Origin of the sequence: Rhodococcus sp. 21391, assembly GCF_016772255.1 — a bacterium.
Taxonomy (GTDB): domain Bacteria; phylum Actinomycetota; class Actinomycetes; order Mycobacteriales; family Mycobacteriaceae; genus Rhodococcus_F; species Rhodococcus_F opacus.
Genome location: NZ_CP063781.1, coordinates 5,913,258 through 5,970,928 on the forward strand (window position 1 = coordinate 5,913,258; position 57,671 = coordinate 5,970,928).

Consider the following 57,671-nt stretch of genomic DNA (forward strand, 5'->3'; position numbering starts at 1 on the left):
CACCGTCGACCAGACACCACACGACGCCGTCGCCCGCGTCGGCAGGCAGCAGCACGGACACCCCCGTGTCACCGCCGATCGCGAAGCTCGCATCGCCGGTGAGCGTCAGCCCGCCGTCGGCCCCGAGCGTCGCGTTCACCGGGGAGTTGCTGCCGAGGGCCACCGCGCACGGCATCGCGCCGTCGGCCAGGTCCTCGGACCACCGTTTCGCGGCGGCGCCGGAGCTGCGGCCGACGACGAGCGTGGCGAGAGCGGTCGAGAGAACAGGACCCGGGACGAGTTCGGTCGCGGCCTGTTCGAGCATCGCGGCGAGATCGACGATCTCCGCTCCCGACCCACCGACCGCGTCGGGCACGGCGACCGAGAAAATTCCGAGCGAGGCGAAGGACTGCCACGACGTCCGCCACGAATCTGCTGGTCCTTGCCGTACTGTGACCAGCGGGTCCGTGGACCGCGCCCAAGCCTGGATCGAACCCGCTGCAGCCCTCTGTTCCTTGGTGGTGGCGATTGTCACAACGGGTATCCGCCTCTCCTGAATGACACATTCGTCTAGAACGTGTTCTAATATGACACCTGGCCATGAGTCAAGGCGCGAAGGAAAACAGGTAATGACGACCAGCTCTCGATCACGGTCCACGACGGTCGCTGCGGCGACGCTGGGCGAGGACGATCTCAGTTCCAACGCGCAGAAGGAACGGCGCAAGCGGATCCTCGACGCGACCCTGGCCCTGGCCTCCAAGGGCGGATACGAAGCCGTGCAGATGCGGGCCGTCGCCGAACGCGCCGACGTCGCCGTGGGGACGCTGTACCGCTACTTCCCGTCCAAGGTGCACCTGCTGGTGTCGGCGCTCGCCCGCGAGTTCGAGCGAATCGACTCGCGGGGAAAGAACCCGCCGGGCCGGAACCCGCTCGAGCGGATGCAGCTGATCCTCAGCCAGATCACCCGGGCCATGCAGCGCGATCCACTGCTGACCGAGGCCATGACGCGCGCCTTCATGTTCGCCGACGCGTCCGCCGCCGCCGAGGTCGATCAGGTGGGTAAGCTGATGGACCGTCTGTTCGCCCGCGCGATGACGGACACCGAGCCCACCGAAGACCAGTTGGCCGTCGCCCGCGTCATCTCCGACGTGTGGCTGTCGAACCTGGTGGCCTGGCTCACCCGCCGCTCGTCCGCGACCGATGTCGCGAATCGCCTCGAACTCACCGTCGAACTGCTGCTCGGTGACGGAAGCCGCAGACCCGAATAGGACGCGATCGGGGCACAGCCCCGACCGACAACGCGCTCACAGCCGTCACATCCCCTAGATTTGAACATGTGAGCGCCCATGATCTGCCCATCGAACTTCGTCGTGCCCTCTCGCGGGTTGCGCGGACCCCTCGCCTGCTCGTCGCTTCCGATTACGACGGCACGATGGCCCCCATCGTCTCCGACCCCGAGAAGGCGTTCCCCCACGCCGAATCGGTGCGCGCTCTCCGCGCCCTGGCCAGCCTCGCCGGAACGACGGCGGCCGTGATCTCGGGCCGAGCACTCAAGGACCTCGCGGCGCTGTCACGGCTGCCCGCCGAGGTTCAACTGGTCGGCAGCCACGGCTCGGAATTCGACATCGGGTTCATCCATGCGATCGACGCCGACGCCAAGAAACTTCTCGGTGAGATCACCGAGGAACTCACCCGGATCGCCACGCTGCACGCCGGCACGTCGGTGGAAGCGAAGCCCGCGAGCGTCGCCCTCCACGTCCGCAACGCCGATGCGGAGGAAGGCGCCCTGGCCCTGGCCGCGGTGCGCGCCGACGCCGGACAGCGGGTGGGTGTGCAGGTCACCGAGGGCAAGTCCGTCATCGAACTGGCCGTCGTCGCCACCGACAAGGGCCATGCACTCGACCTGATCCGCCACCAGGACGGTGCGACGGCAGCCGTCTTCGTCGGCGACGACGTCACCGACGAGAAGGCGTTCGCCCGCCTACAGGGCCCCGACCTCGGCGTGAAGGTGGGCCCCGGCGAAAGCCTCGCCGAATTCCGGGTGTCGACCACCGAGGACGTGGCCACGGCCCTCGCGTTCCTGCTCGACGAGCGCCGCACCTGGCTGTCCGGGGCACACGCCCCGCCGATCGAGCGCCTCACCATGCTCGCCAGCCCGCGGACCGTCGCCCTCGTCACCCCCGACGCGACCCTCACCTGGCTGTGTCATCCCGAACCCGACTCGGCGTCCGTGTTCGCGCATCTGCTCGGCGGACCGGAAGCCGGCCACTTCAGCGTCGGCCCGCACCGGAGTGCGCTGCCGCTGAGCCAGCGGTACATCGACAGCACCATGACCGTGCAGACACGGTGGGCCAGCCTGTCCGTCACCGACTACCTGCCGCACGACGTCCGCCAGGGCCGCACCGACCTGACCCGGGTGATCAGCGGGCAGGCCGCCGCCGTCGTGACGTTCGCACCGCGGCCCGAGTTCGGGCAGGGCCAGGTCATCCTCGAGGCGGTCTCCGAGGGACTGCGGGTGCACGGCACCAACGAGCCGATCGTGCTGCGCTCCCCCGGCGTGCAGTGGAACGTCACGTCCGACGGCAACCAGCAGACCGCGCATGCTGTCGTCGACCCGTCCGGCGGCGATGTCGTCCTGGAATTGCGGTGCGGCACCGAAGAACTCGGACCGTCGGAGACGCCCGAGGAGGAGCGCCGCGCACTGGCCGAATCGTACTGGTCGGACTGGGCGAAGAGCCTCACCCTGCCCACGCTCAAACCTGACCTGATGAAGCGCTCCGCGCTCACCCTCCGCGGCCTGGTGCACGTCGACTCCGGAGCGATCATGGCGGCCGCCACCACCTCGTTGCCCGAGGAGATCGGCGGCGTCCGCAACTGGGACTACCGCTACTGCTGGCTGCGTGACGCGGCGCTCACCGCGTCCGCGCTCGTCAGTCTCGGTTCCCTCAGCGAGGCCGAGGGCTACCTCGACTGGGTGCACGACGTCCTCGAGACGCTGCCCGGCCCCGAACGCCTGCACCCCCTCTATACGCTGCACGGTGGCGGTCTGCCGCCCGAGGCCGTCATCGACTCGCTGCCCGGCTATGCGGGCTCGCGGCCGGTGCGCATCGGTAACGCGGCCAACCAGCAGGTGCAACTCGACGTGTTCGGACCCATCGTCGAGCTCATCCACGACCTGTCCCACGCCCGCGAGAAGCAGGGCGTCGAGGTGGCGCTCAACGACCGCGACTGGGAACTGGTCTGCGCGATGGTCGAGGCCGTCGAACGTCGCTGGTTCGAACCCGATCACGGCATCTGGGAGATCCGCGACAACCCGCGTCACCACGTGTACTCCAAGGTGATGGGCTGGGTCACCGTCGACCGCGCGGTGGCGTTGGCCGAGCACTTCGGCCGCGACGTCGAGCCCGGCTGGACGCCGTTGCGCGACAAGATCGCCGAGGAGGTGCGCGAGAAGGGCTGGAAGGACGAGGTCCGCTCGTTCACCGCCGCCTACGACGGCACCGACCTCGACGCCGCCACCCTGTACATCGGGCTGTCGGGGCTGATCGACCCGTCCGACGAGAAGTTCGCCGCCACCGTCACGGCCACCGAGGCGGAATTGCGCAGCGGTTCGACCGTGTACCGGTACCACCACGACGACGGACTGCCCGGCACCGAGGGTGGGTTCCACCTCTGCGCTGCGTGGCTGGTCGAGGCGTACCTGCTGATCGGTCAGCGGTCGCAGGCGGAGGCGTTGTTCGCGCAACTGGTCGACGCCGCCGGGCCGACCGGACTGCTCAGCGAGGAGTACGACCCCGTGGCCGAGCGGTCGCTGGGCAACCACCCCCAGGCGTACAGCCACCTGGGACTGCTGCGCTGCGCTCAGCTCCTGGCCTAGCGCGTATGGGAGGGCCGGGTCAGCGCTTGACGGGCCCGGCCGTCGAACCCCGCAGCAGTTCGGTCTCGAGCATCTCGACGGTCGCGACGCCGGAGTGCGACGGGGACATGAGCAGGGCGCCTGCCCGGCGACCCTTCTCCTCCTGGGGTTGCCGGACGGTGGTCAGCCCCTCGCGCAGTGCGTCGTCGACTCCGTCGAATCCGGTGATCGACAGCCTGCCGGGCACGTCGATGCCCTGCCAGCGCGCCCAGTCCAGCGCGCCGAGCGCGAGGACGTCGGTGGTGCACACGAGTGCGGTGATCCGCGGATTCACACCGAGTGCCTGCGCGGCAGCGGCGTGCCCCGACTTGCCGGTGTGCTCGAACCGCTCGACGACGGTCAGCGTCCGAGGGTCCAGGCCGGCGTCGGACATGGCGTCGCGCACTCCCTCGATGCGTTCGCGCTGGACGTGGAAGTTCGGTGACCGCAAACGCTCGGCATCGGCGACCCCGTCCGAGCGGTCACGCCCCAGCCTCATGCTCAGCACGCCGATGTCGCGGTGGCCGAGCCCGATCAGATAGTCGGCGAGGCCCCGCATCGCGCCGCGGTCGTCGATGCCGACGAGCGACGCACCCGGGATCTCCCGGGGCTGATCGCACACGACCATCGGCAGGTGACGCTCGCACACCGCCGCGAGGTACGGGTCGTCGTCCGCCACCGAGTACACGACGAACCCGTCGACGCCCGCCTGCTGCACGACCGCGGCGGCGTCCGCCTCCTCCCGACCCGGGCCCGCCGGAATCAGGAGCAGACCCTGCCCGGCGGCCTCGCACGACTCGGCCAGTCCGGACAGAAAGCTCATCGCGGCGGGGTCGCGGAAGGAGTAGCTGAGGGCCTCGGTGAGCAGCAGTCCGACGGCACCGGCCTTGCGGGTGCGCAGGGATCGGGCCACCGGGTCGGGGCCGGGGTAGCCGCGGCGCTTCGCCGCCTGCAGCACCCGGTCGCGCAGTTCCGCGGAGAGTTGATCCGGCCGGTTGTAAGCGTTGGACACCGTCGTTCGCGAAATATTGAGCTCGGCCGCGAGCGACGCCAGCGTGGCTTGGCGACGAGGCTGTCGAGACCTGGGCATAGGGGGACGTTAGTACCTGGCCCGCGTTCGGGCGCGTCGGGGCTGCACCGAAAGTGCACTACCAGGACCTATCCGCTAAAGTGCAACGGTAACGGTTTCCAATAGCGTTTAGCGTTCGTCTTCGGTCAGGAGTTTTCTGTGCGCGCTTCCTCAGGTTTTCGTGCCGCCACGGCGGCCGTCGGGCTGTCGTTCGCCGCGGCCCTCACCCTCACCGCATGCGGCTCCGACACGACCGGCGACGGCACACTGACGGTCGTCGCGTCGACGAACGTGTGGGGCAGCGTCGCGCAGGCCGTCGCCGGCGACAAGGTGGACGTCACCTCGATCATCACCGAACCGTCGTCCGACCCGCACTCGTTCGAGGCGAGCCCCACCGACGCCGCCGAGCTCACCGACGCCTCCCTTATCGTGTACAACGGCGGCGGGTACGACCACTTCGTCGACGACATCATCGGCACCGGCAACAGCGACCAGCTCACGGTCAACGCGTTCGACCTCCTCGAGGGCGGCGCGCACGCGGGCGAGGACGAGCACTCGGACGGCGGTGACTCGCCCGAGGGCCACGACCACGGCGACGTGAACGAACACGTGTGGTTCGACGTCGACACCGTCGACGCCACCGCGCAGTCCATCGCGGACAAGCTCGGCCAACTCGACCCCGACAACGCCGACGCCTACCAGGCCAACGCCGCCACCTTCCACGGCCAGCTCGAGCAGATCTCCGCGATCACCGACGGCATCGCGGCAGCGCACAAAGACGCACCCGTCGCCCAGACCGAACCGATCGCCTACTACCTGCTGCAGTCCGCGGGCCTGAAGGACGTCACCCCGCCCGACTTCACGAGCGCCATCGAGAACGGCAACGACCCCGCACCCGCCGCCATCGCCGCGACGCGACAGCTGCTCACCGACAAGCAGGTGCAGGCCCTCGTCTACAACGTGCAGACGCAGGACCGGGTCACCCAGGACGTGCGGGCCACGGCCGAGTCGGCGGGCATCCCCGTCGTCGAGGTGACCGAAACCCTGCCCGAAGGCCTGGACTACATTCAGTGGCAGACCAACACCGCCGAGTCGCTTGCTGCGGCTCTGCAATAGAACTGATCGGCTTGTGACAGAACCCACTTCGAAGAACGCCGGCAACGGTCACGTCCCCGCACTGGAATTGACAGGGGCGCGACTGTCCTTCGGCGAACGCACACTCTGGCAGAACCTCGACCTCACCGTGGAACCCGGCGAATTCGTCGCCGTCCTCGGACCCAACGGGTCGGGCAAGACGTCGCTGCTGAAGGTGCTGCTCGGCCAGCTCGCCCTCAGCTCCGGCACCGCGCGCATCGCCGGATCCCCGGCGCGGAAGGGCAATTCGCACGTCGGGTACATCCCCCAGCAGAAGTCGCTCGACGACGGGCTGCCGCTGCGGGGCCGCGACCTCGTCGGGCTCGGCGTCGACGGCCACCAGTGGGGAACCGGCATCCTCCGGCGAGGCCGGCGCCGGGCCATCGTCGACGCGGCCGTCGCCGAAGTCGGCGCCCAGAACTACGCGGACGCCCCGATCGGTTCCATGTCCGGCGGTGAGCAGCAACGACTGCGTATCGCGCAGGCCCTCGTCGGCAACCCCCAGATCCTGCTGTGCGACGAGCCGCTGCTCAGCCTCGACCTGGCCAACCAGAATCTCGTGTCGGGACTCATCGACCGGCGGCGCCGCACCCACGACACCGCGGTGCTGTTCGTCACCCACGAGATCAACCCGATTCTCCCCCTCGTCGACCGCGTGCTCTACCTCGTCGACGGACAGTTCCGCATCGGCAGACCCGAAGAGGTCATGACGTCGGAGGTGCTGTCCGAGCTGTACCGCACCGACGTCGAGGTGCTGCGCGTACGCGGCCGCCTCGTCGTGATCGGCACCGGCGACGCCATCGACGCGCTCGGCAGCGCGGGCGGCCTCCGCCCCGGAGAGGGTGTGCACCACACGGACGAGGGGCACGCATGAGCAACAAATTCACCGACGCGATGTCACGCATGTTCGACGTCTCGGCCACCGTCGACCTCCTGCAGTACGACTTCGTCCAGCAAGCGTTGATCGCCGGCGCCATCCTCGGCCTGCTGGCAGGAGCGATCGGACCGCTGATCGTGAGCAGGCAGATGTCGTTCGCCGTGCACGGCACGAGCGAGCTGTCGCTGACCGGCGCGTCGGCGGCCCTGCTCATCGGCGTCAGCGTCGGGGCCGGCGCCATCGCCGGGTCGGTGGTCGCAGCGGTCCTGTTCGGGCTGCTCGGCGCGAAGGCCCGCGACCGCGACTCCGTGATCGGCGTGATCATGGCGTTCGGGCTCGGTCTGTCGGTGCTGTTCATCTGGTCGTACCAAGGGCGCACCGGCACCAGCTTCTCCCTGCTGATCGGCCAGATCGTGGCACCCGGAGACAGCGGCCTCCAGCTGCTGCTGCTCTGCGCCGTGCTGGTCATCGGGGTCCTCGGCCTGATCTACCGCCCCCTCCTCTTCGCGAGCACCGACCCCGACGTCGCCGAGGCCCGCGGCGTCCCGGTGCGTGCGCTGTCGATCGTGTTCGCCGTCCTCGTCGGCATCACAGCCGCCCTCGGCGTCCAGATCGTCGGGGCGCTGCTGGTGATGGCGCTGCTCATCACCCCCGCCGCGGCCGCCGCCTACGTCACCGCCAGCCCACTGAAGGCCACGATCCTGTCGATCGTGTTCGCCGAACTCGCCGCCGTCGGCGGCATCCTGCTGTCCCTCGCACCCGGAGTGCCCGTATCGAGCTTCGTCACCACGATCTCGTTCGTCATCTACCTCGTGTGCCGGCTCAGCGGATCCTCACGACGCAAGAACGCCGGACGCATCACCCCCACCCACGCACACACGCACTGAGCCGCCCTACAAGTGGTCGGGGAAATAAGGCGCCAACGTCGTCGCCACCCTCGTCGCCTGATCGCACGCCGCGTCGACTGTTGTGAAATCCTCCAACTCGCTGTACCCGATCATGAACTCGAGAATCCCCGGCTCGATCGCCACAGACACCGTGCACGCACTGCCGCCGCGGAAATCCGACACCAGAGCACGCCGCCCGCCGATCTCGGTCTCGCTCAGGACGTCGAAGCGGTCGCTCGACTCGAGGCTGCTGGCGGTTTCAGCAAGCGCTGAAATGACAACGCCGTAGTCAGGATTGCGTGATCGGAATGAGCATGAACGATTCGCCTCCTCGTCCGAAAGCCGCGATCCTGGGCGCACGTCGATCTGCGCCGCTTGGAGTGCCTCCTGGGTGAGACCGTCACATGGGTGGAACGCAATCGCCTTCGCCGGTTCTTGCGCAGCTGCGCCATCTACTGGAGTTGAACAGCCTGCAACCGCGCCAATACTCACGAGGCCGATTACGAAGGCGATTCCGCCGGACCGACTCTTCACAAGTCCCCTCCGACCGAACCCAGACTCGATGCGATGACCGCATCCTGCTCGTTGTAGCGCGCAAGGACAGCCTCGAACATCGACTTCATGTCCTTCGCATACGTTTGGTGCGCACCGAATAGGCCCACCGCCGTGTTCGAGAACTCGATGTCGCCGCCTCCGATGGCCTTCTCGTCGAATTTTCGTGCCAGTTGCTTCGCCGAGTCGATGTCCTGCTCTCCAATTCCCAGATCAGCTGCGCGAAGTTTCTGACGGGCGTTGTCAGCCAAGTCGCCCATCAACTCCGCATGCTCCTGGCACAGCTTGATGCACTGCTCTATGCCGGCGGGGTCGAGTTCGAGCCTGCCTCCCCCGACGACGTTCTCGGTGAAAGCCTTCCATCCGGCTTCCGGTGCTTCTGGCCCCGCCATGTCGGTGTCCCCTCCGTGTGTCCTGCTGTGTCCCCACCTGTGCAATCGCCGGCGCGTGGCAATCTACCAACCGCGGGCACCGACCGAACCTGCTCGGGGAGTCGTACCGACCGTGATCAGGGTGTCGAGCGACGATACGAGCTGTTCGGGGCCTGCCGGGTGCGCGGCGGCGGGATCGTGCGGTCCGATCACGTAGCGTCCGTCGCCGGCGATGTCGATCCATTGCATGACGCCGACGTCCCTGCCGCTGCCGTAGCGGGGGCCGCGGCAGACCCGGATCTTCCCGCGGCCCGCGTAGCCCTTCTGCACGGCAGATTCGAGTCGCGGGGCGGGGGCCACCCGGTTGACCTCCTGCAGGATTCCCTGGGAGAAGTGGGCGTCCTCCGCGTCCCGCCGCTGGAACCGGCGCCGGCCGGCGGCGTTCTGCGGGATCAGCCCGATCAGTTGGGCGCCCAGTCGCCCGGCCGCACCGGCGCCGATCACCACGTCGCCACCGATCTGCGGTGCCCGGCCGGGGAGTTGCGAAGCGATCACCACCCACTGCCGGTGTTGCGCACCGATGATGCGGATCGGGGTCTCGTCGGCGGTTGCACCTGAGACCTCGACATACACCTCGGGTTCGGCGAGCACGCCCAACGCCGACCTCACATCGTCGTGCTCGGCTCCAGCGAAGGCCTCGCGTAGCCGGTTCTGCTCGGCGACATATGCATTGAGCCCGGGGTGCGCGCTCACGATCCGGAGCGGGTACGGGGTGCGATCCTGCCCGGTGCCGGCCCACAGTGCGTCGAACAGTTCGGGACGCAGCCGCCGATTGCGCATGTTCATGCGCCGATCACCGGCGGTGAGACGAGGGGCAGTTTGCCGATCAACTCGTTACCGTTGTCGAGGGTGATCAGGTAGTCGGGCGTCTTGTGTTCCTTGTCCTCGCCGCCGCCCCTGCCGGCTCCTCCGCCCATCATTCCCCCACCAATCGGGCCGGTACCCCGCATTCCGGCACCCGCGCGACCTCCGGCGTTGACCCCCGCGACCCCGGGTGCGGTGCCGGGCCGGGCCACGGCCCCCGGCTGATTCCCGGCGCCGACACCACCGCCGAGTCCGCCGACTCCCAGTCCGCCGCCACCGGAACCCCCACCCACACCTGCGGATCGCAGGCCGGCACCCGAGGATGTATCGGCGCTGGAAGGCATGCCCGACCGCCCTTGTGCCTGATCCCCCGTCACCGAGGCCGGGGCCGTCGTCGCCGGTGTAGTGGCAGCCGACGGCGCGGTTGCTGCATTCTGCTGCGTGCCGTCCGCAGCAGGTGCGCCGTCCACACCAGGCTCGGCGGACGGGTCGCTGACGGGAGCGTCGCCGGTATTCGGCTGCCCGGTGATCGGTCCGCCGAAGCGATCGCTCGAACTCGGGGTGCCGCTCGCGTAGTCGACACCGGGCCCGCCCGGACCTGAAGGAACGTCGACGATGCTCTCCGGCTTCGTGAACGACGGGACGTTGCCGTCCGAGGTCGCGAGTCCGGGGTTGTAGATCGTGGCCATCTTCTCGCGCGCTTCGCCGTCGCGCCGGTAGTACTCGTCCTCGGTGTCCGTGTCCCAGGGCGTCAACTTGTCCCACAGTCCGGTGCCGATGGTTTCGGGAACCTGCGACCGAAGCGACGCGACCGTCTCCGCCAGCGGCGTCAGCGCGTCCGCCACTCCGTGAAGTTGTTCCTGCGCCTGCGGCGCGGAGGTCGAGTACCGCTCGGTCTCTCCGTAGGCCGCCGATGCGGCAGCACCGTGCCAACTCTCGTTGATCGCCTTCTTGATCGCGTCGCTGAACTCGACGATCGCATCGTGGGCCGTCGTCCCCAGTTCGGTCCAGGCTCGTGCGATGCCGCTCACGTGCTCGACATTCATGCCGTCGACGGCGCTGGCAATCCTCGCGTGATCCCACTGGTCCGAGTGAAAGTTCTCGGGATCCTTGATGTATGCCGGGTCGGTCGCGTTTCCCCCTCCGATGGTGCAGTCCACCACGCACGGTCAATTGTTCTGACGCAGCAGGACCCTCACCGGTTCCGCCCGCCCCCGCGAGAGAATCTACAAGACGGCACTCGGAACCCTAGTATCGAATATGTGCCGGCAATCGATCTGAACAGCGACCTCGGCGAGAGCTACGGCGCCTGGACCCTCGGCGACGACCTGGCGATGCTGAAGCTCGTGACCAGCGCCAACGTGGCGTGCGGGTTTCATGCGGGCGATCCCGCGACGCTTCTGTCCACCTGTTCGGCGGCGTCCGCGCTGACAGTCCGGATCGGCGCCCAGGTGGGCTACCACGACCTCGCCGGGTTCGGACGCCGGTTCATCGACATCGCCCCACGCGACCTGACGGCCGACGTCGTCTATCAGATCGGCGCCCTCGACGGTCTCGCCCAGGTTTCCGGCTCGGCGGTGGCGTACGTGAAACCGCACGGCGCGCTGTACAACGCGATCGTCCACCACCGCGAGCAGGCCCGCGCGGTGGTCGCGGCGGTCAGCGCGTACGACGAGACGCTGCCCGTCCTCGGCCTGCCCGGTTCGGCGTTCCTCGAGGAGGCCGAGAAGGCCGGACTGCGGACGGTCACCGAGGCGTTCGCCGACCGCGCGTACACACCCGAGGGGACACTGGTGCCGCGCACGACGGACGGGGCCGTCCTGCACGATCCCGCGGTGGTGGCCGAACGGGTCCTCAGGCTCGTCGTCGATCACACCCTCGAAGCGGTCGACGGCACGGTCCTCGCGGTCACCGCCGAATCCGTCTGCGTCCACGGCGATACGCCCGCAGCCGTCGAGATGGCCACCGCCATCCGGTCGTTGCTCGACACCGAGGGCATCACGGTGGAGCCGTTCGTGTGATGCGCATCCTCGACGTCGGAGAAAGCGCGGTCCTCGCCGAGTTCGAGGATCTCGGCACCGTGCTCACGCATTTTCGTGCGCTGGACGGCTCTCGGCCACCCGGGGTCGTGGAGGTGATTCCGGCGGCGCGCACCATCCTGGTGCGGTTCGACCACGGCGCGACCAGCCGCGACCGCGTTGCCAAGTGGGTGCGGACCACGGAATCGGAGGCGACGGTCACCGAGGATGCGCCCGACGAGATCCGGATAGACGTGCGCTATGACGGTCCCGACTTGGAGGACGTGGCCGAGCTGACCGGTCTCGGTGTCGACGGCGTCGTCGCTGCACACACCGGAACTCCGTGGACGGTGGCGTTCTGCGGCTTCGCACCGGGTTTCGGTTACCTCACCGGCGGCGCACCCGAACTGCACGTGCCGCGCCGGTCGACGCCTCGGACGTCCGTCCCCGCCGGGACCGTGGCTCTGGGCGGGGAGTTCACGGGAATCTATCCCCGCAGCTCGCCCGGCGGGTGGCAACTCATCGGCACCACCGACGAACCGATCTGGGATGCCGAACGCACTCCCCCCGCCCTGCTGCGCCCCGGCGTCGTCGTGCGCTTCGCGCCCGTGAGTACTTATTAACCGCCCGACGTTAATAAGTACTCACGGGCGCGAAGCGCCATCGGTTCGTACTCTCCCACAGCAGAATGCGGGAGTCCGGCGCATCTCCGGGCTCCCCCGACGATGGAGCCGGCGGCCGATCCTGTTCTTCGACATAGCCTTCCGGCGGGGGCAGTGCGACCGTGGACGTGGTCGAGCTCATAGATTCTCTCCGTTGAGATCCGGGCGCCGTGTGTTGTCGTGGAAAACGAGAAAGATCCGCCCCGCGGGCGCCATTGACCGCGGGACGGATCGAGTGTCGGGACACGCGTGTGCCGGCAGACGGGGTGTGTCAGGAGTTGCGGTGCGCGTCCGCGATGTCGAGAACCGTGTCGAGGATCGCGAGTCCTTCGCGGGCCTCGGCCTCGGTGACGGTGCACGGAGGCACGGCGTGAATGCGATTGAAGTTGGCAAACGGCAGCAATCCTCCTGCCTTGCACGCCGCGATCACCTCGTTCATCGCCGGACTGGAGGTGCCGTACGGAGCGAGCGGTTCCTTCGTGGCACGGTCGGCGACGAGTTCGATCGCCCAGAACACGCCGAGTCCGCGGACTTCGCCGATCGACGGGTGCCGGTCGGCCAGGCCACGCAGTCCGGGACCGAGGATCTCGCTGCCGGTCCGGGCCGCGTTCTCGACGATCCCCTCGTCCTCCATCGCGTTGATCGTCGCGGCTGCGGCTGCAGTGGCGAGCGGATGTCCCGAATAGGTAAGCCCGCCGGGGTACGGCCGGTTGGCGAACGTCGCCGCGATCTTCTCGCTGATCGCGACACCACCGAGCGGGACGTACCCGGAGTTGACCCCCTTCGCGAACGTGATCAGGTCGGGAACGACACCGAAATGGTCGATCGCGAACCACTTTCCGGTCCGGCCGAAACCGGACATCACCTCGTCGGCGATGAACACGATGCCGTAGCGGTCGCAGATTTCGCGGACACCTGCCATGTAGCCGGGCGGGGGCACCATGATCCCCGCGGTCCCGGGAACCGATTCGAGCACGATCGCTGCAATCGAGTCCGGCCCCTCGAGGCGGATCAGCTGGTCGAGGTGCTCGAGCGCGCGCTCGGTTTCCTGCTGCTCGTTCTCCGAGTGGAACTGCGACCGGTACAGGAACGGTCCGGGGAAGTGGACGACTCCGCTGTTGCCGTAGTCGTTGGGCCACCGGCGCGGATCGCCGGTGAGGTTGATCGCGGTGTCGGTGCCGCCGTGGTACGAGCGGTACCGCGACAGCACCTTGTAGCGGCCGGTGTGCAGCCGAGCCATGCGCACCGCATGCTCGTTGGCGTCGGCGCCGCCGTTGGTGAAGAGCACCTTGTTCAGGTCACCCGGGGTCCGCTCGGCGATAAGTCGCGCGGCCTCGGAGCGGGCGTCGTTCACGTACTGCGGTGCGATGGTGCACAGCTTCGCGGCCTGGTCCTGTATGGCGGCAACGACTTTGGGGTGCTGGTGCCCGATGTTCGTGTTGACGAGCTGGGAAGAGAAGTCGAGCATGCGGTTCCCGGCGCCGTCCCACACATACGAACCCTCGGACGCGAGGATCGTCATCGGGGTGATCTGCTCCTGCGCGGACCACGAGTGGAACACGTGCGCCCGGTCGAGGACATACGCGCGCTCCCCTTCGACACGGGCCGCGTCGAGAGACTGACCGGTAGGCAAAAGTTCCTGGGAGACTGTCGTCGTCATGACCGTAGGTCCTTTCCGGCTCAGTTGTTCTGGGGGAAGCCGAGGTTGAGTCCGCCGTGGCTGGGGTCGAGCCAGCGGGTGGTGACGACCTTGCCGCGGGTGAAGAAGTGCACGCCTTCGGTGCCGTGGGCGTGGGTGTCGCCGAAGAGGGAGTTCTTCCAGCCGCCGAAGGAGTAGTACGCCATGGGGACGGGGATGGGGACGTTGATGCCGACCATGCCGACCTCGACCTCGTTCTGGAACCGTCGGGCGGCGCCGCCGTCGTTGGTGAAGATGGCGGTGCCGTTGCCGAACGGGCTCGAGTTCACCAGTTCCAGGGCCTCGTCGTAGGACTCGACCCGGATCACGGAGAGGACGGGTCCGAAGATTTCGTCGGTGTACACGCTCATGTCGGTGGTGACGTGGTCGATCAGGGTTGGGCCGAGCCAGAACCCGTCCGTGCCGCCATTTGCCTGTACCTGTCGGCCGTCGACGACGATCGTGGCCCCGTCGTTTTCGCCGGCGTCGATGTAGGAGGCGACCTTGTCGCGGTGCACCTTCGTTACCAGCGGTCCCATGTCGGAATCGAGGGTGCCGTCGCCGATCTTCAATGTGTCGGTGCGGTCCTTGATCTTGGCGACGAGTTCGTCGGCGATGTCGCCGACCGCGACCAGGGCGCTGATGGCCATGCAGCGTTCGCCGGCGGAGCCGAAGCCGGCGTTGACCATGGCGTCGGCGGCGAGGTCGAGGTCGGCGTCGGGCAGGACGATGGCGTGGTTCTTCGCCCCACCGAGGGCTTGGACGCGTTTGCCGTGGGCGGTGCCGGTGGCGTAGACGTATTGGGCGATGGGGGTGGAGCCGACGAAGCTGATGGCCTTGATGGCGGGGTGGGTGAGGAGTTCGTCGACGGCGGTCTTGTCGCCCTGCAGGACGTTGAACACCCCGGCGGGCAGGCCGGCTTCGGCCCAGAGTTCGGCCATCCAGATCGCGGCGGTGGGGTCCTTCTCGGACGGTTTGAGGACGACGGTGTTGCCGGCGGCGATGGCGATGGGGAAGAACCACATCGGGACCATGGCGGGGAAGTTGAACGGGGAGATGATCGCGACCGGGCCGACGGGCTGGCGGAGGGAGGTGACGTCGATGTTGGTGGAGGCGTTTTCGGTCATGCCGCCCTTGAGCAGGTGCGCGATGCCGCAGGCGAATTCGACGACTTCCTGGCCGCGGGAGACCTCACCCAATGCGTCGGAGACGACCTTGCCGTGCTCGGCGGTGATGATCTCCGCCAACTCGCCCTTGCGGGCATTGAGCAGTTCCCGGAAGTTGAAGATCACCTGGGTGCGTTTGGCGAGGGAGGTGTCGCGCCAGGCGGGGAACGCGGCGGCGGCGGCGTCGATCACGGCGCGGGCATCCTCGACGCTGGCGAGGGCGACCTGACCGGTGACGGCACCGGTCGCCGGATTCGTCACGGGCGCGGTGTTGCCGCTGGTCCCGGTGAACGTCTTGTTGTCGAACCAGTGCGATATGGTCCGGCCTTCGGCGGAGTGCGATATGGTCCGGCCTTCGGCGGAGTGCGATATGGTCCGGCCTTCGGCGGAGTGCGATATGGTCCGGCCTTCGGCGGAGTGCGATATGGTCCGGCCTTCGGCGGAGTGCGAGATGGTCCGGGTCTGCGCTGCGCCATCGCTGTGTGTCATGGGTGTCCTTACCGAGAGAGCCGATACGCGGAAACTCCGCGCGAAATGCGATGACTTCACTCTGGTCCGTCAACGAACGCCCGGAGCCCGACGATCTGTAAGGAAATCCGACCTCTGCTTTACACTGCGTAAATGCAGCCCACCATCGTCGACATCCTGGCGCTCCCGGTCGTACAGGCGGGAACACCCGAGGTGATCGGCGGCGGACCGCTCGACAGGCCGGTGCGTTGGGTGCACGTCAGCGATCTACCCGATTTGTCGAACCTCCTCCAGGGTGGCGAACTCGTCCTCACCACCGGCCGGCCGCTCGCGGACGACTCGTCGAGCGTGGCGTACCTGGAGGGACTGGCCGCGGCGGGCGCGGCCGGACTCGTCGTCGAACTCGGCGTCCACGTCGACACTGTGCCGGAAGGGGTGGCGCGCGCCGCCGACAGACTGTCGTTCCCCGTCATCGCACTGCATCGCCAGATCCGGTTCGTCGAGGTCACCGAGGAAGTGCACCGATCGATCGTCGCGGAGCAGTACGACGAGGTCGCGTTCGCCCGGCACGTGCATGAGGTCTTCACCGACCTGAGCATGAAGCGGGCATCGCTCGGTGAGATCGTCGACGCCGCGGCCGGAATGCTCGGCGCCCCGATCGTGCTCGAGGACCTCAACCGGCAGGTGCTGGCCTTCGCGGCGCAGGGAACCACGGCGGCGGATCTCCTCGCCGAGTGGGAACGTCGGTCGCGGCTGACGCCCGTATCGCATCAGACCGCGATCGACGGCCCGGAGTCGTGGACGACGACGCCCGTCGGCGCGCATCGGCAGGAGTGGGGACGACTCGTCGCCCCTCGCCCCGTCGCCGAAGGTCGGGCGCGGATGGCCCTCGAGCGTGCCGCGCAGGCGCTCGCACTGAACCGCATGGTCGAGCAGGACCGGACCGCGCTCGAGCAGCAGGCCCAGAGCGGGCTCATCGACGAACTCCGCCGCGGACGCATCCAGGACGAGGCCGAGGCGACGGCGCGCGCCCACGCGCTCGGCCTCCGGCCGGCACTGACCTACCTGCCGATGACGGTCCGGGTCAGCGAAACCGCCAGCGCCGACCAGGTTCTCGCGCAGCGACGCCGAGTGAACATGCTGGACGCCGTCCGCCACGCGGTCCGGACGTCGCGGCAAACCGCACTCACCGCGAACACCCGCGCCGGACAGATCGACCTACTCCTGTCCCATCCGCCGGAGTCGACACCCGACGCGCTACCCGAACTCTGTGCGGCGATCCGTGCCGCGCTCACCCGGCTCGACGGCGTCCTCCACTGCACGATCGGCGTCGGTCCCGAATCGACCCGGCTCCTGGACGCCGCGGGCGGCCTGACGGAATCGGCTCACATCGCCGAGGTCGCGCTGTCGTTGCCACCGGGCGACAAGGTCTTTCACCGAGCAGCCGACATCCGGTTGCGCGGTCTGCTCGCCCTCATCCGGACCGATCCGCGGGTGCAGGCATTCGCCGAGACCGAACTCCGCGGCCTGCTGGAGCATCAGGCCCGACACGGCGGCGACAGCGTCGACGTCCTGCGCAGCTTCCTCGAACTCGGTGGCAACAAGACGGAACTCGCGAAACAACGTCACCTCTCTCGCCCCACGCTCTACGCGAAACTGGCCACGATCCAGCGCCTGCTCGGTGTCGACCTGGACGACGCCGAGTCCCGGACGTCGCTGCACACGGCCATGCTGATCCTGCGGCTCCGCCACCCGTGAGTACTTGTTAACGGCGGGCGGTTAATAAGTACTCACGGGGCGGAGCCACACTCCGAACATCCTTCGACGACGACCGGATCAGGGTGTCGGCATTCGAATAGTCGCGAGCCAGTACCCCAATATGGAGAATTATCTTCACGACTATTGGCATGAGGGGACGCTTTCTTCACCATTGGCACCTACCAATCGAATTTCCGACAGCACGGAGCTCTCATGAAGATCGGCATCCCCCGCGAAATCAAGAACCACGAATACCGGGTGGCCATCACCCCCGCCGGTGTCCACGAACTCACCGAACGCGGCCACGAGGTGATCATCGAAGCCGAAGCCGGCATCGGCTCCTCCTTCGCGGATGAGGACTTCAAAGCCGCAGGCGCCCACATCCTCCAGGCCGCCGACCAGGTATGGGACACCGCCGACCTGCTCCTGAAGGTCAAAGAACCCATCGCCGACGAATACACCCGCCTGCGCCAGGACCAGGTGCTCTTCACCTACCTGCACCTCGCCGCCTCCAAGGACTGCACCGACGCCCTGCTCGCGTCCAAGACCACCGCCATCGCCTACGAAACCGTCATCGGCACCGACGGCTCCCTCCCCCTGCTCGCCCCGATGAGCGAGGTCGCCGGACGACTCGCCCCACAGGCCGGCGCCTACCACCTCATGCGCCAGGGCGGCGCCGCGGCGTCCTGATGGGCGGCGTCCCCGGCGTGCGCCCGGCCAAGGTCGTCGTCATCGGCGCCGGCGTCTCCGGCCGCAACGCCACCGCCATCGCCCACGGCATGCACGCCGACGTCACCGTCCTCGACCTGTCCATCGCCCGCCTCCGCGACATCGACGCCCTCTACCACGGCCAGGTCAAGACCATCACCTCCAACAGCCTCGAACTCGAACAGGCCGTCGAGGGCGCCGACCTGGTCATCGGCGCCGTCCTCGTCCCCGGCGCCAAGGCCCCCACCCTCGTCTCCAACAACCTCGTCTCGCGGATGAAGCCCGGCTCGGTCCTCGTCGACATCGCCATCGACCAGGGCGGCTGCTTCGAGGACTCACGTCCCACCACCCACGCCGAACCCACCTACCAGGTCCACGACTCCGTCTTCTACTGCGTCGCCAACATGCCCGGCGCCGTCCCCCGCACCTCCACCTACGCCCTCACCAACGCCACCCTCCTCTACGTCGCCGCCCTTGCCGACAAGGGCTGGAAAGAGGCCACCGCGACCGTCCCCGGACTCGCCGACGGCCTGTCCACCCACGACGGACAGCTGCTGTCCGCCGAAGTCGCTGCCGCGCACAGCTACACCGCAGTCTCCTGAACGATTGATCCGACGAGAGCGTATCCAGCAGACCTGCGGTTGCGGGACAATCGAACGATGGCTTGGCTCGAGGTCGTGCGCACCGGACCCTTCACCACCGTGCAGGATCGGGGCCGCCCCGGTTACGCGTCGATCGGCGTCGGCGAGTCGGGTGCCGCTGACCGGGACGCGCACGACAGCGCAAACCGGTTGGTGGGCAACCATTCCGGCGCAGCCACGTTGGAGGTCACGCTCGGTGGGCTCGCGGTACGTGCGGCCGGGACCGTCTCTGTCGCCGTCACGGGCGCCCAGAACCCCGTCACCGTCAATTCCGAACCCCGGCCCGCCTACACGATGCTGCACCTGAACACCGGCGACCTGCTGGAGATCGCGTTCGCATCGGAAGGACTCCGCAGCTATGTCGCGGTGCGCGGAGGTTTCGACGTGCCCGCGGTGATGGGGAGCCGGTCCACCGACACTCTGTCGGGGATCGGCCCCGATCCCGTCGCCGAGGGGGATCGGCTGTTGGTCGGTGCGGATGCCGGCGACTGGCCTGCGGACGAGATCATCCCCCCACCGGTCGCCCCCGAGGATCCGCTGATGATGCGCGTCCGGCTCGGACCGCGGGACGACTGGTTCACCCCCGCGTCCGTCGAGGCCCTTCTCCGCGAGACGTGGACGGTCAGCTCCGACACCAATCGCGTGGGGGCACGACTCGAGGGTCCGGGACCGTTGCACCGCGCGGTGACGGAGGAGATGCCGAGCGAGGCCATGGTGGCGGGGGCGCTGCAGGTGCCGCCCAACGGTCAGCCCATCCTGTTCCTGGCCGATCATCCGGTGACCGGCGGCTATCCGGTGATCGCCGTGGTCGCCGAGGCCGATTTGCCGGTGGCTGCGCAGTTGCGGCCCGGGCACCGGGTCCGCTTCCACCGGATGGTGGCGCCGACCATTCCGCGGTGACGCCCTACCTCGCTGCCAGCGCGGTTCGGAGCCCGCGAAGCCGTCCGGTCACGGGATCGGCCCCGACCGCCGCCCGCCCACGGAACTTCACTTCCGAGGCCGTCTCCGGCGCGTCGTCCGACGTCGCCCGGAGGAATCGGTTGGGCAGCGCCAGTTTGTGAATGGTCCGCAGCGTCAGAAGGTATTGCCGCGCAAGCGAACCGGTGGTGTACGGCAGGTCGTACTTCTCGCACAGGCCGCGCACCGCGGTCGAGATCTCGGCGTACCGATTGCTGGGAATGTCAGGGAAGAGATGGTGCTCGATCTGATAGCACAGGTTGCCGCTCATGAAGGCCATGACGGCGCCGGCCCGGAAGTTCGCGGTGCCGAGCATCTGGCGGAGATACCACTCGGCCCGGCTTTCGTCCTCGAGTTCCGCAAGCGTGAACTTTTCGGCTCCGTCGGGGAAGTGCCCGCAGAAGATCACGACGTACGACCACACGTTCCGCAGCAGGTTGGCAACGAGATTCGCCTTCAGCGTTCGTCGCCACCGCCGCCCGCTGAGAACGGGGAACAGCACGTAGTCCTTGCCCATCTGCCGCGCGATCTTGCCGAGCAGATCTCGCACCGGTGGACGCAGACGCCGGCTCGCCTTGTCTTCGGCACTGGGCGGAAGCAGATCGTGGAGCGCGATGCCCCATTCGAACGACGCCGCGAGCAGAAGATTCTGAATCGGCTGTAGCAGGTGGATCGGACGCCATTCCTGATCACGAGTGACGCGCATGACGCCGAACCCGACGTCATCGTCCATCCCGAGCACGTTGGTGTACTTGTGGTGACGGAAGTTGTGCGCATACTTCCACTGCGACGACGGACCCACCTGATCCCACTCCCAGGTGCTCGAGTGGATCTCGGGATCGTTCATCCAGTCCCACTGCCCGCGCGAGACGTTGTGGCCGATCTCCATGTTCTCGACGCTCTTGGCCACACCCAGTGCCGTCGTCCCGAGGACCACGCCCGTGGACGACCGGCTGCCGTGGATCATCAGTCGGGCGAGTCCGTCGAGCACGCGCTGGAACGCGATGGTGCGGCGGATGTACGTCGCATCCGTCGCCCCGAGGGACTCCGCGACGTCGCGGCGTAGTGCGTCGAGTTCGAATCCGAGCGCCTCGACGTCCTGCTGGGTGAGGTGCGCGTATTCCTTGATATCGGTGATTGCCATGACCGGCCTCCAACCTCGCGGTCACTGATGACCTCAGTGAACGCCGCTGGTAGCAGCGTGTCAACACTGTAGGTCTACGGTAGGTGCCGACAGTGTTGAAGCGGCACCCTCAGCCCGCTACCGACCGTGCGGGCTTGCCCGACGACGACCTGCTGTTCGCGGGTCGGGGAGCCTAGCCGCGGCGACGACGGGCGATGTCGGCGAGCACGACACCCGCGGCGACGGACGCGTTGAGCGATTCGACGGGGCCCGCCATCGGAATGCTGAGGATGGCGTCGCAGTTCTCGCGGACCAGGCGCGACAGTCCCTTGCCCTCCGAGCCGACCACGACCACCACGGGGCCGCTGCCATCGAACTCGTCGAGGGTGGTATCGCCACCCGCATCGAGACCAACCACCTGGACGCCCTTGGACGCCCAATCCTTCAGTGTGCGAGTGAGGTTGGTGGCGCGGGCGATCGGCAGGCGGGCTGCCGCGCCGGCGCTCGTCCGCCACGCGACCGCGGTGACCGACGCACTGCGGCGCTCCGGGATCACCACACCGTGACCACCGAACGCGGCCACCGAACGCACGACGGCACCGAGGTTGCGGGGATCGGTGATGTTGTCGAGGGCCACGAGCAGCGGCGCCTCCTGATGCTTGCGGGCTTCCGCGATCAGGTCGTCGGGGTGCGCGTAACGGTACGGGGGCACCTGCAACGCGATGCCCTGGTGCATGCCGTTGGCGCTGAGCCGGTCGAGATCGGTCCGGGGAACCTCGAGGATGGAGATGCCCGCGTCGGCAGCCCGCTGAACGGATTCCTTCAGGCGATCGTCGCTCTCGGTCCCGACCGCGACGTACAGCGCGGTCGCGGGGACGCCGGCGCGCAGGCACTCGACGACGGGGTTGCGGCCCAGCACGTTCTCGGGGCCGTCGAGCACCTTGCGTCCGGCGGTCTGACGACCGCGGCCGGGCTGCTTGTCGGCTTCCCTGGCCGCGCGGGCGGCGCGCTTGGCGGCGGGGTGCTTGGTGCGGGCTTCCGCGGGCGGGGTGGCGCCGCGGCCTTCCAGTCCCTTGCGGCGCTGGCCACCGGAACCGGCGACCTGCCCCTTCTTGGTACCGGCCTTGCGGATGGCTCCGCGCCTACTCGAATTTCCAGCCATTACTACTGTCCTGCCTTGAGAGACCACTCGGGCCCGTTGGGGGTATCGGTGACCTCGATGCCCGCCCGGATGAGACGGTCACGCACCTCGTCGGCCACAGCCCAGTTCTTCTCGGCGCGGGCACTCTGCCTGCGCTCGAGTTCGGCCCGGACCAGAACGTCCAGGGCATCGGTTGCCGCGGACGCATCCGCGGTCTCCTGAGTCCAGTGCTCGTCCAGCGGGTCGACGCCGAGGATTCCGAGCATGGCCCGGACCTGCGACGCGATCTCGCGCGCACCCTCGAGATCTCCGCCGTCGAGGGCGATGTTGCCCTCGCGGACCTTGCCGTGCACCTCGGCGAGCGCGGCGGGGACGGCGAGGTCGTCGTCGAGCGCGCGAGCGAATGCCTCCGTCCACCGACCGACCGGCACCTCACCGGCACGCTCCTGCGTGCGCATGACGAACGACTCGATCCGGCGGAACGCCGCGGCCCCCTCGTCGAGCGCGGTGTCGGAGTACTCGAGCATCGACCGGTAGTGGGCACTGCCCAGGTAGTAGCGAAGCTCTTGCGGCCGAACCTTTTTCAACACGTTCGGCACCGAGAGAACGTTGCCGAGCGACTTCGACATCTTCTCGCCACCCATGGTGACCCAGCCGTTGTGCAGCCAGTACTGCGCGAAGTCGTCGCCGGAGCACTTGGCCTGCGCGATCTCGTTCTCGTGGTGCGGGAACACCAGGTCCAGGCCACCGCAGTGGATGTCGAACGCCGCCCCGAGATAGAACTCGGCCATCGCCGAGCACTCGAGGTGCCAGCCCGGCCGGCCCCGGCCCCACGGCGTCGGCCACGACGGCTCGCCCGGCTTCTCCGCCTTCCACAGCGTGAAGTCGCGGGGATCACGCTTGCATTCGCCGGCACTCTCGCCCTGGTGCACGTCGTCGAGCTTGTGCCCGGACAGGCTGCCGTACCGGGGGTAGCTGCGGACGTCGAAGTAGACGTCCCCGCCCGCGGCGTACGCGTGGCCGTTGTCGATGAGGCGCTGCATCATCTCGACCATCTGCGTGATGTGGCCGGTGGCTCGCGGCTCGACGGACGGCGGCAGCACACCCAGCTGCTGATAGGCCCACGTGAAGGACCGCTCGAACGTGGCGGCCCACTCCCACCACGGCCTGCCCGCCTCCGCGGCCTTGTTCAGGATCTTGTCTTCGATGTCCGTGACGTTGCGGACGAACGCCACGTCGTAGTCGTGGGCGAGCAGCCAGCGTCGCAGCACGTCGAATGCGACGCCGCTGCGTACGTGGCCGATATGGGGGTCGCCCTGCACCGTGGCGCCACACAGGTACACCGATGCGTGTCCAGGGGCCAGCGGAACGAAGTCACGCATGGCCCGCGTCTCGGTGTCGAATAGGCGCAGGGTCACGACCAGCGATCCTACCTGGCGCTTCGATCGGGAATGACCAACGCGGTGGCCATGGCGGCGATCCCCTCGCCGCGCCCGGTGAGGCCGAGCCCGTCCGTGGTGGTCGCGGACACCGAAACCGGCGCGCCCAAAATGTCGCTGAGCACCTTCTGCGCCTCGTTTCTGCGCGGGCCGATCTTCGGCCGGTTCCCGATCACCTGGACCGCGGCGTTGGCGACACCGAAGTCGTCTTCTTCGAGGAGGCGGCGTACCTCGGCGAGCATCGCGGCACCGCTCACCCCGGACCATTCGGGCCTGCCGGTTCCGAAGACGGAGCCGAGATCGCCGAGTCCGGCGGCGGAGAGCAGGGCGTCGCAGAGTGCGTGAACGGCCACGTCGCCGTCGGAATGTCCTGCGCAGCCGTTCTCGTCCTCGAAGAGCAGGCCGGCCATCCAGCACGGCCGTCCCTGCTCGATCGGGTGGACGTCCGTCCCGATTCCGACTCGCACTAGTGCGCTCCCTCTTCCACCAGCGCGCGGGCCAGCACGAGGTCCAGCGGCGTGGTGATCTTGAATGCTGTGGGTTCTCCTACGATGCTGCGGACCCGTTCCCCGAGGCGCTCCACCAGTCCGGCGTCGTCCGTGGCGATGCCGTCGGCGGCGTCGTAGGCGCGCCGGAGCAGTTCCGCGGTGAAACCCTGCGGCGTCTGCACGGCCCGCAGTTCGGACCGCTCGGGGGTGCCGGTGACCGCACCGAGAACGTCGACGGTCTTGATGGTGTCCGCCACCGGGAGGACCGGGATGACGGCGCTGCGGCCGCACCGCAGCTCCGCGACCACCCGCGCGATGAGCGACGGTGGTGTGAGCGCTCGGGCGGCGTCGTGCACGAGCACGTATTCGGCGTCGTCCGCGACGGCGAGTCCGGCGCGAACCGAATCGGTCCGCTCGCTTCCGCCGGCCACGACGGTGACTTCACCGGGGAGGAGGGTTCGCGTCGACTCGACGAGCTCCTCCGGAACGATCACGACGACGCGGTCGACAGCCCCCGACTGCAGGAGCCCGTCGACCGCGCGTGTAAGCATGGTCGTCCCACCCAGATCAACGAATGCCTTGGGCTTGTTCTCGCCCAAACGCACTCCCTGACCTGCGGCGGGAACCAGTGCGACTACAGGACCATTTCCCTCGGCCACTGTGGGTATCGCGACTGTCTAGGACGCGGCCGCGAGGACCTCGTCGAGGATGGTCTCGGCCTTGTCGCTGTCGGTGCCTTCGGCCAGTGCGAGTTCGCCGACAAGAATCTGCCGCGCCTTCGCGAGCATGCGCTTCTCTCCTGCGGACAGGCCGCGATCCTGCTCACGACGCCACAGGTCCCGAACGACCTCGGCGACCTTGTTGACGTCACCTGACGCGAGCTTTTCAAGATTCGCCTTGTAGCGGCGCGACCAGTTGGTGGGTTCTTCGGTGTGCGGTGCCCGCAGTACCTGGAAGACCTTGTCGAGACCTTCCTGGCCGACGACGTCGCGTACGCCCACGTACTCTGCGTTGTCTGCGGGAACCCGTACGGTGAGATCGCCCTGAGCAACCTTGAGAACGAGATATTCCTTCTGCTCACCCTTGATGGTGCGGGTTTCAATAGCTTCGATCAGCGCCGCACCGTGATGGGGGTATACGACGGTGTCTCCGACCTTAAAAATCATCTGTCCCGTGCCCCTTTCGATCATTCGAGTTTAACACGTGTCCGGAACCTGGTCTCATCAACGGTGCAGGTCAGGGGCATCATGGCCTGACCGTAGGGGTTGACAGGGTCCCCGATACGTGCATTCCGGACACCCCGATCGGGCGGTTCTCCAGCGCCGAAACCGCACGCAGACAACCATTGTGAGTACCCAGCGAGCAGGCCACGCGGACGAACTACTACTCTGCCTAGTTGAAGTGCGAACCTGACACCGGAGGACAACTCGTGACTGCTCTCGACAAGTCGACTCGCCGAGTCGCTACCGCCGTCGCTCTCGCTGCCGGCGCAGCACTCGTGCTGTCCGCCTGCAGCGCGGGCCAGATCACTCAGACGTCGAGTCAGGTCGCCGCGGTCAACGGCAACAGCGCGGACGTCGGGTCGATCGCCCTGCGCAACGTGCACGTGGTCTACCCCAACTCCGCCGAGTACAGCCTCGAGCCGGGCGGCACCGCCGTCCTCGCGTTCACCGCGATCAACAACAACGAGGACACCCCGGACAAGCTGACCCGGATCAGCACCGACTTCGCGCAGTCCGTCACCCTCGGCGACAAGGCGGGCGGCCTCGAGATCGCGCCGCAGACCGCGCTCGTCGCCGGCCAGCCGGGCGAGGACGCCGAAGCGAGCGCCGACGCCGCCGGCCAGACGGACGAAAGCGCCGACGCACCGACCGACGTCGTCCTCGTCACCCTGGACGGCCTGAAGGAAGGCGTCCGCCCGGGCCTCACCTTCCCCGTCACGTTCGCGTTCGAGAAGGCCGGAGACGTCACCGTGTCCGTTCCCGTCGACGCGGGCCCCGAGACCGAGCGCCACGTCTCCGACACGTCCCCCGGATCCGAAGCCGAGGGCGGCGGACACTAACAGCCGGACCGGGTCCGCTGTCGGACCCGATACCTAGGCTGGCCCGGTGGCCAAACTCAAAACCAGCTTCCGCTGCTCGTCGTGCCAGTGCACCGTTCCCAAATGGGTCGGCCGGTGCCCCGAGTGCGGTAGCTGGGGATCGATGGACGAGGCCCCGATCGTCGCGTCCGTCGCCAGCCGCCCCGGTGCCTCGCTCGCGAAAGCCGGGGCCGGAGCGGTACTTCCGTCCACCCCGGCAACACCGATCACGCGGATCGACAGCACGTCCACCCGCGCCAAGCCCACCGGCATCGACGAACTCGACCGTGTCCTCGGCGGCGGTGTGGTACCCGGATCCGTCGTTCTCCTCGCCGGCGAACCCGGCGTCGGCAAGTCGACCCTGCTCCTCGAGGTGGTCCACCAGTGGGCCCGCCGCGGCCCGGACGACCGCTCCCTCTACGTCACCGGCGAGGAATCCGCCGGACAGGTGCGGCTGCGTGCCGACCGCACTGGCGCCGTCCACGAGCGGGTCTATCTCGCCGCCGAATCCGACCTCGCGACCATCCTCGGCCACGTGGAGCAGGTGCGTCCCACCCTGCTGATCGTCGACTCCGTGCAGACCATGCTGGCCGCGGACGTCGACGGCGTGGTCGGCGGAGTCACCCAGGTGAAGGCCGTCACCAGCGCCCTCACCTCCCTCGCGAAGGCCAGCGGCGTGCCGGTGCTCCTCATCGGCCACGTCACCAAGGACGGTGCGGTCGCCGGACCGCGGTCGCTCGAGCATCTCGTCGACGTCGTGCTGCACTTCGAGGGCGACAAGCACTCCACGCTGCGGATGGTGCGCGGCGTCAAGAACCGTTTCGGCGCTGCCGACGAGGTCGGCTGCTTCGAACTGCGGGAAGACGGCATCGCCGGCATCAGCGACCCGTCCGGACTGTTTCTCCATCACCGTGCCGAGGCCGTTCCCGGAACCGCCGTCACCGTCATGATGGACGGCAAACGGCCCCTCCTCGGTGAGGTGCAGGCCCTCGTGGCCGCCACGTCCATGCCCGCACCCCGGCGTGCCGTGAGCGGACTCGACAGCGCCCGCGTGGCCATGGTGCTGGCCGTGCTCGACCGCCGGTGCGGGGTGCCGATCGCGAAGAACGACGTCTACGCGGCCACCGTCGGCGGAATGCGGATGACCGAGCCCTCCGCCGATCTCGCGTTGGCGCTCGCCGTCGCGTCCGCCGTGAAGGACAAGCCCGTTCCCGACGGACTGGTGATCCTCGGCGAAGTGGGACTGGCCGGCGAGGTTCGCCGGGTACCCGGCGTCGGGCGCAGGCTCGCCGAGGCCTACCGTCTCGGATTCACCCGCGCGATCGTTCCCCTCGACTCCGGGGCGGCCCCGAAGGGCATGAAGGTCACCGAGGTCGGAAACCTGGGGGCAGCCATCGCGTCACTGCGGTGACGCTCGGATCGCGGTGACGCTCAGATCGACGACGTGCCGAAGGGGCGCTCCGGCACACCGTCGACGAAGTCCTTGGTCTTCTCGAAGTGCTCGGCCGTCACGGTGAGGAACAGCCCCCGCGACGTCGCCACGACCACGTCGGGATCGGCCGTCGGCCCCTCGACGATGCGCGCCTCGGCGCTCGCGTACACCTTGCGGCGGATCGACCCGTCGATGCGCGCGTGGAATTCGAGGACGGAACCCAGCGGGATGGGCTTGGCGAAGTCGATCTCCAGATGACCCGTCACCACCGGCCCGTCGACGATCGATCGGCACACCATGCCCAGCGCCTCGTCGAACGCGGTCGAGAGGATGCCGCCGTGGATCACTCCCGGACCGCCCTGGTAGCGAGGAGCCACCTCGAGCCGGCCCCACACGTCGAGCCCTTCCCCGGCCGTGAAGCTCATCGACATCCCGGCAGGCGACTGGTCGCCGCACCCGAAGCACCGTGACCAGTGCTGCGGCACGGGCTGACCTGCAGCGGGGAAGCTGCCGACCGGTGCGGGCAGGGTCAGGTCGTCGGGCAAAGTCCAGGTACTACTCATGGATAGGTAATCTAAACGCGGGTCCGGACGTGTTTCCGCGGCGGGCCCCGACAAGTGACGTCTACCTCAGCGGGAGTATTGCGCGATGAACGATGCCGAGTCGTCGTCTGCGCTGCGCGAAACGATAGCCCGGCTGGCTCCCGGAACGGCACTCCGCGACGGCCTGGAGCGCATTCTGCGCGGTCGCACGGGCGCCCTGATCGTCCTCGGTTACGACGAGCAGATGGAAGAGATCTGCGACGGCGGCTTCGAGCTCGACGTGGAGTTCGCGCCGACCCGCCTGCGTGAGCTGTCGAAGATGGACGGCGCCGTGGTTCTGTCCACCGACGGGTCCCGCATCGTGCGCGCCAACGTCCAGCTGGTCCCCGACCACAAGATCCCGACCGTCGAGTCCGGCACGCGTCACCGTGCCGCCGAGCGGACGGCCATGCAGACCGGGTACCCCGTGGTGTCGGTCAGCCAGTCGATGAGCATCGTCAGCGTGTACGTCGGCGGCATCCGGCACGTCATCGACGGGTCCGCCACGATCCTGTCGCGTGCCAATCAAGCGGTGGCCACCCTCGAGCGGTACAAGGCGCGGCTCGACGAGGTGACCCGCCAGCTGTCGGTGGTCGAGATCGAGGATTTCGTCACGCTCCGCGACGCCCTGACGGTGGTGCAGCGACTGGAGATGGTGCGGCGCGTGTCCGTCGAGATCGAGCAGGACGTGCTCGAGCTCGGCACGGACGGACGTCAGCTCGCACTGCAACTCGAGGAACTCGTCGGCGACAACGACGTGGCGAGGGAACTCATCGTGCGCGACTACCTGGCCGGCACCGGCCCGGCGCCCGCGGAGGACGTCGAGAAGTCGCTCTCCGCGCTCGACAGGATCACGGACGCAGACCTTCTCGACCTCACGACGTTGGCCCGGGCATTCGGCTACCCGGGCACCATCGAAGCGCTCGAGGCGCCGATGAGTCCTCGCGGCTACCGCGTCCTCACCCGCGTTCCCCGACTGCAGTTCAACCAGATTCACCGGCTCGTCGGCTCGTTCGGGACGCTGCAGTCACTGCTGGCCGCGACGGCCGCCGATCTGCAGTCGGTGGAGGGGATCGGCGGGCTGTGGGCCCGGCACATCCGCGAGGGACTGTCCCGGCTCGCCGAGACATCGATCTCGGGCCCGTACGACTAGATCTCCGGTCCGGACGACTAGTAGGACAGCCGCAGCGCGTCCAGGCGGGTGCGGATGGTCAGTGCACGCGCGAGTTGCGGGCGGTCGCTGCCACTCCGGACACCCGAACCGTCGACGCCGAGACGGTCGATCACCTCGTCCGCCCAGGCCGCGTCCGCGGCGGACGGGCTCAGCTCGCGGTTGACGTCGCCCGTGTGCGCGGCCTTCATGCACAGTTTTCCGGACATTCCCATCGACCGCGTGACGCCCAGATCCGCGATCCGGGTGCGCTGGTCGTCGACCAGAGTCGGTCCGTCGACGGGTGCCGCGATACCGGCGGCGCCGCTCGCGACGACGAGGCGTCCCCGGGCGTAGGCGAGCGCGTCCGGCTCTGCGCTCGCGCCGGTGTCCCGCCGGAAATCGCCACTGCCGAACGCCAATCGCAGTGTCGCCGGCTCGCAGGCGATCTCGAACGCAAACTCGATTCCCCGCGCGGACTCGACGAGGGCGAGCACCGGAACCGCACCGCCGAGCCGGGCAGCGGTGTCCCGGACCTGTTGCCCCGATTCACTTTTCGCCAGCATGACACCCTGCAACCCGGGGAGGCCGCGGAGCGCGTCCACGTCGGCCGACCAGTCTTCGGTGGTCGCGGCGTTGATCCGGACCCAGGCGGCGCCGCCACCGGACAGCCACGCGGCGACCGACCGCCGGGCATCGGAGCGTTCCGCGGTGACCACACCGTCCTCCAGATCGAGGATGACGGCGTCGGCGTCGCTGCGTTCGGCGAGGTCGAAATCCTCGGTCCGCGAGGCAGATACCAGCAACCATGACCTCGCGTGCCGAGCGTCGAGGGGAGTCGTTGTGAGAATGGTTCTCGTCCTTACTGTCGGTGGTCCGGGCAGGCTTCTCCGACCACGGATTCCAGTGCGATCCGGACGGCATCCAGGTGTTCGGCCATGGCGCGGGCGGCCTTGTCGTAACTCTTGGAGGCGATGCCCTCCACGATCCGGTCGTGCTCGTCGTTCGACTTCTGCTGCCGCCCCGCAACGAGATTCAGCGTCTCGGACTGCCGGGTGAGGGCCTCGCGAATATCGACGATCACGGATTCGAACACGCGGTTCCGGCTCGTCCTGGCGATGAACGCGTGGAACTGCGCATCCAGGGACACCCACACGAGGGGATCGTCCTCGTCCCGCATCTGGTCCACGAGGCCGCGCAGGGCGGCCAGGTCTTCGGCGGTGTGCCGCTGCGCCGCCCATCCGGCGGCGGGAATCTCCACGTGCGGACGCGCCTCCACGAGCTCGTTGGCCGCGTAGTTCCCGAAGTCGAGGTCACGAGCGATCGAATCGCTGACGACGAACGTTCCGAGGCCCGACTTCGTCTCCGTGAGCCCGAGCGCATGGCAGGACCGCAGGGCCTCCCGGATCACCGACCGGCTGACCCCGTGCCGCGCGGCGAGGGACGCTTCGGAGGGAAGTCGTTCGCCGACCGTCAGCTCACCCGACGTGATCGCGGCACGAAGGTCCGCGAGGACCGCCTCCGCGGCACTGACCCGGGCCGTGACGGGGCGCCTGGCTGCCCAGCTGTCCGACAGGTTCATGTGGATATTCTGCTCACGACCCGGCGACAACGTCAATACGAGGCACTGCCGGGGGTTGACGCCTGCGAGTGAGCGCGGTAACAATTGCACCTGTCTGACAGCCTGGCAGGTGGATAGCCGGGTGGCTCGACCGAGAAATCTACCCTCTTCGAGCAGCAGACTCCATCCGCCGCATCCGTGCAGAGCAACGGCTCGCGCGAATCCCCGTGAGGAATGATCAAGTGCTCGAAACGCGAACAGAACACGATCTGCTCGGCGACCGCCAAGTGCCTGCGGATTCCTACTGGGGAATCCACACGCTGCGGGCCGTGGAGAACTTCCCCATCACCGGCCGGCCGATCTCCACCAACCCGTATCTGATTCGCGGGCTCGCCTACGTCAAATGGGCCGCGGCAACCGCCAACGAGAAACTCGGGATCCTCGATCACCGCCGAGCCGACGCTATCGGGCAGGCGTGCCGGGAGATCGTCGACGGCCGCTGGCACGAGCAGTTCGTCGTCGACGTCATCCAGGGCGGCGCCGGGACGTCGACCAACATGAACGCCAACGAGGTGATCGCCAACCGGGCACTCGAGATCCTCGGACACGGGCGCGGGGAGTACGCGGAGCTCCACCCCAACGAGCATGTGAACCTCAGCCAGTCGACCAACGACGTCTACCCCAGCGCGGTCAACATCGCGACGATCTTCGCGATCGACGACCTGCTGGACGCGATGCGCGTCCTGCAGGAGGCCTTCGCGACGAAGGCGGTCGAGTTCGCCGACACCGTGAAGATGGGGCGCACCCAACTCCAGGACGCGGTACCGATGACGCTCGGCCAGGAATTCGCCACGTACTCCGTGATGATCGACGAGGACCGCACCCGCCTCGACGAGGCCGCTCTCCTCGTCCACGAGATCAATCTCGGCGCCACCGCGATCGGCACGGGCCTGAACGCACCCGCCGGCTACGCCGAGGCAGCGTGCGACACGCTGCGGGAACTCACCGGATTCCCCCTCGTCCTGGCCACGGACCTGGTCGAGGCAACACAGGACGTCGGTCAGTTCGTCCACCTCTCGGGCGTGCTCAAGCGGATCGCGGTCAAGTTGTCGAAGGTGTGCAACGACCTCCGCCTGCTGTCGTCGGGACCGCGCGCGGGCCTGAACGAGATCAATCTCCCACCGGTACAAGCTGGTTCGTCGATCATGCCCGGCAAGGTCAATCCGGTGATCCCGGAAGTCCTCAACCAGGTGGCCTACGAGGTCATCGGCAACGACGTCACCATCACGATGGCCGCCGAATCCGGCCAGCTCCAGCTCAATGCGTTCGAACCGATCATCGTGCACTCCCTGTCCGAGGGGATGCGCCACCTCGGCGCCGCCTGCCGGATCCTGGCCGACCGCTGCGTACTCGGCATCACGGCCAACACCGATCTGCTGCGTGCCCGGGTCGAGGACTCCATCGGACTCGTCACCGCGCTCAACCCGTACATCGGTTACACCGCCTCGACCCGGATCGCGCAGGAAGCGCTGGTCTCCGGCCGCCGGGTCGCCGACCTCGTGATCGAGGCCGGTCTGCTCGACCGTGACGAACTCGACCGCCTCCTCAGCCCCGAGCATCTCGCCAACTTGAGAGCGTCCGGTTCGCCACGGCAGACACCCGTCGCCGCTGCCGCGGAGGTGGTCTCGTGACGATCGAGAAGGACGACACCTCCGGCGTCGACATCTTCGTCGAGGAAGACCTCGGCTACCGGAAAGCGCTCGGCCCCAGACAGATCCAGATGATCGCGATCGGCGGAGCGATCGGCACCGGCTTGTTCATGGGCGCGGGCGGACGCCTCCACCAGGCAGGCCCCGCACTCGTCCTCGTCTATGCCCTCTGCGGGTTCTTCGCCTTCCTGATCCTGCGGGCCCTGGGCGAACTCGTGATGCACCGACCCACCTCCGGGTCGTTCGTGTCGTACTCGCGGGAATTCTTCGGCGAGAAGATGGCCTTCGCCGCGGGCTGGCTGTACTGGATGAACTGGGCGATGACCGCCGTCGTCGACGTCACCGCAGTCGCGCTGTACATGAACTTCTTCAAGAAGTACTGGGCACCGCTCGGGAACGTCGACCAATGGGTCTTCGCCCTCGCCGCGGTCGTACTGGTCCTCGGCCTGAATCTCGTCTCCGTCAAGGTGTTCGGTGAACTGGAGTTCTGGTTCGCCCTCATCAAGGTCGTCGCCCTCGCCGCGTTCCTCGGCTTCGGCATCTACTTCGTGCTGTTCGGAACGCCGATCGAAGGACATTCGTCGGGCTTCAGCATGATCACCGACAACGGCGGACTCTTCCCCAACGGAATCCTGCCCGCCGTCGTGGTGATCCAGGGCGTCGTCTTCGCCTACGCCTCGATCGAACTCGTGGGAACCACTGCGGGCGAGACGAAGAACCCACAGAAGGTCATCCCCAAGGCGATCAACACTGTCATCATCCGGATCCTCGTCTTCTACGTCGGATCCGTCCTGCTGCTGTCGCTGCTGCTCCCCTACACCGAGTACCACGCCGGCGAGAGCCCGTTCGTCACGTTCTTCGGCTCCATCAATGTGCAGGGCGCCGACGCGATCATGAACCTCGTGGTGCTCACGGCCGCGCTGTCCTCACTCAACGCGGGCCTGTACTCCACCGGCCGAATACTGCACTCGATGGCCATGGCCGGATCGGCGCCCTCGTTCGCCGCCCGGATGAACAAGGCAGGAGTGCCCTACGGCGGCATCGCCCTCACCGGATTCGTCATCCTGCTCGGCGTCGGACTCAACGCCGTCGTTCCCGCGCAAGCGTTCGAGATCGTCCTGAACCTCGCTGCGCTCGGGATCATCAGCGCCTGGGCCGTGATCGTGCTGTGCCAGCTGAAACTGTGGAAATTCGCCAAGGAAGGGAAACTCGCCCGGCCCGGTTTCCGGATGTTCGGCGCCCCCTACACCGGGCTCCTGACCCTGGCCTTCCTCGCGTGCGTCGTCATACTGATGGCGTTCGATCGCCCCGTGGGAACCTGGACCGTCGGGTCCATCGCGATCATCGCCCCGCTGTTGGTGATCGGCTGGTTCGCCGCGCGGAACCGCATCCGCACCCTGTCCTCGGACCGCCCGACCGTTTAGCGAGAAAGGACAAACAGTGCCGAAAGTCGCCGTCGTCACCACCGGAGGCACCATCGCCAGCAGGCGGGACGGGCAGGGTGTCAGCAGACCGGTGGTCGCAGGCCTGGATCTGCTGGGCAGTGCGTGGACCGGGACGGAAGTCCGTGTCGTCGACGTGATGTCGAAGGACAGTTCGAGCATGACGTTCGCCGACATGGACCGGGTCCGCGACGCCGTCACCGCGGAACTGCGCGATCCCGAACTCGACGCGGTGGTCGTGCTCCACGGAACCGACACCATGGAGGAGACCGCGTACCTGGTCGACCTCCACCACGCCGACCCGCGGCCGGTGGTGTTCACGGGTGCGCAGCGCACGTTCGACCACCCGGAATCCGATGCCCAGGCCAATCTGGCCGACGCGGTCGCCGCGGGATCGGACCCCGCTCTGCGCGGGGCGGGTGTCCTCATCGCGTTCGGAAGCGCCCTGCACCGGGCGGCGGGAACGCGGAAGGTCGACACGACGTCACTCGACGCGTTCCGGTCCGTCCACCCCGCCGGTGTCACCCCGCGGCGAAGTCTCGATCCGCTGCCGTGGCATCCGATCTCCGGAACCCGCGTCGACATCGTCGCTGCCTATCCGGGGGCCGACCGCGTCCAGATCGACGCGTGCCGGGCCGCCGGGGCCCAGGGACTGGTGCTCGACGGGCTCGGATCCGGGAACGCGAACCCGGCGATCGTCGAGGCGGTCCGGGACTGCGCGACCGCAGGGATCCCGGTCGTGGTCACCACCCGGGTGCCGCAGGGCCCGACCTCCGCCACGTACGGCGGTGGGGGCGGCGGGCACGACCTCGTCTCGGCGGGTGCACTGTTCTCCACCGACCTCAGAGCAGGTCAGGCCCGCATCCTCCTCGCGGCGCTGCTCGCCGACCCCGAGCACACCGACCTCGACAAGGAATTCGATCAGCGCTCGCGCCTCGACCCCGCACCGAGGATCAGCTGAGGTTGAACGGCTCCGGCGCGCTGCGGAGCTGACCGAGCTGGCCGACCACGGTGTACGCACCGGGCCCCACCGGATCACGCTGGGGTTCCGGTTGCGTCAGGCAGTCGGGGGCGGAGGTCTTGGCCGACCACTTCACGGTGAACTGAGCCTGCTCGCCGGGCGCGAGGGTGCGCACGTCGGCCGCGGACTGCGGGAAGCAGTCGATGTTGGACCACAGCCGCACGGCACCGTCGATCGTGTAGACGAGCACCTGCTGGAGGCTGCTGCCCAGATCACGTTCGCACGGTGTGGTGCCGATGTTGGTGACGACCGTCGTGAAGCTCGGCTCCTCACCCGCCAGGTACGTCGGCTTGTCGGCGGCCACCTTGATGGCCAGCGACTGGTCCGGGCACTGTCCCGCGGCGACCGGCTGGCCGCTGGGAGCCGCGCTGCTCGAGGCACCGCTGCTCGACGCCCCGGATGAACCGGACGTGCCCGAGGAGGCCTCGCCGCCGGCGGCAGCGGCGCCACCGCCGCCGCCACCGGAACCGCCCGAACCGCCGCTGGACGTGGACGAACCCGAGGCTGTCGGGGAAATCGACACAGGAGTGGTCAACGAGGAACTCGCTGCCGCCGGATCCGTCTCGGAGTCACCGCCACCACGTAGCGAGTTGATCAACCACACCACGAGCAGCAACACGACGATGGCGCCCCCGATCGCCAGCGCCCTGCGGCGCCAGTAAATCTCGGGGGGCAACGGTCCATTCGGTTCCAGCACGACGTCAACGGTAGTTCGGCGTCGCGCGGCAACGGCTCAGCGGGTGCGGCGTGTCGCGGTCAGTCCGTGAGCTCACCGATGTCCCCGACGGCACCCTGCAGGTGGGTGCGGCCGTCGGACAGCTTGTACGTGACACCCGCGATGGCGCACGCGCCGCTCTCCACCTTCTCCGCGATGATGCGCGACCGCTGCATGAGCAGCGCCCCGGTCTCCACCACGTGGCGGCCCTCGAGTTCGTCGACGGTAGTGAGGCCCTCACGGCGTCCCATGAGGATCGACGGCGCGACACGTTCCACGATGCTGCGGATGAACCCGGGCGGCACGTTGCCGTCGTCGAGAGCGTCGAGCGTCGCCTTGACGGCACCGCAGCTGTCGTGACCGAGCACGACGATGAGCGGCACGTTCAACACGCCGACGGCGTACTCGATGGACCCGAGCACGGCGTCGTCGATCACGTGACCGGCGGTGCGGACGACGAACATGTCGCCCAGACCCTGATCGAAGATGATCTCGGCGGCGACGCGGGAGTCTCCGCATCCGAACAGGACGGCCGTGGGGTGCTGGCCGCCGACGAGCTTCGCGCGATCGGCGATGCCCTGGCTGGGATGGAGCGAGGTACCGCTCACGAATCTGTCGTTACCCTGACGCAGGGCCTTCCACGCGGACACGGGGTTGGAATTAGGCATGGGACCATTGTGCACCGGGCGTGTCGCACCGTCGCGACGGGAATGTGACAACCGCGGAAAATCCGTTTCCCCCGTGAACGAAGGGACTTGTGAGGACGAAGTGGCCGTTGACTCCTCCGCGCTGATCAACTGGTACGACGTACAGGCCCGGGATCTGCCGTGGCGCCGCGACGGCGTCACCGCCTGGCACATCCTGATGAGCGAGATCATGCTGCAGCAGACGCCCGTCGTCCGGGTGGCCCCGATCTGGGAAGAATGGGTGCAGCGCTGGCCCGTCCCCTCCCGCATGGCCGCGTCGAGTCAGGCCGACGTACTGCGCGCGTGGGGCAAGCTCGGCTACCCGCGCCGCGCGCTGCGACTACACGAGTGCGCCGCAGTACTGGCCGCCGAGCACGGCGACGTGGTTCCGAACGACGTCGACACCCTCCTCGGCCTGCCCGGCATCGGTGCCTACACCGCGCGGGCCGTCGCCTGCTTCGCCTACGGACAGCGCGTCCCCGTCGTCGACACGAACGTCCGGCGGGTGGTCGCCAGGGCCGTGCACGGACGCGCCGAGCCGGGAAATCCCTCGACCACGCGTGACCTCGCCGACGTGTCCGCGCTGCTCCCCCGCACCCGGGCGCGGGCCGCCACGTTCTCCGCGGCCATCATGGAACTGGGGGCCACCGTGTGCACCGCCCGCTCCCCCGAATGCGCTGACTGCCCGCTGCCCAGCTGCGCCTGGGTGGATGCCGGACGTCCCGCGCACACCGGTGAGCGCCGGAAGGTCCAGAAGTTCGCCGGCACCGACCGTCAGGTGCGCGGCAAACTCATGGCCGTACTCCGCGAGAGCTCCGCCCCGGTCGAACGCGTGCGGCTCGACCAGGTGTGGCCGGGCGATCCGGGCCAACGCGACCGCGCCCTCCACTCCCTGCTGATCGACGGCCTCGTCGAACAGACCGACGACGGACTCTTCGCCCTCGCGGGCGAGGGCAGCTAGCTCACACCGGAACCGCTTCGATGACGGATGACCGGGGACCTTGCGTGATCGAAGCCAGCGTGAATCCGTGGTCGGTCAACAGTCGGCGCCATTCGGTGATCGTGCGCTCGCGACCTCCCAGGAGAACCAGCATGTGGAGATCCAGCAGAGCCATGGGGTGGGTTGTCGCCGATTCCGGCAGGACCTGCTCGACAATCATCAATCGTCCACCTGGCGGGATCGCTTGCCGGCAACTGCTGAGGATCTTGCCGGCGGACGCGTCATCCCAGTCGTGGAGAATCTGAGACAGCACGTACACGTCACCATTGCCTGGGACGTCGTCGAAGAAGCTTCCGCCCACGACTGTCGTTCGTTCACCGATGCCCGCCGAACCAAACGTCGACGGCGCTTCCGCGACCACATGAGGCAGATCGAACAAGATACCGCGTAGATGCGCGTGCCGATCGAGCAACCGGGTGATCAGCGCGCCGGTCCCGCCACCGACGTCGACGACCGTTCCCACGTCAGACCAGTCGTGGTCGAGCAAAGGCAGCAAACGCAACTCGACCAGCCCTGCTTGGCCCCGTGCGAACTCATCGGCTGCCGACGGATTCTCGGACAACCATTCGAAGTACGGCTTTCCGAACGCCGCTGAAAACGATTCCTTCCCCGTCCGGATCGAATGCGCTGCGTGCCCCCACACGAGGTAGGCCTCGTTCGACATCAAGCCGACCAAGTGACGAAGCGAGCCCGGAGCGTCTGCCCGCAGAAGCTCACCGGCCTCCGTCAACGCAAATCGCCCTCCACCGACTTCCGCAAACAAGCCTTCCGCGACGAGGACCCGCAGGAATCGACCGAGTGCGTCGGCGTCGGCGCCCACACTCGCCGCGAGATCGCCGAGCAAGCACGCACCGTCCGCCAATCGGTCGGGCACACCCAGTTCGCAGACGGCTGAAATAGATTGGGACACGATGTATCCCATAATTTGTCTTCTCACTCGGTGGTTGACATCGCTCATGTTCACGCCACCTCGGACAGCCGCGGGAAGAGTGACATCATCGCAGCATCTTTCAAATACGACGCGCCTGCCGTACCGCCGGTGCCAGGTACCGTTCCGATGACTTTCAGGGTGATGCCCCAGTGGCCGCGCTTCATCGCAACCCACGCACGGTCCAGGCGCCGCATCGCCTCCTCGAGAACGTGTGCATCCGGATGCGTCTTCCGCATCGAGAGATACATGTCCTGCAACGTAGTGTCCCCGACATCGATCTTCCCAATATGTTCGAAGTCACGGGGATCGAGTGGAGCGCAGGCGAACTCCACTTCACGAAACGCGCGCGACTGCACCGCGCTCCGCCCATGGGTGAAGCCGCGAATAATCGAGAAGGCGTCAACCGGCATCGTCGTGAGAACCCGGAAGAGCGCAGGCACCGCTTCGAGGCGGATCGATGCCCCGTCGAGGCGACTCTTTGCCACTGCGGCCAGACCATGGCGCAGGTCACGGATCGCCATCGAAATCGCTGTCGCAACTTGCCGATACAGACCTTCGAAGATCTGGATGCAGCGGATGAACATCTGCTCGTCGTGCAGGCGCGTCGTCGGCAACAACGTTAGCCGAACTGCACTTCCGATCTCTTCGGGGACACCGTTCAGCGCCGGCGCGGCGTGTGAAGCAAACGAACTGTAGTCGGCGCCCGGCTGAGCCAGCGCCGCAAGACCAGCCGCAGCGACGGAAGAATCGAGCGAGAAATCGGGTGCGAGCCTGTCGAGTTGGGTCACGACCCGTGTCACTGCGCGCGTCCGGACCACCTGGGGGGCGTGTGCCGACCTCCCGAGTGCTCGCGCCTCCAGCAACGCGAGGTCCATGGCCGCGGCAGCAACGAATGCGTCCACGCGCTGCGCGTCATCGGACCGGACGACCTGGTCGAAATAGTCGAGCCCGACATATGACAGATAGTCGCCATTCTGAGCATCGAACGTCATCGGTAGCCAGGCACCGAGAACATGATGCGCACGGTTGTTGTCATGGAAGTTTTGCAGCATGGCGACCAGGTGGGGCCGGACCCCGTTACGCCCGACCGTCTGAAAATGGGCCGCGACAGCCGCATGGGGAAACTCCGCGTGTCCCGCCTCCCATTGTCGGAGCGCATTCTCGATATTGCGTCCAGACAATTCATCGGTCGTCGCTTCAGCAGCCTGAAGGCACGCGCCTCCGACGCCGATCACGCCGGAACGAACAAATTTCTGCTCGGCTTCGAGCAGCGTTTCGGAAATCAATGCGAAACTCGCCTCTCATCCGTACTGCGGTGTTCAGCTAGCTTCGACGACGCGTGGCGAATGCGGATAGACACCCTAGGGAGACTTCTCGACACCCTTTCCGCTGGGGGGGTGACGTTTTCAACCCTGGGGTGCCTGTTCCGCCCGCAGGCACGTGCCCAGGATTGGGAGCGATACAGAACTCGAGGCAGGTCGATCCCACAGAAGGAAGAATTCTATGCACATAATCGCCAGAAGCGCACTCGAGACGATCAACGAAGCCGTTGTCGGCGGGAGCGTCCACAACCTGGGTGTCGTCAAGATATTCAGCCAACACCCTCAGTTGGCGCAATTCATTCCTGCTTCCAGCAATTTGGCGATCAGCTGGGTCAGGTTGGAGTGCGGTGAGGTGCTGGCGGTGCACAAGCACCCGGAGCCCAGTCTGATCCTGATCTGCGAGGGTTCCGGACGAACGATGGGCGGTGCTGAGCAGGAGGTCGGTGCCGGAGACATGATCCTCGTCCCCGGCGACTCCTGGCACGGCTTCGAAGGAACCCGGGACGGTTTCTGGGCGCTCTCGATCCAGTTCAACGGCAAGGCACTCTACGAGGACGCCGCGAAGCCCAACGCGGTGTTTGCAGGCGAGGTACCGAATCGGGCGGCTGTGCTCCTGGCGGACAACGAGAAGTACCTGCAGCAATTTGGTACCAGCAGCCTGTTGCGGCTGATCGATGACCCCTCGTTCGACGACCCCCACGTTCGGGAACGGCTTCTCGACTGCCAGCAGACCTGGTCGGACGTGTTTCAGGACCTGCTGCACCTGCGTGTCGCGATGACTACCGATACGGCGCACAAGCAGGTGGCGCTCGACCATCTGGTCGAGGAACTGGGCCATAACGACAACCTGCGCAACCAACGGGGATCAGCGCACGCGCCGGTCACCGATGAGACGTTCGTATCGACAATGGAGTGGTTCAGGCATCAAATGCTGTACCGGAGCGACATGGTGCGCACTCTGCTGATGCATGTGGTGCTTGAAGGTAGTGGCGAAATCTGGCACCGGGAAGCGGCGCGAGCGTTTCCGGCAATTCCGCACTTCCAAGAACACGGAGAAGACGACGGCCAGCACGTGAGTATGGGGATCGATCTGCTCGATCGCGCAACGCCGGCCGAGATTCGAGAACTCCGCGAAGCACTCGCCGAGGGATGGAAGATGATCACGCAATTGTGCGACAGAATCGCGTCGATCGCCCTGGCCGACACGGCGGTCCCCACGTACTCCACATGCTGAGCGTCCTCAGGAAAGTCGTCTGGTTCGAGGTTCCCAAACCCCGAGCTCGACTCGACCCTGTGCCCGACGCCTCGCACCTTGCCAGATGGCAGCGGTGGTGTGACGCGGCGCAGCGGGACAGCGTGAACGCGCCCCGAGGCGAGCGGCTGAGCAGAGACGTCTTCGGCGGACTTCGTCGTGACATCATGCTCGGGCTCGTGGCCATCGCGGTCAATGCAGGATGCGCCTTTGGTGCTGCGATCACGCTGAAATCGCTGATCCAGCACCTCGTCACCGGCGATTCAGCACTCACGACGAACCTCACGCTTGGTATCACCTGCATCGTGCTGACCTACTTGGCGTGGCTTGCATTGAATCACACCTTCATGCAAGCCGACGTGGTAGGCATCGGAGCCCGCACATACATCGAACAAAGGCTGCTGCACAAGAAACGCAGCATTGCCCCTTCCGACCAACCGGCCGACCTGGTCACGCTTCTGGACCGGGAGGCAGCACGCGTCGAAAATGCTTGGTCGGGATTTATTTTCATCATTCTGGCACTCGCAACCATCACCTTTACCTCCGCGTACTTCTTCGTGGCGTTGGGACTGAGCGCTCTGGCGGCACTGTCGGTGATTCTCGCCAGTTCCGCGGTGATCTACTGGAACGCCAAACAATTGAATGCCGCGCACGCTGCACTGTCGCTGACGGCGGCAGATCGCATCGAAGTCGGCATGTTTTCGCTGAACAATCGCCTGCTCGCGTGGCTCAAGAACTGGAACGACGAACTATTTCGGCGCTATGCCGACAAGCGAGATGGCGAGGAGCGCGCGCTCCTGAAAGCGGCGCGCCTCATCGCGCGGATCAACCTCATATCGACACTCACTCCGATCGTTGCCATGCTTGCCGCGGTGTTTACCCAGCTGGCCCACGTTGGTTACGTCGATCCAGCAGGCCTGTTGTCCACAATGGCGCTGGTCGGAGGCTTGAAATCCGTCGCCAACAATATCCCCTTCATTGTTCAGAGTCTGTCCCAGGGGATCGTCGGGCACACCAACGTTGCGAAGTATCTATCCAGTCCGCACTCGCTCGACACCGATGCGACCGCAACGCGCCTACCGGCAACAACGGCGAAGCACATCGCCGTCGTCGGCGCCGCAGGCAGTGGCAAGACATCCGTTCTGAAAATCGGTGCACGCCACAGCAGCCAGGTGAACAGCAAAACGTTCTTCGTACCGGATGAACCGTGGATATTCCCTGGCGGGCTCTACGAGAATTTGTGTCTCTATCGAAGCGAATTCACCGACGACGAGGCCCGTCGAGCCTTGACACTGTCCCGACTTCCCGGAACCTTCTACGGCGACTACCTCTCGAGCAAGTCACGCGACCGGACCGAGGGCTGGAACGTGTCCCGCGGGCAAGGGAAGCGGCTGGAACTGGCACGGGCAATATTGGCCGAACCGAAGTTCGTTTACCTGGATCAGCCCACAGCAGGGCTGGACGACGACCTGGCGAATGGGCTGTTGGCCTCCCTCCTGCGCGGGCCGTGGCACGACACTACGGTCATTTATGCAACGGACAAGCCGGATGAAAAAGATGCTGCAGACGAGATATGGGTAGTGGCCGGAGGTGAAGTCGTGGAGGTGATGCGAAACCTCACACCAGGTGCGGCGAATCCTGCTCGAGAACGCACAAGGCATCTCGCTCGAGAGGATCGGTCGGTCGCTCGCCGTCCCGAGGGCGTGGACCGAGCGGAGTTCTCGACTTCGTCACGCCGCAGTCTGATGAGCCTGGGCGTCGCGAAGGTCGCGGTTGTCGCATGCGTCCTGTTTGCGTGCCGCGACGTTCTGACGATTGTCGGCGACTACACAGCTGCCAGCGGAATTTCGACCACGAATGCACGGACAGCAGCGACAACCCTCATCGCCGCACTGTCCGCCGGGGCCCTCCTGTCGATTTTCACCTCCCTGTTCATAGTCAAACGCAGCATCGTGGCGGCATCCCGAAAATGCCGGAATTACTTCTCGACCGTCATGAGTCCAAAGCCCTCCAGGACGGCCTTCGACGAGTTCGATCAGGACTATCAGAGCAAACTGACTTGGGATCAACGACGTATCGACGAGCTTCTGCCAGAAGTACTTCTGAATACGCTGGGTGCGGTTACATTGCTGCTCACGACCGCCGCGTTCGTATTGAGCAAGAACATTTTCGTCCTGCTGCCCCTTGTCGGGATGTGCTTCGCCTACTGGCACAGTTCGAAGCGATCGGGAAGGCGACTGCAGGACTTCAACGATAGAGAGATCGGTACGACGTCGACCGTGTTGGAGCGGGTCGAGGCCATTACCTGGAGCTCAGCGAGATTCGACTTGGCACGCGACAACTCGGCCCTCGTCAATTGGCTGAACAAGAGTTTGATGAATCGCGCCTTCGCTTCGATGGACAATGCGGGCGCGCGCCGCTGGTTCAATTACAAGCTCGATTTGATGGGTGTGCTCTTCCTGTCGGTCGTCGTCGGTTCAACCGTGTTTGTCCAGGCCGGCGGCGGACCCGGCCTCAGCGGTGTTCTCGCGCTCAGTCTCTCGTACAGCCTCATCGCTGTTTTCGCCCGAGTGGGCCGTTGTCTGGTGGACCTCAGACAGGTTCTCGACAGCGCGGATCGTCTCCTCACGCCTCCGACCGGCCCGGGGCCGTGCTGGACCGGCTCAGCAGTTGAAGACGCAGCGCTCGTATCGTTTTCGGAGGTAACGTACATCGCGCCGCACACCGGGGCGGTGCTACTGGAAGAGCTTTCCGAGTCCTTTGCCAGCCGAGACGTCGTGGTCGTCATGGGCCCGAGCGGGGTCGGTAAGTCGACATTTGCGAAGCTGGTTGTGGGCAGTCTGCAGCCGACAACAGGCGTCCTCTCGACATTGGGCCGGACGACGGGATACGTCTCGAATTCCCACGCCGAAGACATCCTCCTCCTGACGTCGAGTCCGATCTTCAAGCCAGGCAGATTGATCGAACACTTCAACAGCCCGTTACCGCTCGAATTGGCTCGCGTCGTCGACTATCTCGACGTGGCAGACGTCGTCGGGCGACTACCGTCCGGATTCGACGAGCCCGTCCCTGCCACGGGTCAGTTGAATCTGAGCAAGACGGAACTGCAGCGGCTGGCGCTCCTCGACCTGTTGATCAATCGCCCGGCGGTCGCAATTCTCGACGAAGCGACTTCCGAGTTGAGTACAACAGCGGAGCTCTCGATATTGCAGGCCGTGATCTCTGCCTTGCCGGACACGCTCTTCTTCATCATCACGCACAATCCCGGGCTGACCGAACTTGCCAACCGAGTCTTCCACTTCAACGGCGAGCGACGCCTCCTCGAGAATTCCGGCCAGTCGCACACGACAGCCGATCGGAAGTGGAATGGAAAGGAGGAAGACCATGGAATGGCTGCCCCAACGCGATGCGTTCTGTAAAAGTCACAACGTTCCACGGCCACAACTTCCGCTGAGGAACATCGCGCACTGGAACGCGGTACTCCAGGGCAGCGTGAGCAGCAATGACGCCCTGCATCACGAGCGAGCGTACGTCGCACCCGGATACTTCTACATGCCCGTGTGCGACGAGCCCGACGATCGGACATTGGCGGAGTTGTCGAGCCTGGCGTCAACCGCCGACTGGTTGTTGGTCCCCTCCCTTCGCAGATCCGATCGCCGTCGGCGCGCCGACGTCATTGCAGTTCCATTCATGAAGGCGGCATTCTTCCGGTCTTCGCGAAGTGTGGACCTCGCCCTGCGAACCGCGGTAGGACCCAGCCAATACAAATCAATCGTCAGGCTCACGAGGAAGGCCGAAGCGGCGTGCACAACCGAGATACACCGTCTCTCGGACGTGGCAGAAGACAATCGGGTCCTGCGCGATTTCGCCTGCCTTCAGGCCTTGAATGTGGCCAAGTACGGACACGCCAAGAACCTCTATACGAGCGATGTGCTGCGTATGCTGGCACGCTCGTCCGAAGGTGAGAAATACTTCGTGAAGCTGGACTACGACAAGTATTCGAATACTCCGTTGGCCGGATCACTGAGCTACGCCGACGATCACCGTGGTGTATTTACGAAAATCGTTCGGGGACTGGACCATGACCGAATTCCGCGTGGGTTGAATCTGTATATCGCCGACTACTACCAAATGTATCGTTTCGCGGATCGGCTGGGTTTCGCGGACGTCTGTCTCGGCCGAGGCGCCATCGACGCGAAGGTCCGGGTGGGCGCAATTCACATTGTCGACCTGGACAACTGGCTGATTCCGGTCAACACACAGCGTATAACTGCGATGCAGGACTACGCGAGATCGCGACATGGAGACTGAGATGATCAGCGAAATAGCCTGGTCAGATGGAAGATGCGTGCGATTCGACGAGGTGATTCTGTCACCTGCCACCCATGGGTTGTCGTATGCCACGTCGGTGTTCGACGGTATCCGCACGTACGGCGGCAGCATCTTCAAATGCGACGACCACATAGCGAGGTTGCGGCGGTCCGCCGAGTTGTTCGGGCACACCGTGCACTATTCGAATGCGGACTTGGCCGACGCCTGCCACGAATTGGTGAGGGCCAACGATCTGGCCGATGCGTACATCAAGTGCTTGGTCTTCTATGACGACACCGATGTGAGTTTCAAGGCGCAGGGCTCTTCCAGCAAGGTGGTCCTGTTTGCCCTGCCCTTTCCTTCGAATTCGGCCGCGGAGCAATATCGGCTCTCGACGGCAACGTGGCGGCGTGCACCCGCCTCGTGCCACCCGTATCAGGCGAAAACGTCGTCTACCTATGCGTTGAGCTACTTGAGCCACCGCGGGCGGGCCGACGGCTACGATGATGTGCTCTTCCTCTCGACAGCCGACGCTGTGTGCGAGTCGAGCGGCTCGAACGTGTTCTTCGTCAAGGGAAACGCATTGTTCACGCCGACTGCCGAATTGGCCCTCGACGGGATTACCCGAAGGGTGATAATCGATGAACTGTGTCCGCGACTGAAGCTCTCGGTAACGGAACGCGACATCGCCTACGGCGAGATCGGATCGTTCGACGCCGCATTTCTGTGCGGGACTGCGATCGAAATCATGGAGGTTTCCGGCATCGACGAGATCCGGTATGCGAAGTCCGCAGTGGTCGATGCGATTGCAACCGAGTATCAGCACTTGACCAACGGCCGGTCCGCGATCCGATGACGACCGAGCAAGGTGGGTCATCCTTCCCCCCAGGGTTCCTAGTTTCACGGCCGTCGGCCCGGGATAGTACTGGAAGGTGAAAGTCCATTTCGCCGAACGATATTCCATCCAGTGGGGTCTTCTGAATGAAACTGCTCATTCTCCATCGCGTTCCGTATTCCTTCATCGAATACCATCGTGTAATCGATCATGGAATTCACGATGTCGTCTACGTGGGCTCGAGCGCGCAACTTGCGACCGTGCCGCCCGACCTTCCTTGCACGAGGGTTGAACGCCCGGGTCGAGCAGGTCTGGCCGAGGAAGTTCGCACCCTGTTCTCCCCCGACGATGCCTTCGACCGAGTCATCAGCGTCTCCCAGTACGAGATGATGGAGGCAGCGCAGATAAGACGGAGCCTCGGAATAGAAGGAGTATCACCGGAGCAGGTCCATATCGTGAACGACAAGGTAGCGATGAAAGCCGCAGTCGCAGGATGCGGACTTCGCGTGCCCAGATTTGTTCGCTGCGATGAGGCGCTCACCGCTTCGTCCGCCGATGTCACTCCCTGGGCTGGGAAGACGGTGCTCAAACCACTCGATGGAACCGCCAGCAAGGATGTTTTCGTTTTCGCCACCTACGCTGACGCCGGCACTGCGATTCTCAACCACCCTACGGGTCTGGAGGACTGGGATCCGGAACGCTTCCAGCTCGAAGAATATGTGGAGGGGCCGATCTTCCACTTCGATGGCGTGATGCTTGCCGGTGCGCCGGTGGCGATCGTCGCCAGCAGATATCTGGGCACTTGCCTCGAGTTTGCCCAGGGAGTTCCGCAGGGATCGATTCAAGTCGACGACGACGGTGGGCGTTGCAAGGTAGCGGTCGAGTACCTTCGGGCCGTGGGTATCGACAATGGCCCATTCCATCTCGAAATGATCGAGGCCGCAGATGGAATGGTTTTCCTGGAGGTCGGGGCCCGCCCTGGCGGCGGACATATCAAGGAGACATTCCGGCTTGCCACAGGCATCGACTTGGTCGCGGCCGGTTTGGCCTGCAACCTCGATTGGTCACCTCTCGAAATCAATCCACTGAAACGGTGGTTCGAAAGTACGGCGAGCAGTACGGTCTACGGGGATTTCATGTTCCCGGGTCACCTGCTTCCGTCGCGGTACTGCGCGATATCGGGTGGAGAACGGTTTCAGGCCCACCCAGACGTTGTTCGATGGAAGGAGCTGGATGCGGGCGCTTCTCTTCCGGAGACCGTGAGCTATTTCGATTTCGAATTGCCCGTCAGCGGCATCGTCGCCGGCCGGTCGAGCTCTGAAGTGACCTCACTCATTCGCGAAATCCTGACGACCGTGCAAGTCGTACCGATTGAGCAGCCCACGCAATGCCCCACACCTGGCTGACCGGGCAGAACGTGAATCTGCCCGGTCAGTGCGGGAGCGGGCTGTCAGCTGTTGTCAATTTATCTAAAGCTATCTATCAGATTCTCGTATTTGTCTGTTCACCGCGAATTGGTGACGCTGCGAAATACGTGGGTTGTCGGTCATTGGGTGCGCAAGGTCGCCGCCCGGAAGGTGCAGCAGCGACGGCGGAGATGGTGGAAGCTGCATTGCGGGGTGTCGGGCTCGGCAGGGCACGAGGGTCGTCGGCCGATCAGGAAAGCTGCTGCGGGAGACCCGCTTTAGATGACATGTATTGTGTCTGCGGATGATCGCGATCCGAGCCGCGAGAAGCAGGGTCCGGTGCGCGCCCGGATGCTCGACGGCATACCCGTGGCCGGCTCACGGTGGTGCAGACGCAGACGGTGTGGCGAGGTTGATCGACCCGGTTCGCCGGTGGCGTTGGATCGGACGGTACTTGTCGGTGGTCGGCGTTACAGTCGAGGTGCCGCGAGAGGTAAGGCGGCACATCGGTGTTGGGGGTTGATAGATGACGTCAGGGCGGTGGGGAGGGGGGTAACCGACGACGTGTCCGGTGACCGGATCGGCCTCGACGACGCCGACACCCGGGTGGGGTGGCTGCTCGACCTGATCGCGGCGGCCGGCGCCGAGTTGACCTCACGGCTGTGGCAGCCGGTCATGTTCGACGTGCTCGCGGCCGGGGTGGACCGGCAGGATCGCAGGCTGCCCGCGCAGGGGCATGTCACCGCCACCCGCCTCGGCTGGAACCCGCACTACCCGGACGGAATCTACGTGCCGTCGCGGGTGAGCAGGGTGGTGACGGCGCAGGTGATGGCGTCCCTGCGGACCCTCGCCTACCGGGACACCGCGATCACGGCGCTGTCTGAGCGGTTCGACCCGGCCACCGGCCGAATAGCCCCGCCCACCGCCGCCGCGGACTGGGTGCCGGCGGGTTTCGCCCGGGGTGTGCGGCGTCAGCTCGTCGCCCGTGCCCGCTGCACCGACGGGGCGCAGTCGGCGCGGTTGCGGATCACCGACGTCCAGGGACCACCGCAGGTCGCCGCCACGGCCCGACTCTCTGCCGCGGATCGGCAGCTCGCGCAGATCACCGCGGCCGGGCGTGAGTTGGTGTTGACGGTGAAGCTGCCGACCTGCTCGGCCCCGGCGGGGCGGGCGCAGTGGCGGCGGGTCCGGCCGACCGCGGCCATCCCCGCACACCTGCACGGCCGGGCGATCACCGACTGGCATCTGCCGACCCTCGTCCTCGACCGCCGGGGTCTGTTGTTGCGGTGCGCCGCGACCGACTCGTCTCCGCCGCCGATCTGATGGCCAGCACGGTCGCGGTCGGGGTCGACTGGTCCCCGTCCACACTCGGCGCCGCCGCCATCACCGCTGACGGCCCGGCCGGGTTGTCGTCGGATTACCGGGGCTGGACGTACGACGACCGCGGCCTCGGAATCAAACTGGCCCGCCTACAGACCGAAGGCCAGATGCTGCACCGCAAGGCGGCCCGGTTGACGCGGCTGGCCGTCGCCGCCGAACCCGAGGTCCGCGCCCAACTCGAGGGGAAGATCGCCGTCCTCAACGAGCATCGGACTGCGGTGGGCGTCAAACGGGGCAAGATCAACCGGGAACTGGGATTCCACTTCGCCCGCCAGGTCACCGACTACGCCGCCACCGCGGGTGCGCAGGTGATCGCGGTCGAGGACCTCACCACCCTCGAGACCCGCGGACACGGACGAGTCAAACAACAACCGGGCCGCGCAGTCCGCCCGCCGTAAAGCGACCGCCGCCCTCACGCACACCGCCGCGGGTGTGGGTGTCGCGGTGGTCACGGTGCCCGCCCGCGGATCCTCGGCACAGTGTCCGGGGTGCGACGAACCGCTCACCCGCCCCGGCGGTATCACACCGCGTGGTGTTCCCGCTGCCTGGTCGGCGGCAACCGCGACCAGATTGCCGGGGTGAACCTGGCCAAACGCGCGCTGCTCGGTAGAAACAAGGTGACCCGGCGGCGGGGGCAGCTGCCCGCGGTCCGGGTCGCCGAGCACGCGCCAGTCCGAAAGTCCCGGGACAAGACCAGTCCGACACCGCGTCGGCCGCGGCATCGCCGGGTCCGCCGCAGCCTCCGCACCGTGACACCGCGGGCGGGGGTGACTCCGACTTAGCATGTTCCTGCACCCGAAGCGTCGGTGTGGGACACGGTCCAACCCACACCACCACACGGTGATGCGGGTAGCCGTGACACACGTACATGTCAACCATCAGCCACACCAGTGGCAGATAGTACGAGATCTACGTAGACGCTCGTCTCCACCCGAATCCGAGCCTGCGCCTCAGCCAACCGGCGCTCGGCGTCCACGAGATCAGTGCCGACCGCGACTATGACACCTTGACGATCCGCAGAGGACCGCAGCGGACCGAGGTGTTGCCCTGGTTCGAGAGAACACTGCAACCGGATGACCCCCTCGGCCTGACGCGCGGCTTCGATGCCCTGCACGCGTTCGATCACCACATTCTCGTAACCAAAGAATGCGACGCAGCCTGCACCGCGCCCGGGTGCTCGCGATTGCGGCGGCAGCCCGGCAAGATGACAGATCGACTCCCGGACCAGATCGCGACCCATCGCACGGTGCACCAGCTCCCAAATGAAATCGCCTCCAGGACGGGTATTGCCCTCGATGATCCGTGGCCCGGCCGAACCGATACGCACTTCGGTATGAGCCGGCCCGAAGGAATGACCGATCGAACTGAGGAAATCGGTGACGAGACCGCGGAGCTCGGCAAGGGCCGATGCCGCGAGCACGGCCGGCATCAGATGACCGGTTTCGATATACCGTGGCGGGCCGGTGGTGGTTTTTGCGGTCACCGCGATGATGTCGTGCCGGCCATCCGTGGTGAAGGATTCGACGCTGTATTCGGGGCCGTCGATGAACTCTTCGACGAGCGTCGGCCCGGGGTACTCGCCGCGAGAGCAGGCGAATGCGGATTCGACCTGGTCAAGGCTGGAGACGCGAAGAACACCGGAGCTGCCGGCGCCTTCAGCCGGCTTGACGATGATCGGGCCGCCCACTGACCGAAGAAAGCTCCGTACCTCGGAGGCCGAATCGCAGCTTCGGGTCAGCACAGCTCCGAGATCACGGCCGGCCAGGTGCTCGCGCATGGCGATCTTGTCGCGGGTCAACCGGACGGCTTCCCGCGCATTGCCCTTGATGCCCAATGCCTCTTTGATCACGGCGGCCGGCATGAGGCCGTGCTCGGTGAATGACACGACGGCATCGACGGGTTCAACCTCGTGCAGCTCCTGCGCCATGCTGAGCGCCTCTGCCTGGTTGCGGTAGTCGAATACGCACAGCCGGTGGGCACGCCTGGCCTGCCGCGCGGTGACCGATTCGGAATTCTGAAACACAGACAGCTCGACCGGTAGATCTTCGATCCTTCGGAAAGTCTCGTCATGTCCGCCGACGATCAAAATGTGAGCCATGCCGACCCAGCTCCTCGAGGTCCGCTGATTCCCGGAGGTCGCGCTCGTCCGGCCGGTCTCACTTCCGGCCCTCGATTGCGCTGAAGCCGCAGGGCAGGAGCGTACTGCCGGTGAGTTCGAGGCCTGCGCGCTCGTATAGGCGCGCGTAGTCCTGAATCGTGCGCTCCCGGCCGCCCGTCATGACCAGCATGGCGACGTCCACCACATTTCCCCAGACGTATCCGCCGTCCCCGCTGATCACCCGCTCCAGGACCAGGATCCTGCCGCCGGGCTCGAGTGCGTTCGCGCAATTGGTGAGGACGCGTACCGAGTCGTCGTCGTTCATCGTGTGAAGAACGCTCTTGAGCAGGTGGACGTCGCCCCCGCCAGGCACCTCTGTGAAACCGTCGCCGGGCACAATGCCACACCGCTCATCGACGCCATATTCCCGCAAGGTGTGACCGGCCCTGGCCAGCGAGAACTCCAGATCGTAAATCGTGCCCCGCAGATGATCGTATTTGCGCAACAGCTGGGCGGTCACGATGCCGTAGCCACCGCCGACATCGACGACGTGCCGATTGTCCGTGAAATCGATCGCTTCCGCGGTCTCGAGACCGGCGCGGATCGAGATCTCGTGCCAGCCCAGATGGAAGCGCTGGGCGGAGTCGGGGTGCTCGGCCAGGTAGTCGAAGAGGGATTTGCCGAAGAACTGGCCGAATCCTGTTTGTCCCGTACGTGCGCATTGGAGCAGCTCGCTCCAGGCCAGGTACGTTTCTGCGCCGGCAAAGAGCTCCACCTCGCTTGCGATCGATTCCGGATTGTCCCTGCGCAAGAATTCGGCTCGCGGCGTGAGTGCGCATCTGTCCTGCTCGTCCACGGAGAAGATCCCCGCGCTCATGAGTAGGCGGAGGATCCGCTTCAGCGCATCGGGATCAGTGCCGCTTCGTTGGGCGAGGTCGGCAAGCGCCATTGGGCCCGCCGCCAGCAGATCGGCGAGCTCCAGCTCGACGGCTACGAACAAGCAGCTGGATATGTTGTAGCCATGAACCATTTCTTTGACACAGAGACGGTCGGGCTTGTCACGGAAGTCGAAATACATTGTGCGCCTTCGAATAGGTCGTGGAGTACAGCAATACGTGGAACTCCCGGACTGCCGTTCAACCAGCGTGAGGTTTTACCGCAACGCGCGATAGATACCCAGGGGCTGGCAACCATTCACCCCCCGCCCGCACCGACGTAGGTTCAGGTGGTAGTCGCAGGGTCCGACTCCGACCCCAGATTTCGCACCAGCCAACGCCCGTCGACGAGATGCATGAGGACCGGGCACACGTACCGGGGATCGTTCGGCTGCCACAGACCGCCCTCCAGCGCCGAGGCGTCGAGTACGTAGAGCGCCTCGACCCCGGGGCGACCATCCTGGTGGCTGAACCGATTCCCCACGTCGCCGGATCTGGCAGCATCGCCCCGAACGACCGCACATGCACGCGCTCGAAATGCACCCACAGCGGATGATCCGGCGGCCCGGCAAGGGCCGCCTCAACCGCCTCACCATCCCACCGTCAACAGTCATCTGATAGTGGTTGCACGCACCCACTTCTGCGCCAGTACCGCCCGGAAGTCGGGATCCACGTTCGGCCATACCGACAGCAGATCCCCGTCCACACACACCGGCATCAGGAATGCCCACGCCGCATTCACCAGATCTGTATGCCCGAGAAACCGCACCAGTTCGGCCGGACCCACCGCACGAAGCTGCCGGTACGTCTGCCGCACCTCGGGCGGCAACGAGTCGATCTGCTCGTCGGTCAGCTGCGGAAGCCGGACGCACGCGTCGAGAACTACCCGACAGGCAGCCACGGTTGCCCTGCCCCTCGATCAGCGGGTCGAGACGAAGCCGTCAGCGGCGTCGCCGGGGTCTGGGGTTTCCTCGTGCGCCATCTCCTCGAACACCTGACCGCGTCGCGCGCTCGTGTTGTCGAAAGGCCAGCACGTCCGCCAACTCCACCCGCCGGTGCCTGCCCGGCGACGAGTACGGAATCTTCCCGGCCTCCAGCAAGCGCACCAACGTCGGCCGGGTAATGCCCAGCAGTTCCGCGGCCTCCTGCGCCGTCAACACCGTCCGATGCGGCTCCACCGTCACCGCCTGCCCCCGATCCAGAGCCGTGACCGCGTCGACGAGCAGCCCCCGGACACTGTCCGGCAACGGCGCCGAACCCTCCGGAGTCGAGATCGTCACATCATCCTGACCAGCGATAACATACTTCAACGCGGTGAGAAGGCCCCGATCGTCGGCGCCCGGCGGCAACACCGTGTGGTTCATCAGAGCGACCATATCTCGACCATAAAGCGAAAAAAACGAACACACTCTCCTGCGCAGCAGACGAGGTAGCTCTCAGCCCAGCCCGTCGAGGAATGCCTCGACCACTTTCCGGTACTGCTCCGGCTGGTCGTCGTGGACGAGGTGCCCGGCCCGCTCGATGCGGACGTACTCGGCGCCGGGATGCCGCTCCGCCATGGTCCGCATCTGACCGTCTGGGGTGATCGTGAACTCCCCCTCGATCAGCAGGGCCGGAACCGTGATCGATGCCCACTGGTCCCAGAAGTGCCTGCCACCCCACTCCTCGGAGATGTCGCGGAACGTGTCGACGTCCCCGTGCAGGTACCAGCCGTCGGCGCGCTTCTCGAACGAGTCCAGGAAGTACTGTCCGGCAACCGGACCGAAGAACTCGAACAGGTCTTCCCGGGTCGCGAACGGCTGCGGCCAGTTCGAGATCATCGCCGCCCAGTCCGCGGCGGTCCGGCCCCGGAAGTCGGGGGCCATGTCTTCGAGCACGAGCGCCGATACCTTCTCGGGGTGTTCGGCCGCCAGGCACCACGCGTGCAGGGCGCCCATCGAGTGCCCGATCACCACCCACGGCTCGGTGAAGGGCGCGACCGCGGCGGCCAGGTCTTCCACGAACGCTTCCGTCGTCAACCGCGACGGTGCGGGCCTGCCGTGACCTGCGGCGTCGAACGTGAAGACGTGGCCGTGCTCGCGCAACCACGGCACGTGCCGGCCCCACGTCCGGGCGCTGCCCATCAGCCCGTGCAACAGCAGAATCGGCTGTCCCGTCCCACCCTCGTCGTGCAACGCACTCTCACCCACCACCCCTCCGACGCTAGCGGAGTAATCTCGCCCGCATGGCAGTGGTGAAGATCAACGCAATCGAAATCCCCGAGGGTGCGGGCCCCGAACTCGAGAAGCGCTTCGCAGCGCGCGCGCACGCCGTGGAGAACTCCCCCGGCTTCCTCGGATTCCAGCTTCTGCGCCCCGTCAAGGGCGAGAACCGCTACTTCGTCGTCACCCAGTGGGAGAGCGAAGAGGCATTCGCGGCGTGGCGCGACGGTCCGGCCCGGGAAGCACACGCGGGTGAGCAGAAGAAGCCGGTGGCGTCCGGAGCTTCGCTGCTCGAGTTCGAGGTCGTTCTCGACGTCGCGGCAGCGAACAAGGGCTGAGAGACGGGGCCGAGCGGGAGGATTGACACGACGGCCCGCCGGGTGCAAAAGTTCGCAGGACAAAGCGATGGTTCGGCAGGAATCCGGTGCAATCCCGGAGCGGTCGCGCCACTGTAAATCGGAGTAGTCCTTCACGGGAGCCACCTCGACAGCCAGATACTGCGGCCATCGCCTGGACCTAGGGGACGCGAAATCCCAGGAGGAACTATGGCACTCGCCTACGCACCCGGCTCGTCGGTCGACACGACCCGTCTCGCCGTCATCTCTTTCGCGATCGTTCTGTTCGCGATGCTCGCTCTCTACCTCGTTGGTTTCGACCAGGGCGCGATTTCGCGCAGTGGCATGTACATGCATGAACTGATGCACGACGGCCGCCACCTCCTGGGTCTGCCATGCCACTGACCGATTCCTTCGCGAAACTCCTCATCCGCGGCCTGCTGGCCGGCCTGATCGCAGGCATCCTGGCCGGTGGCGTCGCGTTCGTCCTCGGTGAGTCGCACATCGATGCGGCCATCGCGATCGAAGAGTCGAACAGCGCCGCCGAAGCCGAAGTCCACTCGCACGATGCCACTCAGGCGGCCGAGCCGGCCGGGCACTCGCACGACGAGGAAGAGGCACTGGTCAGCCGTGACGGACAGCGCTTCGGGTTGTTCCTCGCCACGTCCCTCGCGGGCCTGGCTCTGGGAGCGATCTTCGCCGTCGTCGCGAATTACGCACGTCGAGTGACGACGCTGTCGGGACCATTGCTCGGTCTGACATTGGCCACATTGGGCTGGTTGGCAATCGAGGCGGTGCCGTTCTTCAAGTACCCCGCCAACCCACCGGCTGTCGGAGACCCCGAAACGATCACTCAGCGCACCTGGCTGTGGCTCGCCGCAGTCGTGCTGGGTCTGCTCGCGGTGGTGGCCTCCGTCTTCGCGGCGAAGGCCGTCGCAGCGCAGGAATTCCTGTCGCTGCGAATCGCGGCGCCGGTTCTCGCCTTCCTCGTGGTGGTGACCATCGGCTACCTCGTGCTGCCCACCGTCAATGAAGTGGGCAGCGACTTCCCCGCAGTGCTGCTGTGGCAGTTCCGCCTGTCGTCACTCGCGACGCAGGCCACGTTGTGGCTGGTTCTCGGACTGGCATTCGCGTTCCTCACGGAGCGTGCCACCCGGGCCACGACGCCCGCGTCGGCGAACGTCGCCTGACCCACCTGTCAGGGCGTCAGCGGGATTCGTCCCATCGGGCCGGGTCCGCCTCCAGGGCGGCCCGGTCCCAGCCACCCCGCTCGGCCGCCGCGTCGTACGTGCTGTGCAGGAACTTCAGCAGTGCGGCATCGGGATCGTCTGCGTTTCGGACGGTCTCGTACGGCAGCAGGAACTGTCCGTTCTCCGTGCTGTAGAAGGCTCCGTCGGGCCCGACCGGGTAGTCGGCGAATCCGTCCGGTTCCGGGTAGGCGTACGCGTAGAACGCGCCTTCGACGCCACCACCGGGCCAGAAACCGCAGCTGCTCAGCTCGTGCGAGTAGCCCTCGACCATCACCCAGTCTCCGCAGTTCGGTGCTCCCCCAGGATGAGTCGGTGCGGTTCGCCCGGAGAACCGGGTGCAGGCCAGGTCGAGCGCACCCCAGAAGAAGTGCACCGGACTGACCTTCCCGATGAAATGGGAACGGAACTCGTGCAGGACGCGGTCCGCCTGCACGAGCTGCCGCCAGAACTGATGCACCGACTCACCGTCGTACGAACAGTGCTGATTATCCTCCGCGAACGGGACGGCGGGGTCCACCTCGTTGGGCCGGGCCAGAATCGTCGTCGCCACACCCAGTTCGGCCAGCGTGGCCATCGTCTCCGCATAGAAATCGGACACCGACTTCGGTTCGAGGGCAACCGTCCCGGTGCCGCCCGTACTCGTGCGGATCACCAGTCGATGGTCGGCGAAGTCGAATTCGATGTCGAAGCACTCGGTGCCGTACGGGACTGTCGACGTCGTGAGACCGCGGGGGCTCACGTACAGCGGAACCTGCCACCAGTGGTTGATCAACGGTGCGTGGGCCAAGCGGATCTTCCCGACTATCTGCGTCCACATGTGCAGGGTGTCCCGCGTCGACGTCCAGTCGTCCACCTTCAACGCCGGCCATGCATCTCCGGGTCGTGTCTGCTCGCGCACAGCGCCTCCCTGCCGACGACGTGCTTTTCAATGTGCCCCCTCGTCCGGGGTGATGGCAAGCACGTCGCATCGATACCCGGGTAGGGGTGAACTCCACTCCGTGGGGTGATGTGCCGCGACGTCGCCGATACCAGCATGGGGACATGACCACTCGTACTGCACCCTCGGTCCCGCAGGCGGTCGAGCGCGCGTACTGGCTGCTCGGACTCGCCCTGTTCGCCGGCGTGGTCGAGGCCATCGCGCACACATCGACGGCATTGGAGGGCCCGGACGCCGACGTCGGCAGCCTCGCCGGACAACTCGCGGTCCGCGTCGTCGTATACGGCGCGGTGCTGTTCGTCATGACCCGATTCCGCAGTGGCAGGGCGTGGGCGCGGAACACTCTCGCGATCGGTCTCGGCGTCTTCGGCGTCGCTTCGCTCGTGATGGAGCCGCTCGCCTGGCTGTCGGCCGGCAACGACCCGATGTCCGCCGTCGCGGGTCTGACGCTCGACGCCGCGGTGATCGCGACCGCCCGGCTCACCCATCTCGTGGCGGTGATCGCGGCGGTGGCACTCATGTTCCGGCCCGACGCCAACCGGTACTTCACGCGCCGCTAGTTCACCGGCGCCGCGCCCGCCTGCGTCAGAAGCTGCAGGAACACGTCCTTCGGCTGCGCGCCGGACACGGCGACGCGGCGGTTGGCGACGAAGAACGGCACCGCCGACACCTGCAGTCGACGGGCGGTCTCGAGGTCGGCGCGGACCGCGTCCGCACCGGCATCGGATTCGAGTTCGGCGCGGACGGTGTCGGCGTCGAGCCCGGCCCGCGACGCGATCTCGACGAGCACCTCGCGATCGTCGATCACGGCTCCCGCACCGAAGTGGGCGCGGAACAGTTCCTCTACCACGGCATCTCGCTCGTCGCCCGCCAGGTGGATCAACCGGTGGGCGTCGAAGGTGTTGGCGGCGATCACGGTGTCGAAGTCGAGACTCAGCCCCTCGCCGGCCGCCGTGCGCGCAACGTGTCCGAACATCTGACGGACCTGCTCGGCAGGCATGCCCTTGCTCTCCACCAGGGCGTCGAGTTCGCTGCGCCGCTCCCCCACCGGCGTCTCCGGCGACAGCTGATACGACCGCCACACCACGTTCACCCGGTCGCGCCCCTCGAACTCCGCGAGGGCCGACAGGAAACGGTGCTTGCCGATGTAGCACCAGGGGCAGGCGACGTCGGACCAGATCTCGATCTCGATGTCGCCGTCGGTGTTCTGCTGTGTCGTCACAGTT

The 57,671-nt window shown here is 66.5% G+C and carries 54 protein-coding genes, 3 pseudogenes and 1 riboswitch (1 of these 58 only partly in view); of the genes and pseudogenes, 27 read left to right on the top strand and 30 right to left on the bottom strand.

Translation table 11 applies throughout. The features are described from left to right. Positions 1-514: the beginning of an acyl-CoA dehydrogenase gene (locus tag GO592_RS27250; protein WP_007295549.1), read on the bottom strand. The gene continues 1,652 nt to the left of window position 1, outside the view; only the first 514 of its 2,166 coding nucleotides appear in the window; it begins with the start codon at positions 512-514; its stop codon lies beyond the left edge, outside the window. 94 nt (positions 515-608) lie between these two features. Between GO592_RS27250 and kstR the strand changes: the two genes are divergently transcribed. Together kstR and otsB are read left to right on the top strand one after the other, a co-directional pair. After that, complete coding sequence (gene kstR, locus GO592_RS27255) at positions 609-1,247, top strand: cholesterol catabolism transcriptional regulator KstR (RefSeq protein ID WP_005566090.1); 639 nt, start codon at positions 609-611, stop codon at positions 1,245-1,247. Positions 1,248-1,315: 68 nt separating this feature from the next. Beyond that, complete coding sequence (gene otsB / locus GO592_RS27260) at positions 1,316-3,856, top strand: trehalose-phosphatase (protein WP_005566091.1); 2,541 nt, start codon at positions 1,316-1,318, stop codon at positions 3,854-3,856. 19 nt (positions 3,857-3,875) lie between these two features. On the opposite strand, the gene GO592_RS27265 is transcribed toward otsB, so the two are convergent. Next, positions 3,876-4,964 carry a LacI family DNA-binding transcriptional regulator gene (locus GO592_RS27265; protein WP_005265175.1) on the bottom strand — a complete coding sequence of 363 codons (1,089 nt, stop codon included), beginning with the start codon at positions 4,962-4,964 and terminating at the stop codon, positions 3,876-3,878. A gap of 138 nt (positions 4,965-5,102) precedes the next feature. On the opposite strand from GO592_RS27265, the gene GO592_RS27270 reads away from it, so the two are divergent. From GO592_RS27270 to GO592_RS27280, 3 genes are read left to right on the top strand one after another with little or no spacing between them, the layout of a single operon-like run. Next, positions 5,103-6,059 carry a metal ABC transporter solute-binding protein, Zn/Mn family gene (locus GO592_RS27270; protein WP_005566092.1) on the top strand — a complete coding sequence of 319 codons (957 nt, stop codon included), beginning with the start codon at positions 5,103-5,105 and terminating at the stop codon, positions 6,057-6,059. A gap of 13 nt (positions 6,060-6,072) precedes the next feature. Continuing rightward, the gene (locus tag GO592_RS27275) at positions 6,073-6,951 is read left to right on the top strand and encodes a metal ABC transporter ATP-binding protein (protein WP_007295550.1); all 879 of its coding nucleotides are present in this window, start codon (positions 6,073-6,075) and stop codon (positions 6,949-6,951) included. After that, positions 6,948-7,841, top strand: coding sequence for a metal ABC transporter permease (locus GO592_RS27280; protein ID WP_005265172.1), 894 nt, complete (start codon positions 6,948-6,950; stop codon positions 7,839-7,841). The genes GO592_RS27275 and GO592_RS27280 overlap by 4 nt, the downstream gene beginning before the upstream one ends. 6 nt (positions 7,842-7,847) lie before the next feature. Here the strand turns inward: GO592_RS27280 and GO592_RS27285 are convergent, their stop codons facing one another. The 4 genes from GO592_RS27285 to GO592_RS27300 form a co-directional block, all read right to left on the bottom strand. Beyond that, entirely contained in the window at positions 7,848-8,375 is a 528-nt protein-coding gene (locus tag GO592_RS27285; protein ID WP_007295551.1) for a DUF3558 domain-containing protein, read from the bottom strand. After that, a complete protein-coding gene (locus GO592_RS27290) occupies positions 8,372-8,785 on the bottom strand; it encodes a hypothetical protein (protein WP_007295552.1) in 414 nt (137 codons plus the stop codon). Before GO592_RS27290 ends, GO592_RS27285 begins: the two co-directional genes overlap by 4 nt. A 63-nt stretch (positions 8,786-8,848) precedes the next feature. Continuing rightward, complete coding sequence (locus GO592_RS27295) at positions 8,849-9,610, bottom strand: ESX secretion-associated protein EspG (RefSeq protein WP_007295553.1); 762 nt, start codon at positions 9,608-9,610, stop codon at positions 8,849-8,851. Then, a complete protein-coding gene (locus tag GO592_RS27300; RefSeq protein WP_007295554.1) occupies positions 9,607-10,791 on the bottom strand; it encodes a hypothetical protein in 1,185 nt (394 codons plus the stop codon). The genes GO592_RS27295 and GO592_RS27300 overlap by 4 nt, the downstream gene beginning before the upstream one ends. Positions 10,792-10,890: 99 nt before the next feature. Here GO592_RS27300 and GO592_RS27305 point away from each other — a divergent pair, with 99 nt between their 5' ends. Together GO592_RS27305 and GO592_RS27310 are read left to right on the top strand one after the other, a co-directional pair. Further along, a complete protein-coding gene (locus GO592_RS27305; protein WP_007295555.1) occupies positions 10,891-11,649 on the top strand; it encodes a LamB/YcsF family protein in 759 nt (252 codons plus the stop codon). Further along, the gene (locus tag GO592_RS27310; protein WP_007295556.1) at positions 11,649-12,269 is read left to right on the top strand and encodes a 5-oxoprolinase subunit B family protein; all 621 of its coding nucleotides are present in this window, start codon (positions 11,649-11,651) and stop codon (positions 12,267-12,269) included. Before GO592_RS27305 ends, GO592_RS27310 begins: the two co-directional genes overlap by 1 nt. 310 nt (positions 12,270-12,579) lie before the next feature. Here the strand turns inward: GO592_RS27310 and GO592_RS27315 are convergent, their stop codons facing one another. Next, entirely contained in the window at positions 12,580-13,968 is a 1,389-nt protein-coding gene (locus GO592_RS27315; protein ID WP_007295557.1) for an aspartate aminotransferase family protein, read from the bottom strand. 20 nt (positions 13,969-13,988) lie between these two features. Then, positions 13,989-15,641, bottom strand: a complete 1,653-nt coding sequence (locus tag GO592_RS27320; protein WP_443218434.1) for a CoA-acylating methylmalonate-semialdehyde dehydrogenase — start codon at positions 15,639-15,641, stop codon at positions 13,989-13,991. Between the two features lie 132 nt (positions 15,642-15,773). On the opposite strand from GO592_RS27320, the gene GO592_RS27325 reads away from it, so the two are divergent. The 3 genes and pseudogenes from GO592_RS27325 (at position 15,774) to GO592_RS27335 (ending at position 19,627) form a co-directional block, all read left to right on the top strand. Then, positions 15,774-17,378 (top strand): PucR family transcriptional regulator, encoded by a 1,605-nt coding sequence (locus tag GO592_RS27325; RefSeq protein WP_007297385.1) that lies wholly within the window; start codon positions 15,774-15,776, stop codon positions 17,376-17,378. Positions 17,379-17,591: 213 nt separating this feature from the next. Further along, a pseudogene (gene ald / locus GO592_RS27330) lies at positions 17,592-18,688 on the top strand (alanine dehydrogenase). A 57-nt stretch (positions 18,689-18,745) separates the two neighbouring features. Then, positions 18,746-19,627 (top strand): biotin-dependent carboxyltransferase family protein, encoded by an 882-nt coding sequence (locus GO592_RS27335; protein WP_007301534.1) that lies wholly within the window; start codon positions 18,746-18,748, stop codon positions 19,625-19,627. 4 nt (positions 19,628-19,631) lie between these two features. Here the strand turns inward: GO592_RS27335 and GO592_RS27340 are convergent, their stop codons facing one another. The 6 genes from GO592_RS27340 to carD form a co-directional block, all read right to left on the bottom strand. After that, positions 19,632-20,828 (bottom strand): fatty acid desaturase family protein, encoded by a 1,197-nt coding sequence (locus GO592_RS27340; RefSeq protein WP_007301533.1) that lies wholly within the window; start codon positions 20,826-20,828, stop codon positions 19,632-19,634. A 172-nt stretch (positions 20,829-21,000) separates the two neighbouring features. Further along, positions 21,001-21,969: a 23S rRNA (guanosine(2251)-2'-O)-methyltransferase RlmB gene (gene rlmB, locus GO592_RS27345; protein WP_007301532.1), complete on the bottom strand. Its 969-nt coding sequence runs from the start codon at positions 21,967-21,969 to the stop codon at positions 21,001-21,003. 2 nt (positions 21,970-21,971) lie between these two features. Next, on the bottom strand, positions 21,972-23,366 hold the full coding sequence (gene cysS / locus GO592_RS27350) for a cysteine--tRNA ligase (RefSeq protein WP_005262233.1): 1,395 nt from the start codon (positions 23,364-23,366) through the stop codon (positions 21,972-21,974). A gap of 11 nt (positions 23,367-23,377) precedes the next feature. Then, entirely contained in the window at positions 23,378-23,854 is a 477-nt protein-coding gene (gene ispF, locus GO592_RS27355) for a 2-C-methyl-D-erythritol 2,4-cyclodiphosphate synthase (RefSeq protein WP_005244898.1), read from the bottom strand. Continuing rightward, a complete protein-coding gene (gene ispD, locus GO592_RS27360; RefSeq protein WP_039953107.1) occupies positions 23,854-24,534 on the bottom strand; it encodes a 2-C-methyl-D-erythritol 4-phosphate cytidylyltransferase in 681 nt (226 codons plus the stop codon). The genes ispF and ispD overlap by 1 nt, the downstream gene beginning before the upstream one ends. A gap of 18 nt (positions 24,535-24,552) precedes the next feature. Beyond that, positions 24,553-25,041 carry an RNA polymerase-binding transcription factor CarD gene (carD, locus tag GO592_RS27365; protein ID WP_005262216.1) on the bottom strand — a complete coding sequence of 163 codons (489 nt, stop codon included), beginning with the start codon at positions 25,039-25,041 and terminating at the stop codon, positions 24,553-24,555. A gap of 263 nt (positions 25,042-25,304) precedes the next feature. Here carD and GO592_RS27370 point away from each other — a divergent pair, with 263 nt between their 5' ends. Both GO592_RS27370 and radA read left to right on the top strand, forming a co-directional pair. Beyond that, positions 25,305-25,937 (top strand): hypothetical protein, encoded by a 633-nt coding sequence (locus GO592_RS27370; RefSeq protein WP_007301531.1) that lies wholly within the window; start codon positions 25,305-25,307, stop codon positions 25,935-25,937. Between the two features lie 46 nt (positions 25,938-25,983). Next, positions 25,984-27,366, top strand: a complete 1,383-nt coding sequence (gene radA / locus GO592_RS27375; protein ID WP_037206067.1) for a DNA repair protein RadA — start codon at positions 25,984-25,986, stop codon at positions 27,364-27,366. A 20-nt stretch (positions 27,367-27,386) separates the two neighbouring features. On the opposite strand, the gene GO592_RS27380 is transcribed toward radA, so the two are convergent. Next, positions 27,387-27,950 (bottom strand): PaaI family thioesterase, encoded by a 564-nt coding sequence (locus GO592_RS27380; protein ID WP_037179973.1) that lies wholly within the window; start codon positions 27,948-27,950, stop codon positions 27,387-27,389. A gap of 85 nt (positions 27,951-28,035) precedes the next feature. Here GO592_RS27380 and disA point away from each other — a divergent pair, with 85 nt between their 5' ends. Continuing rightward, positions 28,036-29,121, top strand: coding sequence for a DNA integrity scanning diadenylate cyclase DisA (disA, locus tag GO592_RS27385; RefSeq protein ID WP_005262207.1), 1,086 nt, complete (start codon positions 28,036-28,038; stop codon positions 29,119-29,121). A 17-nt stretch (positions 29,122-29,138) separates the two neighbouring features. Here disA and GO592_RS27390 read toward each other — a convergent pair whose 3' ends face one another. Together GO592_RS27390 and GO592_RS27395 are read right to left on the bottom strand one after the other, a co-directional pair. Beyond that, positions 29,139-29,924, bottom strand: coding sequence for an HpcH/HpaI aldolase/citrate lyase family protein (locus tag GO592_RS27390; protein WP_007301530.1), 786 nt, complete (start codon positions 29,922-29,924; stop codon positions 29,139-29,141). Positions 29,925-29,980: 56 nt separating this feature from the next. Next, positions 29,981-30,700, bottom strand: a complete 720-nt coding sequence (locus GO592_RS27395) for a FadR/GntR family transcriptional regulator (RefSeq protein WP_007301529.1) — start codon at positions 30,698-30,700, stop codon at positions 29,981-29,983. A 221-nt stretch (positions 30,701-30,921) separates the two neighbouring features. Here GO592_RS27395 and GO592_RS27400 point away from each other — a divergent pair, with 221 nt between their 5' ends. The 3 genes from GO592_RS27400 to GO592_RS27410 are packed head-to-tail and all read left to right on the top strand — an operon-like array spanning position 30,922 to position 34,791. Further along, a complete protein-coding gene (locus GO592_RS27400) occupies positions 30,922-32,370 on the top strand; it encodes an aspartate ammonia-lyase (RefSeq protein WP_005262202.1) in 1,449 nt (482 codons plus the stop codon). Continuing rightward, positions 32,367-33,812 (top strand): amino acid permease, encoded by a 1,446-nt coding sequence (locus GO592_RS27405; RefSeq protein WP_007301528.1) that lies wholly within the window; start codon positions 32,367-32,369, stop codon positions 33,810-33,812. The genes GO592_RS27400 and GO592_RS27405 overlap by 4 nt, the downstream gene beginning before the upstream one ends. A gap of 16 nt (positions 33,813-33,828) precedes the next feature. Further along, complete coding sequence (locus tag GO592_RS27410; RefSeq protein WP_007301527.1) at positions 33,829-34,791, top strand: asparaginase; 963 nt, start codon at positions 33,829-33,831, stop codon at positions 34,789-34,791. Here the strand turns inward: GO592_RS27410 and GO592_RS27415 are convergent. Together GO592_RS27415 and GO592_RS27420 are read right to left on the bottom strand one after the other, a co-directional pair. Next, on the bottom strand, positions 34,784-35,548 hold the full coding sequence (locus GO592_RS27415; protein WP_039953105.1) for a hypothetical protein: 765 nt from the start codon (positions 35,546-35,548) through the stop codon (positions 34,784-34,786). The two genes, GO592_RS27410 and GO592_RS27415, sit on opposite strands and share 8 nt — an antisense overlap. Before the next feature lie 59 nt (positions 35,549-35,607). Continuing rightward, on the bottom strand, positions 35,608-36,234 hold the full coding sequence (locus GO592_RS27420) for a carbonic anhydrase (RefSeq protein WP_005262194.1): 627 nt from the start codon (positions 36,232-36,234) through the stop codon (positions 35,608-35,610). A 100-nt stretch (positions 36,235-36,334) separates the two neighbouring features. On the opposite strand from GO592_RS27420, the gene GO592_RS27425 reads away from it, so the two are divergent. After that, on the top strand, positions 36,335-37,213 hold the full coding sequence (locus GO592_RS27425; RefSeq protein ID WP_007301525.1) for an A/G-specific adenine glycosylase: 879 nt from the start codon (positions 36,335-36,337) through the stop codon (positions 37,211-37,213). Between the two features lies 1 nt (position 37,214). On the opposite strand, the gene GO592_RS27430 is transcribed toward GO592_RS27425, so the two are convergent. The 3 genes and pseudogenes from GO592_RS27430 to GO592_RS27435 form a co-directional block, all read right to left on the bottom strand. Then, the gene (locus GO592_RS27430; protein WP_237737160.1) at positions 37,215-37,916 is read right to left on the bottom strand and encodes a methyltransferase; all 702 of its coding nucleotides are present in this window, start codon (positions 37,914-37,916) and stop codon (positions 37,215-37,217) included. A 102-nt stretch (positions 37,917-38,018) separates the two neighbouring features. Further along, positions 38,019-38,210 (bottom strand): annotated as a pseudogene (locus GO592_RS46605) (methyltransferase family protein); the annotation flags it as partial. 2 nt (positions 38,211-38,212) lie between these two features. Then, a complete protein-coding gene (locus GO592_RS27435; protein WP_007301523.1) occupies positions 38,213-39,469 on the bottom strand; it encodes a hypothetical protein in 1,257 nt (418 codons plus the stop codon). 217 nt (positions 39,470-39,686) lie between these two features. Between GO592_RS27435 and GO592_RS27440 the strand changes: the two genes are divergently transcribed. The 6 genes and pseudogenes from GO592_RS27440 (at position 39,687) to GO592_RS44710 (ending at position 49,606) form a co-directional block, all read left to right on the top strand. Next, positions 39,687-40,739, top strand: a complete 1,053-nt coding sequence (locus GO592_RS27440) for a cupin domain-containing protein (RefSeq protein WP_007301522.1) — start codon at positions 39,687-39,689, stop codon at positions 40,737-40,739. Further along, entirely contained in the window at positions 40,733-44,176 is a 3,444-nt protein-coding gene (locus GO592_RS27445; protein ID WP_007301521.1) for an ATP-binding cassette domain-containing protein, read from the top strand. The genes GO592_RS27440 and GO592_RS27445 overlap by 7 nt, the downstream gene beginning before the upstream one ends. Next, positions 44,142-45,068 carry a hypothetical protein gene (locus tag GO592_RS27450; protein WP_039953103.1) on the top strand — a complete coding sequence of 309 codons (927 nt, stop codon included), beginning with the start codon at positions 44,142-44,144 and terminating at the stop codon, positions 45,066-45,068. Before GO592_RS27445 ends, GO592_RS27450 begins: the two co-directional genes overlap by 35 nt. A gap of 37 nt (positions 45,069-45,105) precedes the next feature. Next, on the top strand, positions 45,106-45,924 hold the full coding sequence (locus tag GO592_RS27455; RefSeq protein ID WP_007301519.1) for an aminotransferase class IV: 819 nt from the start codon (positions 45,106-45,108) through the stop codon (positions 45,922-45,924). Between the two features lie 125 nt (positions 45,925-46,049). Continuing rightward, a complete protein-coding gene (locus GO592_RS27460; protein WP_007301518.1) occupies positions 46,050-47,309 on the top strand; it encodes an ATP-grasp domain-containing protein in 1,260 nt (419 codons plus the stop codon). Between the two features lie 351 nt (positions 47,310-47,660). Then, a pseudogene (locus tag GO592_RS44710) lies at positions 47,661-49,606 on the top strand (transposase). Here the strand turns inward: GO592_RS44710 and GO592_RS27475 are convergent. The 6 genes from GO592_RS27475 to GO592_RS27500 all read right to left on the bottom strand — a co-directional run bounded on the left by GO592_RS27475 (position 49,561) and on the right by GO592_RS27500 (position 53,914). Next, positions 49,561-50,787 carry an ATP-grasp domain-containing protein gene (locus GO592_RS27475; RefSeq protein WP_007301517.1) on the bottom strand — a complete coding sequence of 409 codons (1,227 nt, stop codon included), beginning with the start codon at positions 50,785-50,787 and terminating at the stop codon, positions 49,561-49,563. The pseudogene GO592_RS44710 and the gene GO592_RS27475 overlap by 46 nt on opposite strands. Positions 50,788-50,845: 58 nt before the next feature. Beyond that, positions 50,846-51,865 (bottom strand): methyltransferase, encoded by a 1,020-nt coding sequence (locus GO592_RS27480; protein ID WP_007301516.1) that lies wholly within the window; start codon positions 51,863-51,865, stop codon positions 50,846-50,848. Positions 51,866-52,008: 143 nt separating this feature from the next. Further along, positions 52,009-52,206: a hypothetical protein gene (locus tag GO592_RS27485; protein ID WP_237720662.1), complete on the bottom strand. Its 198-nt coding sequence runs from the start codon at positions 52,204-52,206 to the stop codon at positions 52,009-52,011. A 126-nt stretch (positions 52,207-52,332) separates the two neighbouring features. After that, the gene (locus tag GO592_RS27490) at positions 52,333-52,623 is read right to left on the bottom strand and encodes a hypothetical protein (protein ID WP_050998726.1); all 291 of its coding nucleotides are present in this window, start codon (positions 52,621-52,623) and stop codon (positions 52,333-52,335) included. A 40-nt stretch (positions 52,624-52,663) separates the two neighbouring features. Beyond that, complete coding sequence (locus GO592_RS27495) at positions 52,664-53,086, bottom strand: helix-turn-helix domain-containing protein (protein ID WP_237720661.1); 423 nt, start codon at positions 53,084-53,086, stop codon at positions 52,664-52,666. A 72-nt stretch (positions 53,087-53,158) separates the two neighbouring features. Further along, complete coding sequence (locus GO592_RS27500) at positions 53,159-53,914, bottom strand: alpha/beta fold hydrolase (RefSeq protein WP_007301514.1); 756 nt, start codon at positions 53,912-53,914, stop codon at positions 53,159-53,161. A gap of 32 nt (positions 53,915-53,946) precedes the next feature. On the opposite strand from GO592_RS27500, the gene GO592_RS27505 reads away from it, so the two are divergent. The 3 genes from GO592_RS27505 to GO592_RS27515 all read left to right on the top strand — a co-directional run bounded on the left by GO592_RS27505 (position 53,947) and on the right by GO592_RS27515 (position 55,448). Next, the gene (locus GO592_RS27505; protein WP_005262175.1) at positions 53,947-54,261 is read left to right on the top strand and encodes an antibiotic biosynthesis monooxygenase family protein; all 315 of its coding nucleotides are present in this window, start codon (positions 53,947-53,949) and stop codon (positions 54,259-54,261) included. A 51-nt stretch (positions 54,262-54,312) separates the two neighbouring features. Further along, positions 54,313-54,445: riboswitch (cobalamin riboswitch) on the top strand. Between the two features lie 23 nt (positions 54,446-54,468). Beyond that, on the top strand, positions 54,469-54,663 hold the full coding sequence (locus GO592_RS27510) for a CbtB domain-containing protein (protein ID WP_005244930.1): 195 nt from the start codon (positions 54,469-54,471) through the stop codon (positions 54,661-54,663). Beyond that, positions 54,654-55,448, top strand: a complete 795-nt coding sequence (locus tag GO592_RS27515) for a CbtA family protein (protein WP_007301513.1) — start codon at positions 54,654-54,656, stop codon at positions 55,446-55,448. The genes GO592_RS27510 and GO592_RS27515 overlap by 10 nt, the downstream gene beginning before the upstream one ends. A gap of 16 nt (positions 55,449-55,464) precedes the next feature. On the opposite strand, the gene GO592_RS27520 is transcribed toward GO592_RS27515, so the two are convergent. Beyond that, complete coding sequence (locus GO592_RS27520; protein WP_039953101.1) at positions 55,465-56,406, bottom strand: DUF5996 family protein; 942 nt, start codon at positions 56,404-56,406, stop codon at positions 55,465-55,467. Between the two features lie 143 nt (positions 56,407-56,549). Between GO592_RS27520 and GO592_RS27525 the strand changes: the two genes are divergently transcribed. Then, positions 56,550-57,005 (top strand): hypothetical protein, encoded by a 456-nt coding sequence (locus tag GO592_RS27525; protein WP_007301511.1) that lies wholly within the window; start codon positions 56,550-56,552, stop codon positions 57,003-57,005. Here the strand turns inward: GO592_RS27525 and GO592_RS27530 are convergent. Further along, on the bottom strand, positions 57,002-57,667 hold the full coding sequence (locus tag GO592_RS27530) for a DsbA family oxidoreductase (protein WP_005573490.1): 666 nt from the start codon (positions 57,665-57,667) through the stop codon (positions 57,002-57,004). The genes GO592_RS27525 and GO592_RS27530 overlap by 4 nt on opposite strands. Positions 57,668-57,671: the final 4 nt, after the last annotated feature.

Coding starts and splice junctions, on each gene's coding strand:
- kstR (WP_005566090.1), top strand. CDS start 609: ATGACGACCAGCTCTCGATCACGGTCCACGACGGTCGCTGCGGCGACG.
- GO592_RS27265 (WP_005265175.1), bottom strand. CDS start 4,964: ATGCCCAGGTCTCGACAGCCTCGTCGCCAAGCCACGCTGGCGTCGCTC.
- GO592_RS27280 (WP_005265172.1), top strand. CDS start 6,948: ATGAGCAACAAATTCACCGACGCGATGTCACGCATGTTCGACGTCTCG.
- GO592_RS27290 (WP_007295552.1), bottom strand. CDS start 8,785: ATGGCGGGGCCAGAAGCACCGGAAGCCGGATGGAAGGCTTTCACCGAG.
- GO592_RS27295 (WP_007295553.1), bottom strand. CDS start 9,610: ATGAACATGCGCAATCGGCGGCTGCGTCCCGAACTGTTCGACGCACTG.
- GO592_RS27310 (WP_007295556.1), top strand. CDS start 11,649: ATGCGCATCCTCGACGTCGGAGAAAGCGCGGTCCTCGCCGAGTTCGAG.
- GO592_RS27315 (WP_007295557.1), bottom strand. CDS start 13,968: ATGACGACGACAGTCTCCCAGGAACTTTTGCCTACCGGTCAGTCTCTC.
- GO592_RS27320 (WP_443218434.1), bottom strand. CDS start 15,641: ATGACACACAGCGATGGCGCAGCGCAGACCCGGACCATCTCGCACTCC.
- GO592_RS27325 (WP_007297385.1), top strand. CDS start 15,774: ATGCAGCCCACCATCGTCGACATCCTGGCGCTCCCGGTCGTACAGGCG.
- GO592_RS27335 (WP_007301534.1), top strand. CDS start 18,746: ATGGCTTGGCTCGAGGTCGTGCGCACCGGACCCTTCACCACCGTGCAG.
- GO592_RS27340 (WP_007301533.1), bottom strand. CDS start 20,828: ATGGCAATCACCGATATCAAGGAATACGCGCACCTCACCCAGCAGGAC.
- rlmB (WP_007301532.1), bottom strand. CDS start 21,969: ATGGCTGGAAATTCGAGTAGGCGCGGAGCCATCCGCAAGGCCGGTACC.
- carD (WP_005262216.1), bottom strand. CDS start 25,041: ATGATTTTTAAGGTCGGAGACACCGTCGTATACCCCCATCACGGTGCG.
- GO592_RS27380 (WP_037179973.1), bottom strand. CDS start 27,950: ATGAGTAGTACCTGGACTTTGCCCGACGACCTGACCCTGCCCGCACCG.
- disA (WP_005262207.1), top strand. CDS start 28,036: ATGAACGATGCCGAGTCGTCGTCTGCGCTGCGCGAAACGATAGCCCGG.
- GO592_RS27395 (WP_007301529.1), bottom strand. CDS start 30,700: ATGAACCTGTCGGACAGCTGGGCAGCCAGGCGCCCCGTCACGGCCCGG.
- GO592_RS27420 (WP_005262194.1), bottom strand. CDS start 36,234: ATGCCTAATTCCAACCCCGTGTCCGCGTGGAAGGCCCTGCGTCAGGGT.
- GO592_RS27430 (WP_237737160.1), bottom strand. CDS start 37,916: ATGTCGAACGAGGCCTACCTCGTGTGGGGGCACGCAGCGCATTCGATC.
- GO592_RS27440 (WP_007301522.1), top strand. CDS start 39,687: ATGCACATAATCGCCAGAAGCGCACTCGAGACGATCAACGAAGCCGTT.
- GO592_RS27445 (WP_007301521.1), top strand. CDS start 40,733: ATGCTGAGCGTCCTCAGGAAAGTCGTCTGGTTCGAGGTTCCCAAACCC.
- GO592_RS27450 (WP_039953103.1), top strand. CDS start 44,142: ATGGAATGGCTGCCCCAACGCGATGCGTTCTGTAAAAGTCACAACGTT.
- GO592_RS27460 (WP_007301518.1), top strand. CDS start 46,050: ATGAAACTGCTCATTCTCCATCGCGTTCCGTATTCCTTCATCGAATAC.
- GO592_RS27475 (WP_007301517.1), bottom strand. CDS start 50,787: ATGGCTCACATTTTGATCGTCGGCGGACATGACGAGACTTTCCGAAGG.
- GO592_RS27480 (WP_007301516.1), bottom strand. CDS start 51,865: ATGTATTTCGACTTCCGTGACAAGCCCGACCGTCTCTGTGTCAAAGAA.
- GO592_RS27495 (WP_237720661.1), bottom strand. CDS start 53,086: ATGAACCACACGGTGTTGCCGCCGGGCGCCGACGATCGGGGCCTTCTC.
- GO592_RS27505 (WP_005262175.1), top strand. CDS start 53,947: ATGGCAGTGGTGAAGATCAACGCAATCGAAATCCCCGAGGGTGCGGGC.
- GO592_RS27510 (WP_005244930.1), top strand. CDS start 54,469: ATGGCACTCGCCTACGCACCCGGCTCGTCGGTCGACACGACCCGTCTC.
- GO592_RS27515 (WP_007301513.1), top strand. CDS start 54,654: ATGCCACTGACCGATTCCTTCGCGAAACTCCTCATCCGCGGCCTGCTG.
- GO592_RS27525 (WP_007301511.1), top strand. CDS start 56,550: ATGACCACTCGTACTGCACCCTCGGTCCCGCAGGCGGTCGAGCGCGCG.